Here is a 57671-nt window from a genome sequence, read left to right on the forward strand (position 1 = left end):
GCCAGGATCAAACTCTCATGTTAAAGTTTCATCTTGACCAGATTGCTCTGGCTTATATTTTATAGACTATCGTCTTTATCTATTTTATTTACTAAGGATTTTTTTGGGTAAAACTTATTACTAAGTTTTTGGTTGTTTCACTGTTCAGTTTTCAAGGTTCTGTGTTTTATCTTTTAATACGTTAGCGAAGAATATTTTATCATATTTTTTGATGTTTGTCAACAACTTTTTCAAATTAACTATCAAACGGAGAAGGAGGGATTTGAACCCTCGCGCCGCGCTAACGACCTACTCCCTTTCCAGGGGAGCCCCTTCAGCCGCTTGGGTACTTCTCCAAGCTGTTTTTAAACACTTCGCGATTATTTGCATTTTAGCAATAATTAAAACCACCAATATGTGGTTTAGATTACTGAAACGGAGAAGGTGGGATTTGAACCCACGGCCCCTTTCGGAGTCACTGGTTTTCAAGACCAGCTCCTTAAGCCACTCGGACACCTCTCCATGTTTTGCAACTCATTATCGAGTGCTTTAATAATTTATCATATCTTAGCCAATGTGTCAAGCCTTTTTTACAACTTTTTTCGAGTTGTTTTTTTCTGTGCTTTTTCGTCAGTATTTAACGACAAGCGGTATGATATCATATATTATTTTAAGTGTCAATAGATAAAATCATTATTTTTATTTTCAGACAAATCCATATATTGTAAATAGATGCCTTAATACTGATATATAGGCTTTTTCAGCATTATCGCTCTTTAATTTTTAAATATCAAAACATATATATCTCTAAAGAACTACATGATAGTATTAACCCAAAATACTATCTGTTATGATAATCTGCCTACACTAACTTATAAAATTTTTAGCAATAGTTAAATCTTCAATAGTAGTAATTTTTATATTAGAGTATAATCCTTCAACAATTTTCACTTTAATATCTAGATATTTTTCAACTAACATTGAATCATCTGTAGCAACATAATTATCATTTTGAGCTTTTTCATAAGCCAATGTAATTAATTCTTTTTTAAATGTTTGTGGTGTTTGAATTGCCCAAAGCTTATTTCGACTAGGAGTATCTACAATATTATTATTATCATCAACTACTTTAATTGTATCTTTAACCTTGACTCCTAATACACAAGCACCATATTTTATCCCATTATCAATTGTTCCTTTTATTTGATCTGTCCCTATAAGAGGTCTGGCTCCATCATGTATTAAAACCATATGGCTACTCTCAGGCACTTTTTTGATACCTTCATATACTGAGTCTTGTCTCTCTTTTCCTCCTTCCACTATAGATATTATTTTCCCATAATTATATTTCTCTACTATTTTTTTTCTACAATAGTCCACTTCTCCTTTTCCTACTACCAATATGATATTTTGAATTTCATCACATTTTTCAAAAACATCTATTGTATATGCTAATATTGGTTTGCCCTCTAATTCTATATATTGCTTACATCTATTATCATTCATTCTTTTACCTTTTCCTGCAGCAGGTATTATTACTGTACATTGTATATCCTTCATATGAATATCCTCCATCAATAATTATTAATCTTATAATCTGATTAAAATATAATTTATTCTATTATGTTTTTATGTAGTTCTAACTTAATTTAGAGTCATCACTGGCCTTATTCCAATGATTGATGTATGATTAAACTTATTTTCTAAGTTCATTATATATATTATCGTATATTTTATTTTAAACTATTGTATACTAAATTTAAAGTAATAATTAAGCTTAATTAATAAAGAAGTTTAATCTTTCAAAATTACTATTTTCTTGTTATAATAATTACGTGGATATCTATACCAAACACTAGGAGGTTAAATTATGCTAAGTAAAAAATTATTAAATGAAATAAATGAACAAATTACTTATGAGTTCTACTCTGCTCATCTTTATCTGGCTATGGCATCATATTGTTATTCAATAGATTTTGATGGTTTTGCTAATTTTTTTATGATACAAGCAGAAGAAGAAAAATTCCATGCAATGAAATTCTTTAATTTTGTAAACGAAATGGATGAAAAAGTTGAAATAAAAGGATTAGAAACACCACCAAACAATTATATTGATATTGAAGATGTTTATTCTAAAACTTTAGAGCATGAAAAATTTGTAACAAGTCGTATTTATAAATTAATGGATATAGCTATGGAAGAAAGAGAACATGCGACTATAAGTTTTCTAAAATGGTTTATTGATGAACAAGTTGAAGAAGAGGCAACTGTTAAAGGTATTTTACAAAAATTGAAGAGAGCTAACAAAGATGTATCAATCATATATTCTATTGATTCAGAAATGGCTCAGCGTGTTTTTACACCGCCAACTAACGCTTAACTTAAAAAAATGTTATGAATGAATAGTTATTTCTTAAAATAAAAGAGGGTTGCCCATATTAAAATGGCATCCCTCTTTTATTTCAAAATGTATCGCTTAATTTAAGGTTAGGTATAGCATTTAAGTCCATATTATGTCTTACACCATTAATGTACTCATAATAAGCTGCTACGCCTATCATAGCTGCATTATCAGTACAATATACAAGTGATGGGTAGTGTAATGTTATTTTTTCTTTTTCACATGCTTTTTCCATTTCTTGTCTAAGCTTACTATTAGCTGCTACTCCTCCAGCTAAAGCAATTTTATCTAATTTTAATTCTTTTGCGGCTTTTATTGTTTTGTTTACAATAACTTCTACAACAGATTTTTGAAAACTTGCTGCAATATCAGGAACATTTATTTCCTGCTCTTTCATCTTACATTGATTAATATAATTAAGAACTGCTGATTTTACTCCACTAAAACTAAAATCATAAGATCCCTTCTCTAGATATGATCTAGGAAATTCTATTGCATTTTCATCACCTTGGTTTGACACTTTATCAATCTTAGGTCCACCAGGATATCCTAACCCTATGGATCTAGCAACTTTATCAAATGCTTCACCAGCGGCATCATCCCTAGTTTTTCCCATTATTTCATACTTTCCATAATCTCTAACATGAACTAAGTGGGTATGACCTCCTGATACTACCATGCAAATAAAAGGCGGTTTAAAATCCCCTTCTATATAATTAGCGCTTATATGTCCTTCTATATGGTGAATACCTATTAATGGTTTTTTTGCTGCAAATGCTATTGCCTTCGCTTCTGCTAATCCTACTAACAGAGCTCCCACCAAACCTGGTCCATATGTAACTGCTACAGCACTTACATCTTGAATTGTCATATTTGCTTCTTCCAATGCTTCACTTATTACAGGATCAATATTCTCTATGTGTTTTCTAGATGCTATTTCCGGAACAACTCCTCCAAATTTTTTATGCAAATCTATTTGTGAGGATATGATATTAGATATTACATCTTTTCCATTCTTTACAATAGCTACTGATGTTTCATCACAAGATGATTCTATAGCCATTATTATTACATCTTTATTCATTTAATCACCTACTACAATAAATTCTTCTGTTTTTTGCCATCCTTTGATTTTCCATAGTTTCTCATCTTTTACTAATACATATTCTTCGAATATTTCACCTTCTGGACCAACATTATTTAAATAGTAAACTACTTTTATAAAAGTGATATCCTCATTACTTCCACCATTATTTTTCTGAATATCATAACCTATTATCTTAGTATCATTTTTCTTGAATTTCTCTATTTCTTCTTTTGCATTTTCTAAATGAACATCAATTGGATTTTTATCTAGCAATTCATCATCATATAGTTCTCTTTGTACTTTTAATAATATTTCAATTTCTTCATTTGTAACTTCATGACTATATAATTTCTGCATAATGATATTATTAAATTCTAATACTTGTTCTGGAGTCTTTTGTATATCACGTATTTTCTTTATTGTACTTTCAAAGTCATCTTTTAGATATTCTAAAATCCTATCCGAATTTGATAGTAGACTTTTATCAAATTGATCTTTGCTTGTTTTGTTTGAAAATGTAATAAACAACACCATTCCTAAACATGCTAGAATTAGAATCGCAATAATTTTTCTCATATTCACCACTCCATTAATGTTCTTTTCTTGTATATAGTATAAATCTTATATATTATATATCGAAATCTATTAACAATACTATTATACTATTCGTCAAACTTTAATGTTTTAGTTAATCTGTCCTTACCAACCTTGGAGTTCTTAAATATTTTGGTAGCCACATGTAATGAATCTTTCGGTCTAACTAATGATGGACTAAAATGTGTTAGCCATAACTCATCAACCTGAGCTTTTGCTGCCAATGTTGCTGCCTCTTCAAATGTCATATGTTTATATTCATTTGCTTTATTTTCTTTTTCTTCATCTCCATACATACCTTCACAAATGAAAAGGTCTGCATCTTTTGCATATGTTTCAATGTTTTTTACAGGTCTAGTATCAGTACAATAACTTAACTTAATACCTTTCCTCGGTGGACCAAGCACTAATTGAGGATCATACTGTTTGCCCTCATATATAACTGGCTCTCCTTTTTGAAGAAGATTCCAATATTTTATTGGCAACTCTAGTTCTTTAGCTTTTTCCACTAAAAATTTCCCTTGACGATTGATGTTAATATTATATCCATAACAAATAACATTATGATTAAGTTTATAAGCTTCTATTTCATATCCATTTATATTAAAACAAGAATAGTCATCTTTTAACTCAACAAGCTTTAATTCAAATGGTAATTCAGGAGCTATAACACGTAACCCCTTAACAACTCTCTCAAGACCTTTGGGTCCTATTAACGTAATAGGCTCTTTTCTATCAGAATTACCTATTGTTAATAATAATCCAGGTAATCCTCCAATATGGTCACCATGATAATGCGTAAAACAAATAATATCGATGGATTTAAAACTCCATCCTTGTTGTCTTATAGTTATCTGGGTCCCTTCTCCACAATCTATCAGCATATTACTTCCATTATACCTTGTCATCAGAGAAGTTAGCCATCTATTTGGTAAAGGCATCATTCCGCCTGTCCCTAACAAACATACATCTAACATTTTTCATCCTCTTCCTTATTTTTTCTTATTGTATCATAAAATACCGTTTATCACCATATTAAATATGTAAGCTATCTAATAGTATTACCAAGAAAAGTAACTATATAGCATTATTCTATATATATTGAATTCAAACATTTATATATCCATTTCAATAAGTTCAATATATTTTCCTTGATTTTATATAGTAGAGAAGTTTCCTGTAGCAAAAAAAAGAATGCATAATATGCATTCTTTTTAGCTTTTTTGTTCTTATATAATTTGTATTACCTTTTAGTTCTAGTTGGTTGAAATTTAAAATTATTTATTAATTTATCATAGCATTCTTCACATAAATCAAAGCTATGGGTTTCCATATCTTTATTTGAAAAATATCCCCATTCTTTGGTAATATTAATATAGTCAACTTTTTCTTTCGACTCTTCGTTATAAATTAATTTACCACATTTGTTACAGTAGACTTCTGATAGGACATTATTTTTAATTATCTTCTTTTCGAATTTTTCCATTTTTTATCCCCTCACTAGGTGTCTTTAATGTTAAACATGAAGAGAAATCCATAATTATGCTAGGACAAAAAAGCAACTTGCCTATAGGATAAAAAATTGATTATGAAATTCTCTATACTAGAAATTTACGAATATTACTTATCATTATTATAACGTCCTAATTCTAATCTGTATATAGGTAATTTCTTCAATGTAAAAGAATCTATATTAGGGTATGAACAAAAATACCTCTATTATTTATTGTAAACTTTTTTTGCAACTTCATAAACATTCTCAGTAGTGATTCCAAATTCCTCAAATACTCTAGTTGCAGGCGCTGAAGCTCCAAAATGATCAAGACCAATAACTTCACCATCAAGTCCTACATATTTGTGCCATCCAAATGTAGCCGCTGCTTCTATAGCAACTCTTTTTCTTACATTATTTGGAAGTACACTTTCTTTGTATTCTTCAGATTGTGAGTCAAAAACGTCCATTGATGGCATACTAACGACTCTTACATCAATTCCATCTTGTTTAAGTTTCTTAGCTGCTTCATATATAAATTCAACTTCTGAACCGCTAGCCATTAATATCATATCTGGTGTTTCTTTATTGGAATCTGCTAAAACATATCCACCTTTTAAAGCTTTTTTCTCGGATTCTTCATAGTATGGAACATTTTGTCTTGTTAACACAATTGCTGTAGGTGTTTCTTTTGATGTAATAGCATAATACCAAGCAGCAGCTGTCTCTCTTGGGTCAGCAGGTCTGAATGTAACAACATTAGGCATACTTCTAAGGGCAGCCAATTGTTCTATAGGTTGATGAGTTGGTCCATCTTCGCCAACACCAATACTATCATGTGTTAATACAAATGTTACAGGAAGCTTCATAAGTGCTGATAATCTTACACTAGGTTTAATATAATCACTGAATACGAAGAAAGTAGCTATAAATGGTTTATGTGCACCATGTAATGAAATACCATTAGCCATTGCTGACATAGCTAATTCACGTACACCAAAGTGTAAGTTCATTCCTGAATAATTCTCTGCTGAGAAATCTCCTTTATCATTCATATATGTTTTTGTTGATGGTGCAAGGTCTGCAGCTCCACCAAATAAATTCGGAATATATTTTGTGAGTTTATTTATTATTTGTCCTGAAATAGCTCTTGTAGCTGATGGTTTTTTATCAAATGTCCAAAATTCTTCATCATTCAATAAATCAACTGGAAGTTCTTCACTTGTCCATACTTCCCATTCTTTTGCTAAATCACCGTATTTAGCTGCATATTCGTTAAATAGTACATTCCATTTTTCTTGTTCATCCTTACCTTTTTCCTGTAAAGCTTTCATATGGTCATATACTTCTTCTGGTACATGGAATTCTTTATCTATTGGGAACTCTAAATTTTTCTTTGTTTCAATAAGGTTTTCATCACCTAATGGTTCTCCATGAGCAGATGATTTTCCTTGTTTTGCAGGACATCCATATCCTATTTGTGTTTTTACTATAATAAGGGATGGATGCTCTAAATCAGCTTTAGCTTCTACGATAGCTTTTCCTATAGCCGCTAAATCATTTCCATCTTCAACTCTTAGCACTTGCCATCCATATGCTTCATATCTTTTTCCAACGTCTTCTGTAAAAGCAATATCTGTACTACCTTCAATAGTTATTTTGTTAGAATCATAGAATGCTATAAATTTACCAAGCTTCAATGTTCCTGCAAGAGATGCCGCTTCTGATGAAATACCTTCCATCATACAACCATCACCAGTTATAGCATATGTGTAGTGGTCCACTATTTTATATTCATCTTTATTAAATTTTGCAGCTAAGTTAGCTTCAGCCATAGCCATACCAATACCAGTTGCAAATCCTGCTCCTAATGGTCCAGTAGTAGTATCTACTCCTACAGTATGTCCATATTCAGGGTGTCCAGGAGTTTTACTTCCCCATTGTCTAAATTCTTGCAAGTCATCAATTGTAAGACCATATCCAAATAAATGTAATAAAGAGTATAATAACATAGAACCATGTCCAGCAGATAAAACAAATCTATCTCTATTTATCCAATTAGGATCACTTGGGTTATGTTTCATATGGTTAGCCCATAATTCATAAGCCATAGGGGCTGCTCCCATAGGTAATCCTGGGTGTCCTGATTTTGCCTTTTGAATACCCTCAGCAGATAGAATTCTAATAGTGTTAATCGTTGTTGTCTCAATATTTCTCATCTTGTATTCTTCCTCCTTATAATAGTAATCCTTAGAATACTTATTTATATAAGTACCTAATGTTAATAGTTACCAATTATATTATTTTTTCAAGATTGCATAAATTCACTCTCTCAAAAAATATTATCTATAAGTTGCTAACAATATATATTTAATTTGTTCATAGAATTAATAATTATACCTTGTTTAAAGAACTTTAATCTTCACATATGCATTTTATCATATTTTGGAATAATAGCAAGTACAAATGTCCAAAAAAACAAATGCATTATAAAAGGATAGTCTTATCTATCCTTTATAATACTTTGCCAAATTATTCTTTTATTATAACAATAACTCTTCTATTTTATAACTTATCATGCTTTTATGATTCTTGTACTTTTAACTTTTCATAATAAGTTTTTAACTTGGAAGCTATTGCATTATCTATTTCATCCATACTTACATCAGTAAATATCTCTATACCCTGTTCAATGTTATCTATAGAATATATATGAAATTTACCATTCTTAATATCATTTAAAATATCATCATCTAATATTATTTCATCAACGTTTTGTTTTGGTACAATAATACCTTGATTTCCTGTTAAACCTTTGGTTTTATATAAGTCGTAGCATCCTCTTATCTTATGTGTAACACCCCCTATAGGCTGAACATTACCAAATTGGTCCACTGAACCAGTTATGACAATACTTTGGTCAAAAGGTATTTCTGACAAACTTGATAAAATAGCATATAATTCAGCACAAGAAGCACTATCACCATCAATGATATTATATACCTGCTCAAAACAAAGCTGGCAATTCAACATCAACGGATAATCTTGTGAATATTTATTGCCAATATATCCTGACAATATACCGATACTTTTGTCAAAAACATTTCCACTAAGTTTATTTTCTTTTTCTATATTAATTACACCTAATTTACCCATATATGTTACAGCAGTAATTCTAATTATTCTTGCTATGGTATTTTCACTATAATCACTTAATGCCACACCATTTATCTGTCCAACTTTCTTTTTACTATAATCAATTATTATTTTATCCTTTTCATACAAATCATTTATGTTTTCTTTTAACAATGAAGATCTGTTATTTTTTTTAATGACTGCTTCTTTTATAATATTTGAATTTATCACATTCATTTCTGAATGAGCAGCACATAAATCAGCTTCTTGTATTAAATCCATCAATACAGAAAATTTCGTAGTTAGTTTATTTCTGTCTTCTGCAACATATGATGCATATCTTAATAACTCATTCTTTCCATCTTTAGTAAGCATCCTAAGTTTTTTTCTATCACAAACATCATCAAAATAATGATAGTATTTACTGATTATCCTTTTATTTTTTTCTACTTCAGTATTAAGTTGCACATGTAGCTTAAATAATTCTTTGAATTCACTATCATAAGCATATAATAATCTATATATACGTTCATTTCCTATTAAAATAATCTTTAAATCCATAGGAATCGGTTCTGGTTTAATAGTTTTTATTGGAAGTGAACCTAATTGTTCTCGAATGTTCTCGAATATTAATTTTTTATTGATTAAAACTTTTTTAAGTGTTCCCCATGTTAAAGCACTGTTCAGTAAATTTTCTGCATTAATAATTAGATATCCACTATTAGCATTATGGAGTATACCTTTTTTAATCATGGTATAGTTAGTTGTATAAATCCCTAATTCATTTTCATACTCTATTTTACCAAACATTTCATAATAAGATGGGTTATCACAATATATAATTGGTGATGTTTTTGCATTAGAATTATCTATAAAAAGATTAACTTTATACTTTTCTAGATTATCCTCTTCATCATCAATTAATAAAGAATTTAAAGTCTCCTGACTATCTGTCTCCGATAAGATATTCTTTATGTTTTTGAATAAATGTTCTTTTAACTCCTTTATATAAGCTATAACTTTTTTGTTACTCTCAAATTCAGCTTCGGTTTTTTTGAATATATCATCAATAATGATCTTCAATATTTTATTCTGAAGCTTAGTAACTTTTGCTTCGGATATTTTTTTTAGTCTTTTCACTTGCTTCATTATGTCTTCTGATTTATTTTCCATAGTGTTTAGATTCTCTAATATTATTTCTTGTTCTTCTACTGTTAAATCATCGTATTTATCTTCACTAATTTTTTTACCATCTACAATAGGAATAAAAAATATGCCCTTATCTGTTATATTAGTTGAAAACCCAAGTTTTTTGGCATCATCTTTTAATTCTTCTAATTTATTTTCACCTTTTGATAAAAATTCATCTTTTAAACAAGTCTCAACTTTCTTGAATTCGGCACTGTTTAACTTTACATTAGATTGTAGAATTACATCTTTAACACAGTTTTCAATATTCTTTTTAAATTTTTTACCTTTTCCACAATTCAGTCGTAACGCTCTTGGTTTATCTTCATTTTTAAAATTATATACATAACACCAATCATCAGGAGGATTGTTCTTTTTACTCTTGTCTTTTAAAAATTTTCTTAGAAATTCTACTGTATTTAATCCTTCTTCAGCTGATAAGTATATATTATATCCAGATCCATTTAGTTTAAGACCAAAATCTAGTATTTCGCTTACTCTGCCATTCCCAACAAATATATCTTCTTCATCTTTGTCATTATCAGATTGCTCTAGAACAACTGACTTCAAATCTAAATCTTCATGGGAAAGTTCATAACATTCTTTCATTAAGCAGCTCCTCCCTATACCCTTTGCCCTTTAAAGTTTCATATACTTTATCTTATACATTTATAAGGTGTCTTGTTAATAATAAATATAACTTTCCAACCTTTTTTAAAAAGCAGAAACAAAATAAAAGTTTTCTTTCCAATGGTATAGGTAATTATTTATTGGTAAAAAACAAAAGAGACTTAAGATAAATTTCCTAAGTCTACTTTTATATGTCACAATAGCCCTACTTATAAGGATTATTCTATATTTTTCCACATTATATACGCATCTTCTCTTGGTTTATCATAAAAATTCTTTCTTACTCCAGCTATTTGGAACTCTAGCTTTTCGTATAATTTAATTGCATTTTTGTTACTTACTCTTACTTCTAAAGTAAAAGACATAATACCTTGTTTTGTCCCTTCATATATAAGAGCCTCAGTTACTTTTCTACCAAATCCAGCTCCTCTTCTTTCTTTTGTTACTGCTATATTGGTAATGTAACCTTCTCCTACGATATTCCATAACCCAGCATATGCTATTATCTTATTATTTTCTTCTATTACCATGTATACTGAATGTGTATTACTCGTTAACTCCTTTGTAAATGCATCTTTAGACCAAGGATTAGGAAAAGTATTTTCTTCTATGGAATGTACTTCTTCTATATCCTTCAGATTCATTCTACGTATTAGATACATGTATTATGTTTCCTTTCAAATTCCCTTTCTGCTTGGGACTTTCTTAAATAGATTGGTTTGAAGTTCATATAACTTTCTGTCTCTCCTTTTAACGCATGTAATATACCCAAAGCAGCTACTGAGGATGCTCTCTGTATATTATTATTTAAAGGGGCTAATACATATTCATTATTAGTAAAATTATTTTTTATTCTATCAATATTAGGTGATATACCATCTCCTAAGAATATAACTTCTTTATTAATTTTTTTGACCTCAATAAATATATCTTCTATCGGAACAACTGTACTAGGTAATATATTGTTAAAGATATTGTTATCATATGAATATAATCCGGTATATACTTGATTTCTTCTTGCATCCATTAATGGACATATTATTTTGTCTGTGTATCCCATATTGTAAGCCAAAGCATCCAAAGTGGCTACTCCTACTATAGGGATTTCCAGAGTATGAGCCAACCCCTTAGCTGTCGCAACACCAATTCTTAATCCGGTAAAGGATCCAGGTCCTTTAGATACAGCTATTATATCTAATTCACTCAGATCAAGATTAATCATATTCGTAACTTCTTCTATCATTGGCATTAAAGTCTGTGAATGTGTTTTCTTATAATTCGTTGTGTATTCGCATAGTAACCTATCGTCTTCCGCAACAGCAATAGATGCTGCAACAGCAGAACTTTCTATGGCTAAAACTTTCATTTGTTTATTCCTCCAGCAATGGTTATTTTTCTGTAATCCAACCCTATATCTAAATCTTTCTCTATGTTAATCCATATTGCTTCTTCTGGTATTATTTCTTCTATTAGATTTGCCCATTCTATTAGACATACCCCATCATTATAAAAATATTCTTCGTACCCTATTTCATACATTTCATCAGGATCATCAATTCTATATACATCAAAATGATTAAATCTCAATTTATCAGTATCATATTCATTTACTATTGTAAATGTTGGGCTAGTGATATGTTCATGAATTCCAAGCCCTTCTGCAAAACCTTTTGTAAATACGGTTTTACCTACACCCAAATCACCTATAAGACAATAGATTTGCCCTTTTTTCGCATCCTGTCCAAGTTCTTTACCAATTTTTTTAGTTTCTTCTGCTGAAAATGATTTATATATCAATCAAATCTTCCCTTCATTCTTTTCTTGCTTAAACTTATATCTTGATGTATCCATCTTAGTAGACACCATTTGTTTTATATTAACTATTTTTTTCCCATCTTCCATTAATCTAGCAGGAATAATAAATGCTTGGTCTTTACTTATGTAAAATAGAATATTATATTTTCTTTCAACAACTTTATATAGATTTTCCCATAGAAATTCTATCCATTCACCAGCTTGTGATACATAAAATCCTTCATCATTTATTTTATATAGAATAGGTTCTTTGAATACAGGATTGGTTGCAATCTGTTTTTTTGATTGTAAAAATAACATTAACGGAGATATAACAAGATAAGTCAATGCTCCGAATAATAATACAAGAGTCATAAAAGTATCATTCCACAAAAAAGATATAGGGAATAATACCAGACATATTATACTAAATAATAAAGTTATTTTACTGCTTAATTTTGAATAAACATGTCCCAGCATAAAATAGAACATATCTTTGTCATTAATTTTGATACTTAATTCTATATTATTGTCATTATTATTTTTTTTGTTGTTTTTACTAATCTTATTGTTATTTTTTTTAATGTTGTTATCTAGATTCTTGTCATTTTTACTGTTATTATTATTTTTATTCTTATTCTTCTTTTTCGTTGCCATAATAACCTCCAATTATTTAACAATATCTTTTGATAGGTATTATAGCACTTTTACAAGAATTTAGCTAGTACAAAACTAGTCTCGCTACTTTATTTTACTATTCTAAAAAATTAACCTTTACTAATATTTATTAACCAAAAAACCTAGATATAATCTAGGTCTTTAAATGTTCTTATTCTATTATTGCAACTTATTGATTACTTGTTTAAATGCTTTAACTGCTACATAACTAACTATGGTAACTATAACTCCTTTTATAAGATTAAAAGGAACATAGAAAGAGTATATCATATTCATTTTCTCTGCATGTGGTGTACTACCTAGATACACTGGAATATTGATAAAATAATTAACAAGTCCTGCTGTAACAGTCATAATAATAATTGCAACTATACTTCCAATAATAAATCTTTTTAAATTATTTCGTCTGAATATAAGACAGAATGGTAATACATAAGCTATTCCAACTAATAAATTAGCCAATTCACCTATTCCACCTGTACCAGAATTCATAAGTAATAATCTAAGTAGATTTTTAATGAATTGAATTATAACAGCTGCCATAGGACCTAATATTATTCCACCTAAAATTGCTACCGTATCACTGAAATCAATTTCTAAGAAAGGTGGAAAAAAAGGCAACGGGAATTCAATTAAAAATATGATGTATGCTATTGCAGATAATAAAGCAATTTTTACTAGATACATGGTATTGAATCTTTCTGACTTAGCGCTATTTGTTCCATGGATATGGAACTTACTTATTTTTTCCATATTAATTTTCTCCTTCCATAAAAATCTTCCGGACCCGTGATTAAATAAATAAAAAAACACCTTTGAAATTTCTCCAAGGTGTTATTATCATAAATAATAAATTTAATCTCTTCTCTCATCCAGACTATACTGTCGGTCTTGGAATTACACCAAGTCAGCCATTAGGCTCGCGGACTATAACCGCCGGTAGGGAATTACACCCTGCCCTGAAGAATTTTAATATTAAGTTTTTTTGTTATTATGTTTCTTATTACCATCTATATTATATTTTATTATTGTATAATTGTCAATACAGTTATTTTTTTTAGTTTCTCCATTACTACCTGTAAGAGCCAGTTATACTAGTATTTTTTCATATATCTTCTTTTGTTTTTTTTCTCATTAAGTAACACTTCATTTAATATAGTTATTACTAATGCAATTAAAGCCGATAACCAAAATCCAGATATATTAATTCCACCTACCAACTTATCCATTAACATTATCATCCAAGTATTAATAATTAAACTAAATAATCCAAAGCTTATTATATTAATAGGAAGTGTAATAAGTAATAACAACGGTTTTATTAAAGTATTCACCAAAACAAAAACTAATGCTGCTATAAATGCTGTAGATGTATGTTCAAGACTTACCCCTTGAAAAACATATGGACTTATAATAAATACTAGTACATATAGTATATATTTATAGCATATTCTATTCACGGTTATTCTCCTTTTTATAAATTAATGTTGGACTTGTTTCTATATTTTACGTTAGTATTTTTATTTAATCTAATGAATTGTTCTCTAAGTAGCATCTCTCTATAATCTTTAATGCTTCTATTTGGTTGTATATTACCAAACACACTATAATAATATAAATTTCTATCTAACATAATAATACATCCCTTCTTACTTCAAACTTATTTGAACAGTATCTTCTTTGGTTTTTATGTCAACAAAATCAAAGGGTTCACAATATTTAATTTCCTTCAGAGTTTCTAATATTTGATATATAGTCTTTAAAATACCTCTCAAATTATATTTTTTACTCTTTATAGTAATCTTAATACCTGGAGTAAAGAACGTAATAAGTGCTAATAGGTCCATAACACAATCTACTAACTGACTAAATATAAATAACGGTACAGGAATAACTATTTTAGTATTTTTGGAACGAATATTAATCTTGAGTAATTTGGCTCTATTCCACATAAATTTTTACCTGAGTTTTTCCATCTTCCTCATCATAAGTCTCCACATCCACTAGCACAGTATCTTCTAATTCACCTGATTCTAAAGCGCTTAGTATTTTATTTATATCTATAGCTCCAAGATTAATACCTTTATCGTTCATTTGTTTTTTAACATCCTCAGGTATTAAATTATTAGCTTGTGGCAAAATCCCCCCCAAAGCCTTAATCAATTTTAATGGTATATTAATATTAACTTTTGTTTCGCCTTTTTCAGTAGTTACTTTTATTCGTAAAAATTTAAATTCTCTTTTTTGAACAGCTGGTTTATATTCTTCAATAATTTTTTCTTCTTGTTCTATACCTACATTTCTTAGAGCTTGCAGTAATTCCATTCCTTCTTCAGCAGTAATTTGACCTTTTTCAATCATTTCTAGAATTTTCTTCTCTTCACTCATACTAAACAATCCTTTCATAAAAATAATATTTATATCACATATTTTTTAATTTTAGATTTTTAACTTTTTAATTTTTTCCATAGCTTCTTTTGTAGTCAATTCTCCCAGAGCCAATTTATCTAATATCTGTTGTTTTAATTCTTTCAACTCTTTCATTGAATCTCTCTTCTGAGTAATTGCTTCTCTTCTTTCGCTTCTTTTTTTACTCTCATCTTCTAGACCTAATGATTTTATTACAGAATCCAACTTACTTCTAACAGTAGGATATGATATCCCTAATTCTTTTTCTACATCTTTAATGTTCCCTCTACACATAATAAATGTATTAATAAATTCTAATTCGTCTTTTGGTAATCTACAAAATTGACAAGGTCTAAATTCTCCTTCTATTGATGTAGAACACTTGGGGCAATTCAATTTTGTTATTTCTAATTTTTCACCACAAACTGGGCATTTTCCTGGTGCTTTATATTTCATTTTTTTCACCTTCTTAATTATAATCGATTATCTTATATTAATAATATATACTACAATATTAATTTTGTCAATATATATTTTGATATTTTTAATATACTTATTAATTTTATTAATGTTTTAATTAAATATATTAATCGCATCTTTAAACATTATTATATTTATGCTTATATTATAAAATTCATGTATATTAATTGTTAAATATAATTATGTACGATATAATATATACATAATTTAAGGATAACTATAATTTTATTATATACTTGACAATATTACTTATTACTTTAGAGTTTACCGAAAGGACTGCATAGCTATGATTAATAATCCAAATCTGTATTTAAATTTTTTTCATCATAACAATAATGCATTTATTATTATAAAGGATAAGAAAATAATAGATTGTAATAATAGGATGGTTAATCTTTTTAACTACAAATCTAAAGAGGATATTATAAATCAATTTAATTTTATTTTATTTCCTAAACATCAACCAAATGGATTATCATCTGTTGTAGAATTTCATAAAATAATTAACTCAGTTGATAATAATTGTAATAAAGTATTAAGCTTCATATGTATCAAGAGTAACTCAACAGAGTTTGAAGCAGAAATTTCTATAAGCAAATATAGTGAAAATAATGATAACTTTGCTTTTGTAACTATACGATGCATTACAGATTTTACGTATGATAAAAAATTATTGGAATCAGAACAGTTCAAAAAATACATTGATGTCTCTGCTAATTATTTTGTTGCTCTTGATAACGCTGGAAATATTAATTTTATAAATAAATCATTAGGATCAATTTTAGCTAATGATAGCAAATATCTAATTGGCAAAAATTGGTTTGATATAGCATTACCTACTAATATCAGATCAAAGATAAAAAATATTTTTAATAAGTTGATGAAGGGATTCATAAGAGAAAACCAAGAAATATATAATCAACCTTTACTAACTAAATCTGGTGAAGAACGTATAGTTATGTGGTCCAATTCAATTTTAAAAGATGAATGTGGAAACATTATTGGTACATTAAGTTCTGGCCATGACATAACGGATAAATTACAGATACAAAAGCAACTAATGGAAGTTGAAACTAATTTCCAACAACTGCTGGAAAATATTAATGAAATTTTTTGGGTAAAAAATATTGATGGTGAAGATATGATTTATATCAGTTCAGCTTTTGAACATATTTTTGGTCAGAAATGGGATTATAAAAATGGAATCAAGAATTTTTATGCATCTGTTCATCCAGCTGATTTGGTAAATGTAAAATCTTCTTTCAACAACTTAATTGAAGTCGGCAGCATATCTCAACTAGAATATAGAATCATTAAATCTGATAACAGTATTAGATGGATATATTCTAGATCTTTTCCAGTTAAAAACAAGGATAATAAAATTGTGAGAATAGTAGGTGTAGCTGAAGATATTACCGAAAGAAAAGAACTACAAGACAGCTTGTATAAAATGGCTACCACCGATTATTTGACAGGTTCTTATAACCGTCAGCACTTCCTTAAAACCGCAGAAGGTTTTATAGCTTATGCCAGATTGACTAAAGATGTTGTATCGCTACTTATGCTAGATATTGATTATTTCAAAAAAGTTAATGATACCTATGGACATAGTATAGGTGATGAAGTATTACAAGAACTTGTAAAAACCTGTACTAGTTTACTTGGTGAAAAAGATCTATTCGGTAGAATTGGCGGTGAAGAATTTGCAATTATTTTAACTGGGTATAATAGAGAAGATGCATTTACTATTGCTGAGAATATAAGAAAAAATGTTGAAAACTTAACTTTAAAAATCGGAGGATACACAATTAAAATTACAATAAGTATTGGAATGTCAATATTTAGCAATACAACTTGTGATAGTGATTGTATCAGGAATTTATTAAATAATGCAGATAAAGCTCTATATCAAGCTAAAAATTCAGGTAGGAATAGAACTGTTATCTTCTAGCCATCTTTACTAGATAAATACCTTTAAATCAGATGTAATAGTTACTAAAATTAGTAGGAGCTGTCAGATAACATGATATACTCCTTCTAGGTAGACAAGTGAAATAATAAAACTTGTCACATAGAAGGGAGCATATCATATTCGACAGCCCCTTTAACGTGATTAAATTATATCTAATAATTTTATAGTTTCATTGATAATGCAATCCTCTTCTTCTTCAGATCTACATTCATTACTCTCACATTAATTATATCTCCAACAGCCACTACTTCTAGAGGGTGCTTAATATATTTATCTGCCATTTCAGATATATGCACTAATCCATCTTGGTGAACCCCAATATCAATAAACGCTCCAAAATCAATAACGTTCCTAACTGTTCCTTTTAATACCATTCCTTCTTGTAGATCTTCCATTTCTAATACATCAGTTCTTAGTATTGGTTTTGGCATCTCTTCTCTAGGATCTCGCCCAGGTTTCTCTAATTCCTTGATAATATCTCTTAGTGTTGGTACTCCTATTCCTAGTTTATCAGCCATATCTTGAACATTATTTATCTTATTATTAATTCCTTTAATCTTATTATGATCCAAGTCTTCAAGTTCATTGCCTATTTCCTTTACCAATTGTTTACTAGCAATATATGACTCAGGATGAACACCTGTATTGTCAAGTGGATTATCTCCACCTATTATCCTTAAAAAACCTGCGCATTGTTCATATGCTTTTGGTCCTAATTTTGAAACCTTTAGTAATTGTTTACGACTAGAAAATTTGCCTTCCGTTTCTCTATAAATCACAATATTTTTTGCTATTGTTTTACTTATACCCGAAATATATTGTAACAAAGATGGTGATGCCGTATTTAGGTCTACCCCTACTTTGTTAACACTGTCTTCAACTACACCTGTTAGTGTTTCTCCTAATTTTTTCTGGTTCATATCATGTTGGTATTGACCCACACCAATTGATTTTGGATCGATTTTAACTAACTCTGCAAGTGGATCCTGTAACCTTCTTCCTATTGATACTGCACTTCTTAATGCAACATCAAATTGCGGAAATTCTTCTGTCCCAAGCTTTGATGCTGAATACACAGAAGCTCCTGCTTCATTAACAATTATATAGTGAATGTTTTTATCTATTTCTTTCAACATATCTGCAACAAAAAGTTCAGATTCTCTAGAGGCAGTACCATTACCTATAGCTATAATATCAACATCATGCTTTTGAATAAGTGATTTCAATTTGGTTTTTGCCTCTTCAACTTTATTTAACGGTGGTGTTGGATATACTACTGTTGTAGCTAATACTTTACCTGTTCCATCAATTACTGCAATTTTACAGCCTGTTCTAAAAGCTGGGTCTAGTGCAAGTACAACTTTTCCCATAATAGGCGGTTGCATAAGTAATTGGTCTAAATTTTTCCCAAAAACTTTTATTGCTCCTTCTTCAGCAGTCTCTGTCAAATCAGATCTTATTTCTCTCTCAATAGCTGGTGAAATTAATCTTTTATAACTGTCGAAAATAACTTCTTCTAATACAGGTGTAGTATAAGTATTATCTTCTCTAATAACTTTATTTCTAAGATATTGTTCAATTTCTTGGATAGGTGCTTCTATTTTAGCAACTAATATTTTTTCTTTTTCTCCTCTGTTTATTGCCAATATCCTATGAGGAGCAATTTTTTTGATATCTTCATCGTATTCATAATACATTTCATATACTGATTCAACTTTTTTATCTTTTGCCTTTACTATTAATTTACCTTTTGTGAATATTCTTCTTCTTATTTCTTTCCTGAAATCCGCTTCATCTGATATCATTTCAGCAAGTATATCCTTTGCCCCATTTATTGCATCTTCGGGGGTCTTCACATCTTTTTCTTCATTTATATATTCCATAGCAATTTCTTGGACAGGTACTTTCAAATTTTGCATCCATATTTTGATAGCTAATGGTTCTAATCCTTTTTCTTTAGCTATAGTAGCCCTTGTCCTTCTTTTTGGTCTATATGGTCTATAAAGATCATCAACTTCTACTAGTGTTTTTGCTGATAATATAGTATTTTTCAGTTCCTCAGTTAGTTTTCCCTGTTCTTCAATACTAGCAATAACTTGTTCTTTCTTAGACTCTAAATTCCTTAGATAAGTAAGACGATCATTAAAATCACGTAATATCTCATCACTTAAAGATCCTGTCATCTCCTTACGATATCTTGCGATAAAAGGTATAGTATTACCTTCATCAATTAATTTGACTGTTGCTTCAACCTGCCAAGTCTTGATATCCAATTCCTTCTCTAGTACTTTTAAAATATCCATAACCTACTAGCTCCTTTACTGTAAACTCTATTAAATATTATATATTAATGATACTTACGGTACAAGGATTTTAACGCAATCTTTAACTAATTATTTGTTTTTTTAAATTGCTTTCAAGAGAATTTCCTCCTATAAGAAAAGTAATACTTTCTTATAACACAAAAAAGTTACCCTTTATAAGAGCAACTTCCTTAGTATAGATATAATATTCTTATATTTATTTTCGCCAATTAAAATCTATCTTTAAATCCTTCATGTATTGCATTTACAGCACTGTCAGTATCTTTTTCATTAATAAGTACTGAAATCTTAATCTCAGATGTTGATATCATTTTTATATTTATATCAGCATCGTAAAGGCTTTCAAACATTACTGCTGCTACTCCAGGATTAGAAGCCATACCAGCACCTACAATAGAAACTTTTGATACTGAATCATCATATTCTATTTTTTCAGAAGATATTCTTGAAAGATTTTCTTGTAGAATTTTTTTAGTGTCTTCTAATGAATCTCTAGGCACTGTAAATGATATATCTTTTGTATTGTTTCTACCTATTGATTGTAAAATAATATCAACATTAATATTATGTTTTGCAAGTATTGAAAATAGTGAAAACGCTTTTCCTGGTTCATCTTTAATTCCAATTGCAGCAACTCTAGCAACATTCTTATCAGCAGCAACGCCACTTACTAACATTTTTTCCATTTTACATTCCTCCCTAACAATAGTTCCTTCAGCTTTTGTCAAACTTGAGCGTACAACTAATTCCACACCATATTTCTTGGCAAGCTCTACTGAACGGTTATGAAGAACTTTTGCACCAAGTGAAGCTAATTCTAACATTTCATCATAAGTAATCTCATCTATCTTAATTGCATCTTTTACAATTCTAGGATCAGCAGTATATACTCCATCTACATCTGTAAATATTTCACATTTGTCAGCATTAAGTTCTGCTGCTATAGCTACTGCTGTTGTATCAGATCCACCTCTACCCAATGTAGTTATATCATCATATTTATTAATACCTTGGAACCCTGTCACAAGTACAATGTTCTTTCTTTCAAGTTCTGAGTTAATTCTCTCAGCATCTATTCGCTTGAGTCTTGCATTACTATAAACAGATGTAGTATTCATTTTAACTTGAAAAGCATTAAGTGATACTGCTGGATATCCTAAATTCTGTAATGCCATAGCCATTAGTGCCACAGATTGTTGTTCTCCTGTTGTAAGAATCATATCCATTTCTCTTCTTGAAGGATTTGGATTAATTTCTTTCGCTTTTGCTATTAATTCATCTGTAGTATCTCCTTGTGCCGATAAGACAACTACAACTTTATGACCTTTATTATAATCTTCTAGTATTCTTTCTGCAACGTTATATACTCTTTCTTTATTCGCTACAGAGCTACCTCCAAATTTCTTTACAATTAACAAGTTATTTCCTCCTCTTTAGGTATCTAATTAGTATATGTATTTATTTTAAGAAATAGTCCATAAGTTCATGACCTTTCGTAAATACATTCCCCGTAGTTTTACATGATTCTTCATCATATTTTACATTAGATTCATTTATTCTAGAACTATCATATATTAAATAAGGTACTGCCTTATTTGTATGTGTTCTAATGGCTAGAGGTGTTGGATGGTCGGGTAGTATCATTATCTTATAGTCTTCTTCAAACTTATCAAGTTCTTCTTTTATGTATTTAACAACTTCTCCATCTATAAGTTCTATTGATTTGACTTTATTATCAATTTCTCCTCTATGTCCACATTCATCTGGTGCTTCCATATGTACGTATACAAAGTCTTCACCCGATTTCAGAACTTCTATAGCAGCTTTTGCCTTACCTTTAAAATTAGTGTTGATATTACCTGTAACACCTTCAACTTGAACATTTTTCATTTCAGCAGCTATAGCTATTCCTTTTAATAAATCAACAGCTGATATCATAGCCCCTTTTTTATTATATTTATCACTAAAAGACTTTAAGGTTGGTTTTGTCCCTTCACCCCATATCCATATGGAGTTAGCAGGTCTCAGCCCTTTTTCTTTTCTTCTTATATTGATTGGATGATTTTTAAGTAATTCATTACTTAACACCATCATTTGTTTTATTTTATCCGAATTAGTTCCTTTTGGCAAATAGTTTTTTATATTTTTTTCTAGTATATCATGAGGTGGTGTTAGATTGACATCTGTACTACCTTTATGCCATATTATAGCATGTCTATAACTAGTCCCTGTATAAAATTTGATTGTATCATTACCTAAGTACTTTTCAAGATATTTAATTAATTCATCTGCTTCTTCAGTTGTAATTTCATCTGAACTATGATCAGTTATCGTTTTATCTTCATATGAACCTTCTTCACTTAATGTAACCAGATTACATCTAAAGCTAACATCATTACTTTCCATATCAACACCAATACTTAAAGCTTCCAGTGGTGACCTTCCAGTATAATATTTTTGAGGGTCATATCCCAAAACTGACAAATTAGCAGTATCACTTCCTGGAGCTAAACCATCTGGAATAGTGTTTACCAAACCGACTTCACCCATGTTTGCTAAAGAATCAATATTTTCTTTATCGGCTACCTGTAAAGGTGTTTTGTTACCTAACTGCTTTACAGGTTCATCAGCCATACCGTCTCCTAGTATTACAACATATTTCATATATTCTCATCCCTTCGCTGTCAAGCGGCAGTTATATGTTAATTAATAAGTATTCATTATTTATCTATTCTTATTACACTTAAAACTTCTGATGCTATATTTTTTGCATTAAGGTCATTTATTTTTTCTTTCAGTATTCCTTCTTTGAAAATATCTGTAATAAAAGCTATTTCATCAACTTTATCGTCAATCTTAACGTACTCCACATCACCAAACATGTCTTTTATTTGATTACGTACCATATCTATACTTTTAGGTACTAATCTAATAAAGCATCTTGATGAAACGTTATCAACACTCATCAATTCCATCTTCTTAGTACTCCAAAACGAAACAATATTTCTCTCAAGATGTTTTACTGCATCAACAATGTCTGCTACTACTGCACTTGCCGTTGGTAATTTACCTGCACCTTTACCATAAAACATAACGTCTCCTATTACATTTCCTTTAACAAATATAGCATTAAAAACGCCATTAACATTAGATAAAGGATGATCTTTTCCAATCATCATAGGTGAAACCATAGCATAAACTTTTTCATCTTTCTTCTTACTTGTTGCTAATAGCTTAATATCAAATCCTAATTTTTTAGCATATTTCATATCTATATCTGATATTTTTGTTATACCTTCTGTATATATATCTTCAAAATCAACTTGCATACCGAAAGCAAGTGATGAAAGTATAGCTATCTTTCTACATGCATCAAACCCTTCAACATCTGCTTCTGGGTTTCTTTCTGCATAACCTTTATCTTGTGCTTCTTTTAATACAGTCTCAAAATCTAGTCCTTCGTCTGCCATTTTACTTAGAATAAAGTTAGTAGTACCATTTAATATCCCAGTAATTTCATATATTTCGTCAGCAGTTAGTGATTGATTAAGTGGTCTAATAATAGGTATCCCACCACCTACACTAGCCTCAAATAAGAAATTAATATTCTTATCTCTTGCGATTTGAAGTAATTCTGCTCCATGACGTGCTACTAATTCTTTATTGGAAGTAACAACACTTTTTCCACATAGAAGTGCTTTTTTTACAAAAGTATATGCAGGTTCTACGCCTCCCATAACTTCAGCAATCACTTTCACACTAGAATCATTAAGAATATCTTCATAGTTTTTTGTTAGTATATCCTCTATAGCTGATCCTGGAAAATCTCTTAAATCTAATACGTATTTTAGATTGATTTTTTTCCCTGCTCTTTTATTAATGCTATCTTTGTTGGTTGTAAGTACTTCCACTACCCCTGAACCAACTGTACCGTATCCTAATATTGCAACATCTACCATTTATTTCACTCCCTAGCTAATATTTTTACTTGATGTATTCCTTCATGACTTTCTAATGATATAATCATTTCTTGTATATCACCAGATGTTGGAAGTATCTCCATACTTAATGTTATATTGGCAACACCGTTAATTGGTATTGTTTGATGTATTGTTAGTATATTTGCCTTGTACTGGGCAACAATATTTAATATGCATGATAGTAATCCTGGTTCGTCATCAAGACCTAGAGCAACTGTTATAGCTCTTCCTCTGGAATTATCATAAAATGGAAATATTGTATCTTTGTATTTATAAAATGAACTACGACTTATTCCAACAGAATCTACTGCTTCTTGTATCGTTATTGCTTTTTCCTTTTCCAAAAGTTTTTTTGCTTGAACAACCTTCAAGAAGACTTCTGGTAAAGCTTTTCTTTTGATTATATAATATCTTGCTGTATCAGGCATTTCATCACCTTCACTGTTTTTCTATTAAAAACATTTGTTTTTGTTACGGAGATTATACCACTTATTTAATAAAAATTCAAGTGATATGCATAAAATAAGTTAGAAAATTTAATATTGCTTTATTTTACATATCTGGTCTGTGTCTTTAATTATGTTTTAAGCAATAAAAAACCTTGTGTTTTGATAAACACAAGATTTTTGGCTGTTAGCACTTAATATTTGATGAACATATCTATATAATGGATTATTACAAGTCTGTATAATTATTCTTGTTCTTCTGATACCTTCCCTAGCTCTAGATGTTCTTCTTCTGATATTATTAAATCAATATCTATTAGAATAACCATTCGTTCTTCCATTTTAGCTATGCTTTTAATGTATTTTCTATTAATTCCCGTAACGATTTTTGGAGCTTCCTCAATATTTTTATCATCGATATTTAATATTTCCTGAACAGAATCAACTATAAATCCTATTTTCATATCGTTTGTTACTGTTACGATGATTTTGGTATTTTCATTTGACTCTTTTTCTTTTAGATTAAATTTCTTTCTTAAACTATAAACTGGTAATACGCTACCCCTAAGATTAATGATACCTGTTATATACTCTGGAGTATTTGGTGTTTTGACAACTTCTTGATATTTTTCGATTGTTATGACTTTCATTATATCCAAACCATATTCTTCTTTATCGAGCTTAAATATAACCTGTTGCATTGTAGACATATCCTTCACTCCTTTTGTAATTTTTATGACATCATAAATAATATTGTTTATTTAGAGGGCCAACCATTGTAAATAAGCATTAATGAATAAATCTATCTTTCCATCCATTACACTTTGTACATTGCCAATTTCTGCACTAGTTCTATGATCCTTTACCATACTATATGGATGCATTACATATGAACGTATTTGGTTACCCCAACCTATTTCTTTGACTTCCCCTCTTATTCCTTCCATTTTTTCCATTTGTTCTTGTCGTCTTATTTCGTATAATTTTGCTTTTAACATCTTCATAGCTCTGTCTTTGTTTTTGTGTTGTGAACGTTCATTTTGACATTGAACAACTACACCCGTCGGCATATGGGTTATTCTAACAGCTGAGTCTGTTTTGTTAATATGTTGTCCACCAGCTCCACTTGCACGATAAGTATCTATTTTGATTTCATCGTCGTTTATCTCAAGATCAATATCATCATCTAATTCTGGCAAAACATCTAATGATGCAAAAGATGTATGCCTTCTTCCTGATGAATCAAATGGAGATATTCTTACTAGACGATGTACACCTTTTTCTGATTTTAGATATCCATAGGCATTCTCACCATTTATCTGAATTGTCACAGATTTAACTCCTGCTTCTTCGCCATCCAAATAGTCTAGAGTCTCTATTTTATACCCTTTATCATCTGCCCATCTAGTATACATTCTAAGTAACATACTTACCCAATCACAAGATTCTGTTCCACCTGCACCAGCATGTAAAGATATTATAGCATTATTAGCATCATATTCTCCTGATAGAAGAGTCTTAGTTCTAAGCTCTTCATAATTATTGATAAACTCTTTTTTTGCAGATGAGACTTCTTTGATGATTTCGTCGTCATTTTCTTCTATTCCCATTTCAATGAGAGTTTCTAAGTCTTCATAATCTTGCACAAGATTGTTATAATTATCTACTTTATCTTTTAGTTGTTTAATTTCCTTTAATACTTTACCTGAATTCTCTGCATCATTCCAGAATTCTTCTGATGCAACCTTAGCTTCTAATTCTTGTATTTTATTTTTTACATTGACCAAGTCAAAGTGAAACACTCATTTCATTTAGCTTCTCTTTGTATGCTTGTAATTCTAACTTGCTTTGTTCTAGTTCTAGCATTTTATCACCTCTATATTTTTATCATATACTTTTTTCAGTATATCTTATTGATTTCTGCCACAACAATATTTATATTTTTTACCGCTTCCACATGGGCATAATTCATTTCTTCCTACTTTTCTTTCTTTTCTTCTTACTGGTTGCTTAGCGGCCTGTTGCTCTCCTCTATTGGTTGAAGTAACTTTTGCTACTCTTTCTCTTTCTATTTTTCTTGCAGGTCTAATATGATATAGAGTCCTAAGAGTAGTTTCTTGTATATTATTCGACATTTCTTCAAACATATCAAATCCAAGGAATTTATATTCTACTAAAGGATCTCTTTGACCATATGCACGTAGTCCTATACCTTGACGCATTTGGTCCATGTTGTCAATATGATCCATCCATTTTTGATCTATTGCTTTTAGTAAGATAACACGTTCAGCTTCACGCATAAATTCTTCTTCGTCAAATTCATGTTCTTTATCTACGTAAAGTTTATCAGCGATTTCGTATAATTTTTCTTTGAATTTCTCCTTAGTCAATGCTTCTCTTTCTTCTTCTGTTGTATGAATGGATTTTATTGGTACAATTTCGCCTAGAGATTCCATGAGTCCTGGTATATCCCATTCATCAAATTCTTGTTCATCTCCTGTATGAGCATCCACGAATCTTCCAATAACTTCATTTATCATACTCATGACGAAGTCTCTCATGTTGTCGCCTTCAAGAACTTTCTTTCTTTCACCATATATAATTTCTCTTTGCTCATTCATGACTTGGTCATAATCAAGTAAGTGCTTTCTTATAGAGAAGTTATTTCCTTCGACTTTTTTCTGAGCATTCTCTATTGCATTAGATAAAATACCTGCTGCAATTGGTTCACCTTCAGGTAGTCCTAATCTTGTAACAGTATTTTTCATTCTTTCAGAACCAAATAAACGCATTAAATCATCATCTAATGAAATATAGAACTTAGATTCACCTGGGTCACCTTGACGTCCTGAACGACCTCTCAGCTGATTATCTATACGCCTTGATTCATGACGTTCTGTACCTATTATCTTAAGTCCTCCTGTTTCAATAACACCTTCACCTAATTTTATATCTGTACCACGACCAGCCATATTAGTTGCAATGGTAATAGCGCCTTTTTGCCCTGCCATAGCTACTATTTCAGCTTCTTTTTCATGATATTTGGCATTAAGTACTTTATGCACAACTCCTTTTTTTCTTAGCATCTTACTTAGTTCTTCTGATGATTCTATTGTTATGGTACCAACCAAAACGGGCTGTCCTCTATCGTAACATTCTGCGATGTCATTAATAACAGCATTTACCTTTTCATGATGTGATTTATATACTTGGTCTGGATTGTCTTTTCTAATTACAGGTTCATTAGTTGGTATAGCTATTACGTCCATACCATATATTTCTCTGAATTCTTCTTCTTCAGTTAATGCTGTACCTGTCATACCAGATTTTTTATTATATTTATTGAAATAATTTTGGAAAGTAATAGTTGCAAGGGTTTTACTTTCTCTTCTTACTCTCACACTTTCTTTTGCTTCTATTGCTTGATGTAAACCGTTAGAATATCTCCTACCCGGCATTAAACGTCCAGTAAATTCATCAACAATTAGTATTTCTTCTTCCTTTATTACATAATCTTTATCTTTAAACATAGTGTTATGTGCTTTTAAAGCTAATATAACATGGTGTTGTATTTCCATATTTTCTGGATCAGCTAAGTTATCTACTTGGAAAAATTGTTCAACTTTTTTCAGACCATCAGCAGTTAGAGATACTGATTTTGCCTTTTCATCAACTACATAATCTCCTTCTTCTTGAATCTCTTCATTAAGTAAGGCACTCATCTTAGATATTTCTCCGATTACTTTTCCTTTTTGTAATCGTCTAGCTATAATATCTGCCTGTTGATATAAATGTGTTGATTTACTACTATTACCTGAAATGATTAATGGTGTTCTAGCTTCGTCAATTAATACAGAGTCAACCTCATCAATTACAACATAGTTCAGATCTCTTTGTACCCTTTCTTTTTTATAAATAACCATGTTATCTCTAAGGTAGTCAAATCCAAATTCATTATTGGTACCGTATGTAACATCACAGTTATAAGCTGCTCTTCTTTCTTCATTATCTATTCCATTAACAATAACACCTACTGTTAATCCAAGAAATTCATGTATTCTACCAATGTTTTCAGCATCACGTGTGGCTAAGTAATCGTTGACTGTAACTACATGAACCCCTTTTCCTTCTAGAGCATTCAAGTATGCTGTAAAAGGAGCTACAAAAGTTTTACCTTCTCCTGTCTTCATCTCAGCTATTCTACCCTGATGAAGGATTATAGCACCAATCAATTGGACTCTATAAGGTCTTATGTTCACTGCACGCTTAGAAGTCTCTCTTACTACTGCATAAGCTTCAATTAATATATCGTCTAATGTTTCTCCATTTTTAAGTCTTTCTCTAAATTCAGTGGTCTTATTTTTTAATTGATCATCAGTTAATTTTTCCATTTCTGGCTCTAAAGCTTCTATTTTATCTACTAATGGTAGTATTCTCTTTATTTCTTTGTTACTATGTGTCCCAAACACTTTTTCGTATAATCTTTTCATATATATTCACCTTTCACTTTTAGTTTTTTATTATTGTATTATTTTAGTGGAAGTATGTTTAATATTCATTTTATTCAATATAACCTTATATTCAATATATTTTCCATTTTTATTTGATTTATTTTTTTCTCTAAAATATTCTTCTAGAATATTATTAGTATCAGTGTAAAAAGTTACTGGTAATGGGTTCGTCTCATCATCGGTTCCTTCTATAATAACATTACCTTTAATGTGATTATCTATCAAAACAGGTTTATATGTATGTGTATATTCTTTGCTACACATTAACCTAGAATTCTCTATTTTATTATTAAGATAATTTTGTATCAAGCTATATAATCTTTTGAATTTATCCTTTTTGTTCAACCTATTATCAAGAGTATTTTCTAGTTCTTTAAAAACAGTTCCATTAAGAACCTGTTCTAGATTCCATTGACCATTAGCACGTATGGGCATAGTGGAATTGTTTTGTACACTACTTATCTGAGCATGAGAAATAAATGCTGATGGTAAACATATCGCATATATTAATAATATTCCAGATATCGTTATATATTTTCTACATATTTTACCCATATTGAACCTCCTAATAGTATTATTGGAATTAAACTTATATTTTATGATTTAATATAATTTATAAGTCCTCAATATTTTACCACTAATCTTTATATTATTCAACTTTTTAGCAATATCTCTTTATTGGCATTATCTTTTTCATGTGAATAGTGTAAAAAATTATAAATACAGATAATAATAGTTTAATTCATATAAAAATAACAACTCCGATTTTGTGAGTTGTTATCTATTTAAAATGTTTTTTATACTTATTACTATTAATTATAATCTTAATTATTATATAAAGCTCTAACACCTCTTATTCTTTAATCTATACCTAACAAATTCAATATTTGTTGTTGACCAAATATCATCTCTTAATAGTTTTTTTAATAATTTCTCTAATTGTTCCCATGATTCTTCAGAAACAAATTCATAACTATGCCCCCATACATAGAGTAATTGGGCATTTTCATCCTCAAGAAATTTGTCTATTACTTGATCTAATCTACTATGATGACAAGTAGGATGTAATTTCAAAAAATCTTTTGGGATTGTAAAGTCCAAGGTTGACCTTGTTGTTCTACCATATTGAATATCCAATTCATTAAGTACCTCAAATGTTTTATCATCATAGGCACCATAGGGATATGACATCCCTTTAACTTCATGACCCATTAACGCTTCTAAATTTGTTTTATCGGTATTCATTTCTTCAAATATCTGTTCTTTAGTCAGCTTTGTCAACCATGGATGAGTTAAAGAATGAGCTGAAACTTCATGTCCTTGAAATAATTCTTTAATCTCTGCGCTATTCAAATGTCCTTCTGTATCTAATTTACCAGAATTCAAATGAAATGTTCCTTTCAGATTATATTTGTTAAAAAGTTCTACCAGTCTTCTATCATTTGTTACTCCATCATCATAACTTAAAATAACAGCTTTTTTCTTATTTGATTCCATTGTCTCATCTCCATAAATTTCTCTTGTAATTCTATATTACCATATTAAATCATATTTACCCTTTAATTTTAATAATCCTTCTAAATAATAATAATCTCCATATATGATTGGAACATTGATGTTCTTATCTGCTGGTAAATGGACTGTACCAAACTTTATCAACCCTTCTTCTTCATCTTCCCATGCACCATAGTTATCCCCTAAGGATTTTAGCATTATTGATGCTATATCTATGTAGTACTCACGATCTTTTTCACAAAATCTTGCTATTTCTAATATTCCACTAGCTGCACAAGCTACTGCTGAACTGTCCATGGCATAGCTAGTCTCCTTGGAAGCTCTAAAATCCCACACAGCCATATAATCATCTCTTAAATTATTGATGAAGAACTTAGATACTTTTTTTGCTGCATCTAGATATTTCTTATCACCTACATATTTATAGGCTAAAGCCATTCCATAGATACACCATGCTGCACCTCTAGCCCAAGCTGAATCTGGAGAATAACCCTGTCCCCCTAATACTTTGACAACGTTTCCCTTTTCTGGATCAAAGCAGACTATATGTCTAACAGAACCATCTTCTCTAATGAATTCTTTAAGAACAGTGTCTGTATGAGCGATAGCAATAGCTTTAAAACGAGGGTCTTTCTCATATTCTGATGCCCAATACAATAATGGCAGATTCATCAAACAATCTATGATTGCCCATCCTGTACAATCTTGTTGTATATTATTATTCCATGCTCTTATGAAATTGCCATTTAAGTTAAATCTTCCAGCAAGATGTGAAGCTGCTATAAGTCCCCTTCTTAATGACTCCATATTTTCATCATACTTATAATGAGCTACTGCAGAAAGTAGCCACATAAAACCTACATCATGATGAAGTGTAAAATAATTATTTAATGGTTTATCCAATTTTTCTTCGCAACTAATAGCAAAGATCTTGAATTTTTCATTTTTTGTCTCGTTATAAGCCAACCATAGTATTCCAGACCAAAATCCTGACGTCCACCAACTAGGCTCTGTTGCATCATACTTACCTTGATGTGACACGTGAGGAAACGTGTCTCTAATGCGATCACTCGTATTACTAATTTTATTTAAAGCTCTTTCAATTGCTTGTGCTAACCATTTTTCCATTATTAATTCCTCCATAAATAATCAGTACCTTTTATGACAAAGTATACCTATTTAGTAATAGAGGCCACGTAATGTAGCCTCTATATAAAATTATAAACCTAATTCAGTTTTATTGAGCCATGTAACGGTCATAAGCGTTTTGATAAATCTCTAATACTTCTTCAAGTCCTAGATTATTCATTGATTTTATATACTTGTCCCAACCATTGTTTACGTCTTCAGCATTTAGAATCCATTTTTGTGTTACTTCTTTTTGTAATGTATCAATTGCTGTTAACTTTTCATTTAATAAGTCTTGTTCTTCATTTGTAAATACTAGTGATGGGAATGCCTTTTCACAGTATTTACCATCAATATACATTCTTGCTCCTTTTTTAGCTACTGGATTCATCCATTGTTCTTCATAAGTAAAGTCTTGATGGTAACCAATTTGAACTTGAGCTCCTATCTGTTCTAATAATGAAATAACAGGTTCATCATTATTCAATAAGCTTTCTTTAAATATAGGTTTTCCATCTACTAAATCATATTGTTCCCCTTCAATACCAAAGTTCATGAGACGTCTACCTTCTTCTGACCACCAGAAATCAAAGTATTTGATTGTCTCAACTGGATGTTGATTACTCATAGAAATTCCCCATGCACCTTTTGTTTTATTTGGAACATTGTTTCTAATTGTAGATTCCCAAGCTTTACCATTGATATCTGTAGGAGGTGCAATTGGTTCAAATTTGAATCCCTGGATTTTATCTGCTAATGTGTCATTAAATGTTGATGTACTACCGAACCAATCATGTGTAGCACCACCAACATTATCACCTAATAATATGTTACGAGCTTTTGCTCCTCTAGTAAATGCTTCTGGATCAATAAGCCCTTCTGCATACCATTTGCTGATATTTTCCATTCCAATTTTATAAGTTTCTTCAGAAGGACCATATTTTACATTATCACCATCTAAGTAAAAGGAAGTATGTCCACCAAATAAAGTTACCAAGCGAATTGTTATTTCACCTTTACCTCTATCAATAAATGGGATTTCATCTGCTTTATTATTTCCATTTGGATCTTTTTCTTTAAATGCTTTTAATACATTGTAATAATCATCAACTGTTTTTGGTACTTCTAGATTCAATTTTTCTAACCAATCTGTACGCATAAAATAACCTGCTGCTGCTTCTCCATCTGGAACAAATGCTATAGCATAAATATTTCCATCAGCTGCAGTAATAGTCTTTCTCACATCAGGATTTTCTTTTAAATACTTATTAAAATTTGGTGCATGTTCTTCTATTAAGTCATTTAAAGGTATTAAAGCACCTTCCATACCATATTTAGATAAATCTTCTAATGAGTAAGTTAATATATCTGATAAATCACCACTTGCAAGCATTGTGTTAAATGCTTGTGCACTATCTGAAATAGAATCTGAAGCTGTACCTTTTAATTTCACATTTGTCAATTCCTCAGCTTTTTTAAATATTTCCCAAGAATCCTTAAAAGATATTCTGTTACCCAAATGTAGATGGATACTTAATTCTACTGGATCTTTTGATACAAGATGTCCTTCTAGTTTTTCTGTTTCTTTGCTTGTTTTATCCCCTTTTTCATTTTTATTCTCTTTTAGTGTAGTATTTTCTGTTTTCGAGTCTTTTTGGCAACCAGCTAAGGTTCCAACCATAAGTATACTTGCTAATAATAATATCATCATTTTTTTCATCATATTAAAATTTCCTCCTATTAAATAGTACGGATAAAGCTCCGCTAATTTCATATATTATCCTTTTACCGAACCAACCATTGAACCCTTTTCGAAATATTTCTGGATGAAGGGATAAATAATCAACATTGGTATTACCCCAATAATTATTGTTGCAAAAATTAATGTTTCTTTGGATAATGAGAGCATCATATCAGCACCTTGCATTGCTTCTTCACTTATATCCATTTCAACAATCATCTTCTTCAATATTACTTGTAATGGTATTTTTTTAGGATCCTTTAATATAAGCATAGCCCAAAAATAACCATTCCATCTACTTACCGCATAATATAACCCTACTGTTGCTATTGCAGGCTTAGCAAGAGGTAAGAAGATCTTAAATAAAATCGTTAAATCATTTGCTCCATCAATCTTAGCAGATTCTTCAATCTCATCTGGTATTGATTGAAAGTTAGTTCTTAAAAGTATTACATAAAAGGCAGAACAACCAAATGCTATAATTAATGTAATTCTCTTATCTAATAAGTTAAGGTCTCTCAAATTAAGATAAAAAGGAATCATACCAGCATTGAACCACATTGTGAAGGTAATCAATATTGTCATTAATTTCCTTCCTCTTAATCTTCTTTTAGATAGAGGATAAGCACCTGATATGGTTAAAATAATATTAACTAGTGTTCCTAAAATCGTATAATAAAAAGCATTGGCGTAACCAATCAATATTTGCTGGTCTTCAAAAATCTTTTTGTATGCATCAAAGTTAAAATCTACAGGAAAGAACCAAACCTTAGCTGATGTTACTGCATCTGGCGAGGAGAGTGAAGATGACAATACATAAATAAATGGATATAGACATAAAATACATATTAAAATTATAATAGCATAAATGATATAATCAAAAATATTTCTTTTAAAATTTCCCATCATACTTCCCTCCCTTTACCATAATGATGTCTCTGAGAACTTCTTAGAAATTTTATTAGCAGTAAAAACTAATATAAATGCAATAACTGCATTAAACAAATCTACTGCTGCTGCTACATCGTATGTTCCTTTTTCTATTGCAAGTCTATAAACATAAGTACTAATTACATCTGATGTTTCAAATGTAGCAGGTTGTTGTAATAATAACACTGATTCAAAACCAACAGATAGCATTTTACCTATACGTAATATCAACATAATTGTAATTGTTGGTAAAATACCTGGAATAGTAACATGAAGTGTCTGTTTCCATCTATTGGCTCCATCAACAACTGCTGCTTCGTATAACTGGGGATCAATGGACGCTAATGCAGCAATATAGATTACAGCTCCAAATCCCGATTCCTTCCACACATTCATACCAGTAAAAATACCTCTAAAAAATTCTGGTTGCGTTAAAAAATAGGTCCTCTTTCCACCAAATGCAGCAATAATATTATTTATCAAACCACTAGGTGCTAAAAAGTTAACAACCAAGCCTGCAACAATTACTGTTGAAACAAAGTGTGGCAAATAACTTATAGTTTGAGCTGTACGTTTAAATTTCTTACTTCTGACTTCATTAAATAAAAGAGCCAAAATAATAGGTATAGGAAATCCAATAATCAAACCATATAAATTAATCAATAATGTATTTTTGATAAGTCTAAAAACATATGGTGAATTAAAAAATGTAATAAAGTTATCAAAACCAACCCAAGGGCTACCTTCTATCCCTTTAAATAATGAATAATCTTTAAAAGCTATCTGTAATCCATATAGTGGTTTGTAGGCAAAAAAGAAATAAAATAATAAACATGGGATAATTAAAATATATAAGTATTTATCTCTAAGAATATCTTTTTTTAATTCACTAAAGTATTTCTTGTGTTTATCTTTCTTTTGAATTTTAGTAGTTTTATTAACTGAACCTATTTTAATGTCACTCACTTTTTTCAGCCTCCCTTCTCTCTCGGTGTTATCCTCATCCTATCAAAGGTAAGCATTAAAATAAATCCTCAAAATATTATATTCACACTCAAAATCAACACTACTACTTTGTCTTCGCTATTATATTAGATTTTGTTAATATATATAAGAAAAGACTCCTTGATTGGAGTCTACTTCAATGTGTCTTTATATGTTCCTGGGGATACTCCTTCGTACTTTTTGAAGATTCTAATGAATGTATTGGTTGAATTGAACCCTAAGTCATTTGACAGATCTTTAATCTTTATTTCTTTATTATTTTTCATTATTTCCTTAGCTTTTCTGACTTTTAGAGTATTAATATAGTCCTTAAAATTGATACCTTGACTTTTCTTGAAGATTATACCCACATACCCTGCAGAGAGGTTGAATTTTTCTGCTAGATCTGTTAAAGATAAATCTTTATGAAAGTTCAAATTGATATAATCTATTATATTATCAATATGCCTAAAATCTTCTATAACATTATTCTTCTTTATATATTCAAGAGTTTCTACTAATACTTCTTTAATTTTGTCTCCTAATTTTTGTTTTGAATTACACATCTTAAGTTCTAGATAAGCATATTTTATATCCTCTTTAAAGTCATCATCAACACCTGACACTTTTGATATAACCCTGTTCAATGTACCAGCTATAGCAAAAATAAATTGGGATAGTACATCTGCACTTAAGGTTCTTAATTGTAAGTTCTCTTCTATAATGTAATCCATGACCTGCAATACTTCTTCTTGTTTTCCTGCAAGCGATAGATTAATCAAATTTTGTTCTACTTCCAACGGATAGTAGAAAGAATCATCAAAACCACTGATATCATTTTCTGTAATAATAATCTTATTAAAAGCAAATTGATATTCAAGTATTTTTATTGCTATTTTATATGACTGTTCTATTTCAAATACATCTGTTACTATACTCCCAAAGGATGCAATGATATTCATACCACAACGTTCTTCAATACCAATTATAAAATTTTTTAATAGAATTGAAATTTTATCTATTTTATCTTTATTAATAATAAGTCCTATTCTATTTGCATTGATTTCGATTGATTCAAATTTTTCCTTCATGTCATTTGCATCAAGTGTATAATTCAATTCACTGTATATGTTGTGAATATTAATCATTCTACTATCATCACTCAGTAGTTCCTTTAATTGTAGTACAATTGCTAAACAAGGTTCTTGTGTATTAATATTCAATCTTATATCTAGTCGTTTACTATCTGCTTCTGTAAATAACCCATGAATAATCCTATTGATATTCCTCTTCCTTACAATCTCCTTATTCTCCTTAACCTTCTGCTCAAGTGATTTTTTTTCAAATTTCATTTGATTGACTTCTGAAGTAATTAAATCGAACTCATTACCTTCTATTTCAAAATGGGGATTGTCTTTTATTGAGTATATTGTCCTTTTAATTGGTCTATAAACAATTTTACTCCATATAACAGCTAAAATAATTCCCAAAATAGTAATAATAATATATCCTAATATAAAAATTGGGCTGATATATTTGTGGTTCTTATTAACATAATATACGTAATTCCATCTCAATTCTGTATTGGACTTTTTTTGATATTTAAAGAATTCTTTTTTATTATTATCTATGAGAGAAAAATTTTTTTCATCAGTTACAATATTGCTATTGTAATTCAACATTTCCGATCCTTCATATATGGTAAATATCTCTTTTACATCTTCACTCAAAGTTGGCAATATATCTTTTTTGTCGAATACCAAGAAGCACAACAAATCGTTCTTCATATTGATTTTGAGATTAAAAATATAGATTAACTGATTCCTATTTCTAATATATATGGGATCTTTTTTCTGCCATATTTTTTGATTCACAAAATAATCATGTAGATTAGTTAAATCTTCACTACTCAGATTACTTTTTGGAAAAATTCGTTTCAATGTAGCTGTCTGATTTGGCATAATAAATAAATCTTCACCTATTTTATTTAAGTATATTTTACTGTTAATATTAGTAAAGACATCCAGTTCTTCACCTAATTTTTGGCAAACCTTTGTTATAGCATAATAATTTTGCCCTTCTTCGCTATATTGTCTTACAAATTCATTTGAAGGTAGGCTCCGAGCAACATTGAATAACGTATTAATCTTATAGTCGATATCATCTGTAATTTTATTGAAGTAAAAATTATTTCTCATATCTGTCTGTACCCTAGATTGATTTAGTTCTTGTACACTATGTAAAACAATAACAATAATCGTATAAATCATAATTAAAATTAAGTAAGCGTATAGAATCTTTCTTTTATACTGAGCTTTATTACCTTTTTTAAAAGTAATTTTTCTAGTCATCAGATATTTCTCTCCCTTGATGATAATAATAGTTACATGTCAATAGAGCATTTATTATCTTTCCATATTAAAGTATAAACGGAATCGTCAACTTCTATTATACACATAATTCGGTTATTGTCTTGTTGTATATTTACATGAACATTTGATAACTCTGGTGATACCTTAGGTATCATGACAGTATGGAAAATAGTTTTTCCAACTAAGGGATTAATGCTATTGAGTTGTAATAAAGTTGATTCCCTAAGACAATCAATTTCATCTGAAATAACTCCTTTAATTAATTTGCTATTAAAATTATCTTCATCATAATATATACTAATATTAGAATCACTTTGATTGGTATAGACAACACCTATTTTTTCTTCGACCTTTGTAGAATCCAAGTGATAATGTAATTGTACTGTATCTTCTGGATTAAGATGTTCTACCTTATCTAAGATAACAATGATTTTTTTATTAATAAGACTCATCAAACGAGTATGTATAATAGGCTCATAATTATGATGACGAGCAATGACATACCATAGTTTTTCATTGGCATCAGTATTTATTACATACCCTTCTTTTTGCTTTTCATAGCTAAATGAAGTTAAATATTGAAAGTGATCCTTATGATTGATTGTTAATGTATTATGCCACTGTGAACTTTTAAATGTATATCTTTCTTTGCAATCTCTATAGGTAAAAACACCTGGATCAACAACTAATGGTCTTTTATTGCACGTTAAATCGAATCCCATCAAATCCATATGTGCATGATTACTAACTATTGGCGAATTACAAGCAAAGAAAATACTTAAATCTGACTTGTCCCAGCCTGTTCGATACATAACTTGATTAATATCTCTTTGCCAGTTAAGAATATTCATTTGTATTGTATAATCATGACTCGCCTCTTCAATCTCACTCAACAATTGTTCGATATCATTAATATATCTTAGATGATTTACCAATAAGTCAGCTATTTGATTAATTGAAATAAATTTTCTAATACTTAATAAGTATCCCACATCGTTAAATACAATATACCCATATAAAGCGCCTAGCACTGCAGCAGTGTTAGATCTTGAATCACCCCAAGGTACAGTTGTACCAGTTGGTCTAAAGGAATAAACGTTATAACATAGGCTCTTTCTAAGTCGTTCAACATAATCTGTTGTAAAATGATTGGTACCCCCAGCAAAAATAACACCTGTAGAAAACCATTTAACTGCTCCATTATGATACATAGGGCACCCTTCTACATGAGCTCCATCAATTGTTAATTGAGCTTTGCTACATCTTTCCAATTCAGAAATAGCATAAGTTTCCCATTTATCAGCTTCTTCAAATTGTTTAAATGTATTACCCACCCATAGTAATCCTAACATTTCCATTATATAATGGTTAGTTGCTGCCCCAGGATGTTTCTTGGGACTTACCCTATATAGTATTTCACCATGTCTATGTATAGATTCAATTAGTTTTTTTAGAAGTTTATCCGTAATAACCTCTGTACTAATAAGCATTTCGACAAAGTAACCCCATGCCTCTTGCATACGAATTCCTACCTCAAGTATTCTCCATGGGTCTACCTTATTATATAAGTGAGTTTCATATGATTCAGGTGGAGTACACACCTCCAACCAATTTTCCATATCGTTTATAACTTTTGTTATGTACGTTTCATCTTCAAGGATAATGTAAGCATCAATTAACGTGAACCAATATTTCATACGATTAAGCTGCCAAATATATTCGTTGTCCCTGACAATGTTATCAAACCAGTTAGGTGGATTTCCAATATGAATATAATCTCCCCCAGTTCCAGGAAGTAGTATATATCCATCCCGATATTTATTAGCTCTATCTATAAGTCCTGCATAAATATCGGGATACTCTTTTTGTAAATATTTTAAATTCCTTTTTCTACATGCTATATTTTTTTTGTTTATTTCTTTGAAGCTTTCTCTTATTTGATTTAGATCATAATGTCTCATTTACTGTGCCACCTTTTCATTATGTATAATATTAATTATTAATTGAAATTATATATAATGAACATACCATTAAGAGTGACTGTATTTAAATACCTATTATCTTATATCTATGATTCATTTCTTATATCAGTATATTTATACTCCTGTATAACTGTTCCAATCATTCTATACTATAGAGAGCGAGGTTATTAATATTTACTTTCTTATATCAATATCTAATATATAATATTATCATATATGTATCCTATTTATCGATCCATATACCTAGCTAATACGATAAAATTGTACAATCACCAATTTAATAAATAGCACAAAAAAAGGAACCCTTTCAGGGTTCCAGTTTTATTTAAAATGTTGGCTCAATTAATCCATAAGTACCATTTTTTCTTTTATAAACAACATTAACTTCTTCTGTATCACTGTTCATGAATACAAAAAAGTCATGGCCTAATAAATCCATTTGTAAACATGCTTCTTCAATATCCATAGGTTTCATTGCAAAGCGTTTAGTTCTAACTATCTCAATTTTTTTATCATCTAGGTCTTCTTCCTTAGTTTCGTTAACAAAGTCGTTTTTAAAAGTTCCAACACTATGTTGCCTTGATATTAACTTGTTTTTATGTTTTAGAAGCTGTCTTTCTAATACATCAACCACTTTATCTATAGCAGTATACATGTTTTCAGCTGATTCTTCTGCTCTAATGATACTGCCTTTAATCGGAATCGTCACCTCAATTATATGCCTTAATTTTTGAACACTCATTGTTATCTGAGCTTCGTTATCTGGATTAAAATATTTATCCATTTTACCCAACTTATCGATAGTTGCTTCCCTTAATGCTTTGGTTATTTCTATATTTTTTCCACTTATGATGTAGCGCATACTACCAACTCCTTCCGAAATATCATAGACTTTTAAATATAATAGTCTATATTATTATATTCGATATTCAATCAATAAATCCTTTTAATTGATATAAATTTATATTTATTCCTATTCGTAATTTTCTGCTAAATAAAAGAGATTTATGTTTTTTCATGTGGATAATTATCTCTTTTTATCTCATAAATACCATAATATCTGTGGATAATGTGTATAACTCTGTGAATAACCTAATATCGTATCAATTTTTATCTAAAAAATGTGGATACTTATCAACAGTAATATTTTATGTCAACAAGTAATTATCTGACAATTTTTCTAATATAATTGATATTAAGGAGAAAATATATCTCCTTGATTCAACTCTATTATCCCTAGATTCTAATTATTATATTCATCCTTTAAATACGTATTCTTCTATAGGTAAAAAAAAGGCTTCTGTAATAAGAATACAGAAACCATTATATCTTTTATATCAATTCGCTTAATATCAAACTTTATCTTTTACAGAGTAATGAGTATGAAGTAATTTATGGGATAATTCACTCATTGGCTCTCCAAGATATTGTTCATATAATGCAGTTATTGATGGATTTTCATGAGATTTTCTTATAGGCTTGTTTTTGTCTACTTCATAAATAGCAGCCATACGCTTCTTAAGAATATCTGAGTTACCGTGATGATAAGGTTGACCTCCACCACCGATACATCCACCTGGACATGCCATAATTTCAATAGCGTGTAAGTTTCTTGGATTACCACTTTCAATTTCTTCTAATAATTTTCTAGCATTTCCAAGTCCATGAGCAATACCAATATTAAGTGTAAAATCATCCATTTGAACAGACGCTACTCTTACGCCATCAAATCCTCTTAATGCTTCAAAATCAACTTTCTCTAATGTTTTACCAGTATGAATTTCATAAGCTGTTCTTGTTGCAGCTTCAATAACACCACCAGTTGAACCAAAGATAACAGCTGCACCAGTTGATTCTCCTAAAGGATTATCAAATTCAGATTCTTCTAAATCTAATAAGTTAAGATTAGCTCTCTTAATCAAATGAGCTAGCTCTCTTGTTGAAATAGATATATCTACATCTGGATTACCATCAACTTTAAATTCATCTCTAGCAGCTTCATATTTCTTAGCTAAACAAGGCATAACTGATACTACAACCATTTTTTCTCTAGGTACATTCATCTTTTCTGCAAGGAATGATTTGGCAATCGCACCAAACATTTGTTGTGGTGATTTTGCAGATGATGGAATATCAATTAATTCTGGGAATTGACTTTCAATAAAGTTAACCCATGCTGGACAACAAGATGTTAAAATTGGTAATGGAACATCTTTATCTCCTGCTAGGAATCTATTAAGTCTTCCTAATAATTCAGTTCCTTCTTCCATAATTGTTAAGTCTGCTGCAAAATCTGTATCGAATACACGATTAAAACCTAAAGATCTTAATGCAGTTACCATCTGACCTGTAACAATTGAACCAGGCTCTTTACCGAATTCTTCACCAATTGCAACTCTTACAGCTGGAGCTGTTTGAACTACAACAAATTTATCTGGATCAGCTAATGCTTCTACAACTTTCCATGTATGATCATTTTCAGTTAAAGCACCAACTGGACATACAGCAACACATTGACCACAGTGTGTACATACTGTTTCTGATAATGGTGATTCAAAAGCTGGAGATACAACTGCGTCAAATCCTCTATTTATTCCAGATAATGCACCAACAGTTTGAACCTCATTACACATTGTTTCACATCTTCTACACATAATACATTTATCCATATCCCTAATAATTGCAGGTGAATAGTCTTGTTTATATGTTGATTGAGATTTTCCAGTTACTCTTACTTCTCTTACTCCAAATTTTTCTGCTAAGTCTTGTAAATCACAACTACCAGATTTAGCACAAGTTAAACAATCTTTTGGATGATCAGATAATAATAGTTCTAATACTGTTTTTCTAGCGTCTAATACTCTTATTGTATTTGTTCTAACAACCATTCCATCAACCGCTGGTGTAGCACATGATGGTGCTAGATTTCTTCTACCTTCAACTTCTACTACACATATACGACATGAAGCAGTTTTATTAACCATTTTTGTATCATGCAAGTCTAAATGACATAATGTTGGAATATCAATGCCTAATTTTTTAGCAGCATCTAATATAGTACTACCTTTTGGTACCTGTACTTCTTTACCATCAATAGTAATTTTTATTACCTCTGACATTAGGTTACACTCCTTTTCTAGATTATAAAGTATTCACTTTTATTTATTTCTTAATAATTGCTCCGAATTTACATTTATCCATACAAGCACCACATTTGATACATTTATCTTGGTCAATACTATGTGGTTTTTTAACTGAACCTGAAATAGCACCAACTGGACAGACTCTTGAACACGCTGTACAACCAATACATTTATCTTCTTGAATGTAATATTTCAATAGGTTCTTACAATTTCCTGCAGGACATGTTTTATCTTTAACATGAGCTACATATTCATCCCAGAATATATCTAATGTAGATAATACTGGGTTAGGTGCTGTCTGACCCAATCCACAAAGAGCTGTGTCTTTAATTACACGACTTAATCTCTTAAGCTCATCTAGATGGTCCATTGTACCTTTTCCTGAAGTTACTAACTCTAATAATTCAGATAAACGCTTAGTACCTATACGACAAGGCGTACATTTACCACAAGATTCTTCTTCTGTAAATTCAAGATAGAATTTGGCTACTGCTGGCATACAGTTATCTTCGTCCATAACAATCATACCACCTGATCCCATCATTGAACCTTTGGCAATTAAGTTATCAAAATCAATTGGTGTATCTAAGTCTTTTTCAGTTAAACATCCACCTGATGGTCCACCTGTTTGAACAGCTTTGAATTTCTTACCGTTCTTGATTCCTCCACCAATATCATAAATAACTTCTCTTAGAGTTGTTCCCATAGGAACTTCAATAAGTCCAACGTTATTAATTTTACCTGCTAAAGCAAAAACTTTTGTTCCTTTTGATTTTTCTGTACCAATCTTATTAAACCATCCAGCACCTTTTAATATGATAACTGGTATGTTAGCAAATGTTTCTACATTATTAACATTTGTTGGTTTTCCCCAGTATCCTGATTCAGCTGGGAATGGTGGTTTAGTAGTAGGTTCTCCACGTAAACCTTCCATAGAATGTATAAGTGCTGTCTCTTCACCACATACGAATGCTCCCGCCCCATATGTAAGTTCGATATCAAATTCAAATCCAGTACCCATTATATCAGTACCTAATAATCCTGCTTCTCTAGCATCATCAATAGCTTTTTGTAAACGCTTGATTGCTAATGGATATTCTGCACGAATATATACTTTACCTTTAGTTGCTCCAATTGAATAACCACAAATTGACATAGCTTCTACAATACTATGTGGATCTCCCTCTAATATTGAACGGTCCATAAATGCACCTGGGTCTCCCTCATCAGCATTACATACTACATATTTTTGATCTGCTTCATATTTACTAGCAAATTGCCATTTTAATCCTGTTGGGAATCCTCCGCCTCCACGGCCTCTAAGTCCTGACTCTTTAACAACTTCTATAACCTCGTTAGGAGTCATTTCTGTTAATACCCTACCTAAAGCATGATATCCATCACGTGCAATATATTCCTCAATGTTACTTGGATCTATGAATCCACAGTTTCTAAGTGCAATACGCATTTGTTTTTTGTAGAAATCCATATTCTTAGAATCGCTAACTTTTTCTTGTGTTTCAGGATCTTCAAATAATAATCTTCCTACTTTTCTACCTTTTACAATATGCTCTTTTACGATCTCTTCAGCATCTTCTGGTTGTACTTGAACATAAAATGTATTATCTGGTAATATCTTTACAACTGGACCTTTTTCACAGAAACCAAAACAACCAGTTTTTAATATTTTAACCTCGTTGTCCATATTGTTGATTTTAAGTTGTTCCTTTAGATTATCAACTATTCTATCAGAATCTGCAGATTTACATCCAGTACCTCCGCAAACTAATATATGCATTTTATAGTTAGACATCTTTTGAGCCTCCTAACTTTTTTTATTCGATAGTTTTATGAGTTACAGGAATTATTCCATCAATTAACTCGCCTTTTTTAATATGTTTTTCAATAACTTCTTTTGCTTTTTCTATTGTTACATCACCGTATACAACTGGTTCACTATTTGGCATAGTTAGTTCAATTGTTGGCTCAGCATAACAATATCCCATACAACCTGTTTGTGTCACAACTACATTATTAATACCTTCTTTTGCTAATTCATCAATGAAATAATTCATTACTTCTCTAGCACCAGATGCAATACCACATGTAGCCATAGCAACTTTTATTTGTATTAAATTATCAATATTTTCGCCTTTTTCTCTTAACTCTACGTTTGATTGAACTTTTTCTTTGATCTTTTTAAGTTCATCAAAAGATTTAATCTTTGCCATTTTTTTTCCTCCTTTTTAAAATACAATTATTTGTATTCTGCAAGAATATCCTTGATCATATCTGGTGTTACACGACCATAGACTTTATCTTCAACCATAACAACTGGAGCAAGTCCACAAGCCCCTACACAACGGAGTGATGTTAGTGAAAATTTACCATTAGGTGTTGTTTCACCAACTTCAATTTTCAATTCTTTTTTTAGTTCATTTAATACATCTTCAGAACCTCTAACATAACAAGCTGTACCCATACATATTGAAATGTTAAATTCACCCTTTGGTGTCATTGTGAAGTAAGAGTAAAAAGTAACTACTCCAAATACTTTTGCTGTTGAGATTTTTAATTTTTTTCCTACAAATTTTTGAACTTCTTCTGGTAAATATCCGAAAATATCTTGTGCTTTATGTAAAACACGTATTAGTTCTCCTTTTGTAGTTGGCATTGCATCAATATACTGCTCCAATTCTTGGAACTTTTCATCTGTTAATGCTGAATTAGCTGCCATTTGCTTACCTCCTTATTATATAATGTAAATGATTAACAAATTATAGTAATTTATTAATTATAAACCAAAGTTATATATTTAACACGAAAAGCTACATTGTTACCATTATTTGGGGTTAAATCATATTTATCTTGTTTTTTCTACAAGTTTTACAAATATTGAAGTTATTTTTTATTAATATAACGAAGCATTGTATGTATTTAACCTTCTTAAATAAAGTAATATGCACAATAAACTTAAAATGAAAAGTCTATTAAAATTCTCATGTTTAAATATGCAATAATGTGTTTAATTAATAACATTAGAAAACATATCAATCCAACACACATGTTAATATATATATATAAATTGAACCGGAATCATTAACTTAACAAAATCAATAATGGATATTTATAAGTCTTATAGTCGTATTAATAATGTTAATTATTATTAACAATTCACTTAAACTAGTTCAAATGTTTTCTGATTCATTCATTTTCTTTTAGTGCCTTGAATATTGATTCTATATTTTTGTCTTTTACCTCTAATGAATTTTTTTTAATTCCAATATACCCAAGTTCATGAGCATCTGATGATTGTATAATTTGAAAGTCTTTGTATTTTTGTTTATAAACATCTAAGTCAGAAAATCTAGAAATCTCTAGTATAGAAGTATTCAAATCGTCTGGTATGAATCCTAGGTTAGATAATATACTATAACTAGGTCTATCAATGTGAGCAGGTATCGCTATCCCATTATTATCATGTATCATGTCTATTACTTCATTCAAAGACATTGCTACAGATGTCAACAGAAGTTTGTCAAGCTCCTTAATAACATCATCATTTTCATCCAAAACATATTCATGTCCAAAAACAGTAGATTTGTTCTTAATACAAGGTAATTTACTATATATTATGCTTTGAACATTGTATACACTCTGAATGTCCAAAAACAATCCAACTACATGTATTTCTTCTTTTGTTTCGATTTCAATGCCTGGAACAATGATAATATCTTTCTCCTTAGCCACTTTCATTACTGCTTCGACATTTTCTGCAGTATTATGGTCAGTAATAGCTATGGCATCTAATTCATTGATCAACGACATATTCACAATATTATTAGGTGTCATACTATCTTCGCCGCAAGGTGAAAGAGCTGTATGAATATGAAAATCATAGTATAATTTCATAAAACCGCTCCAAATATAGTCTTTATTTTTTGTTAATATTTTATCAAATTCGACAAAAACACATCGAAGTTATTATAACAAAAATAGATTTAAAAGTAAAGAAACTATATTCTACTATTGTTTTTTATAGCACTTTCATTATACCATGAAAATAGAGTTTTTCAATAAAAAAACGTAATATCTTAAGTAAATTCCTTCCATATATAAGTAGTTCTATTTATTTTTTTTACTTTGTCTTTTTTACTTAAGAATATAATATTTTAACTTTTTTTTATTAAATATTGTGAAATAATTATTTTTATAATTAACAGCTTATATGATTTAGCATAATTAAACTTTTTATTTTAACTTGATTAGCTTAATTTTTTAAGTTTAATAACTAGATATAATCATAAACCTAATATAAATAGCTTAATTTTATTTAGATAAAATTAAAAAGCCGCTAATAATATATTAATCATAAAAATTTATATATTATTAGCGGTATAAATAAAACTACTTATTCAAAACTTTTTTAAGAAACTTACCAGTATAAGATTTTTTACATTTCACAACTTTTTCAGGTGTTCCTTTTGCTATAACCAGACCACCTTTGTCGCCACCTTCTGGTCCCAAATCTATGATATAGTCTGCAGTTTTAATAACATCTAGATTATGCTCAATTACAAGAACTGAATTTCCAGCATCGACTAAACGTTGTAAAATTGCTATTAATTTATTGACATCTTCAAAATGTAGCCCTGTTGTGGGTTCATCAAGTATATACATTGTCTTACCTGTACTTCTCTTACTTAATTCTGTAGCTAATTTAACTCTTTGTGCTTCTCCTCCTGATAATGTTGTAGATGGTTGTCCTAACCTAACATATGATAATCCAACATCATAAAGTGTTTGAAGTTTTTTCTTGATTCTAGGTATGTTTTCAAAGAAAGTGAGAGCTTCTTCAACGGTCATATCTAATACATCTGATATATTTTTACCTTTGTATTTAACTTCTAATGTTTCCCTATTATATCTTTTACCATGACATACTTCACATGGCACATAAACATCTGGTAAAAAATGCATCTCTATCTTAATTATACCATCGCCTTTACAGGCTTCACAACGACCACCTTTTACATTAAAACTGAATCTTCCTTTTTGATACCCTCTCATCTTAGCTTCCGCTGTACTTGCAAATATATCTCTAATATGGTCAAACACTCCTGTATAAGTAGCAGGGTTAGACCTAGGTGTTCTCCCTATAGGTGATTGATCTATGGCTATTACCTTATCAAGATATTCTAGACCTAGCATGTTTTTATGTTTGCCGGGTTTGATCTTTGATCTGTTTAAATCTCTAGCTAACCTCTTATATAATATTTCATTGACAAAAGAACTTTTACCAGATCCTGAAACTCCTGTTACACATGTAAAAATTCCAAGAGGAATATCTATGTTAATATTTTTCAAGTTATTCTGTGAGGCGCCTTTTATATTAATCCATTTTCCATTTGTTTCTCGTCTTACCATAGGTACTTCTACTTTTTTTCTTCCACTTAGATAAGCTCCAGTTATTGAATCCTCAACATTCATGATTTCTTCTGCTGTTCCTTCTGCAACAATTTCTCCACCATGTTCTCCTGCTCTCGGACCAATATCTACTATATAATCTGCTTCAAACATAGTTTCTTCATCGTGCTCAACTACAATCAAAGTATTTCCTAGATTTTTAAGCCTTTTTAATGTATGCAATAACTTTTCATTATCTCTTTGATGTAATCCTATACTTGGTTCATCTAGAATATATACAACCCCTACTAGTCCAGAACCAATCTGAGTAGCTAACCTAATTCTCTGTGCTTCTCCACCAGATAGCGTACCAGCTGAACGAGATAGCGATAAGTAATCAAGACCTACATTTACTAAAAATCCTATTCTAGCATTAACTTCTTTTAGTATCTGTTCACCTATCATGAATTGTCTGTCAGTTAATTCTATATTATCAAAAAAATCTTTAATATCTCTTATATACATTTCCGTAACCTGAGATATATTCTTTCCTCCAAGAGTAACCGCCAATGCTATAGGATTCAACCTAGCTCCATTACATACATTACATGGAGTATTAGTCATAAATGATTCATATTCTTGCTTCATATAATCTGATGTAGTTTCTTTGTATCTACGTTGTAAACTCTGAACTAGTCCTTCGAATATAGTTTCATATTGTCCCATACCTTTATCTGATTTGTACTTAACAATAAATTTTTCACCTTTAGTACCATACATAATAATATCTTTTACTTCCTCAGGATATTTTTCATATGGTGTAGTAATCTTAAATTTATATTTTTTCCCTAATGCCTCAAACATTCTTCTTACATAACTTTCTTCATTAGAAGCAGAAGCCCAACCAGGAGCAACAATAGCTCCCTTGACTATACTTAGTTTTGGATTAGGAATAATTAATTCTGGGTCAAATTTCATCTTAAAACCTAGACCATGACAGTCTGGACAAGCACCAAATGGATTATTAAATGAAAATAGTCTTGGTTCGATTTCATCAATACTAATATTACAATCAGGACATGAAAAATTCTGGCTGAATAACAATGGTTGTCCATCTATAACATCAACAACTAATAATCCACCAGTCAATTTTAAGACTGTTTCAATAGAGTCAGTCAGTCTTTTTTCGATTCCCTCTCTTACTATTAATCGATCAATTACTATTTCTATTGTATGCTTTTTATTTTTATCTAGTAATATTTCTTCTGATAATTCATACATGTTATCATCTATTTTGGCTCTTACATAACCACTTTTCTTAGCTTGTTCAAGAAGTTTGATATGTTGACCTTTTCTTCCTCTAACTACAGGAGCCATTATCATTATCTTAGTTCTATCTGGTAATCTCATTATTACATCTACCATTTGGTCTACTGTTTGCCTATTAATTTCTTTCCCACATTTTGGACAATGAGGTATCCCAACTCTTGCATATAGTAACCTTAAGTAATCATATATCTCTGTAACTGTACCTACTGTAGACCTTGGATTTCTACTTGTAGTTTTCTGATCTATGGATATAGCTGGTGATAAGCCTTCTATGTTATCAACATCTGGTTTTTCCATTTGACCTAAAAACTGTCTTGCATAAGCAGATAAAGATTCTACATATCTTCTTTGCCCCTCAGCATATATTGTATCAAATGCTAAAGAAGATTTTCCTGAACCACTAAGTCCAGTAAACACAACAAATTTATCTCTTGGAATAGTTAAATCAACATTTTTCAAATTATGTTCTCTTGCACCTTTTATGGTGATTACATCTTTTCCCATACGCCACCTCTTATAAATTTATGATAAATCTATTCTTGATTGTAATCTATAGTAATTGAATTAAATATTATATGAATCTAATTCAGTGTATTCAATTGTTTCTTTAATTCATATAGCTCATCTCTAAGCCTGGCAGCTGTTTCAAATTGTAAGTCCATAGCCGCCTGCTTCATATCTTTTGAACATTTTAGAATTTTAACTTCTAATTCTTCTTTGCTCATAGATTCTGGATCTTTGTTTAATTCGTAAGTTGCATCTGATTCTGCAACCTGAGTTATACGAATAATATCTCTTACAGGTTTATTTATTGTCTTAGGAGTTATATTATGTTCTTGATTATATTTTTCCTGAATGTCCCTTCTTCTATTAGTCTCAGAAATAGCCCTATTCATACTCTTTGTTATAATATCTGCATACATAATAACCTTACCTTCAACATTTCTAGCCGCACGACCTACTGTTTGTACAAGTGCAGTTTCAGAACGAAGAAAACCTTCTTTATCTGCATCAAGTATAGCTACTAGAGTAATTTCAGGTATGTCTAAGCCCTCTCTAAGTAAATTAATTCCAATAATAACATCAAAAACATCCATTCTAAGATCACGTACTATTTCTATTCTCTCAAGAGTATCTATGTCAGAGTGTAAATATCTAACTCTAATCCCTGATTCTTTCATATAATCCGTTAAGTCCTCTGCCATCCTTTTTGTTAAAGTCGTTATTAGTATTTTATTTTTCTTCTCTATTTCTCTTTGAACATTAGATATTAAGTCATCAATTTGTCCTTTTACTGGTTTAACTTCTATTTTCGGATCCAATAAGCCTGTTGGTCTAATGATTTGTTCTGCCATCAATTGCTTATGATCATATTCATATGGTCCAGGTGTTGCTGAAACAAATAATACTTGATTTAACTTATTTTCAAATTCTTGAAAGTTAAGAGGTCTATTATCTTTTGCTGAAGGCAGTCTAAATCCATACTCAACCAAAGTTGATTTTCTTGACTGGTCTCCTGCATACATACCTCTTACTTGAGGAACTGTCATATGTGATTCATCTATAATAAGTAAAAAATCATCTGGAAAATAATCAAAAAGCGTATGTGGTGGAGCCCCTGGTGGTAACCCTGTTAAATGTCTTGAGTAATTCTCTATCCCTGAACAGAATCCTGTTTCTCTAATCATTTCCACATCATAATTAGTTCTCTGTGCAATTCTTTGAGCTTCTAATAGTTTGTCCTTTTCTCTATAAGACTTTACTACTTCCGTCTTTTCTATCTCTATAGAATTAATTGCCGTTTCTATTTTATCAGTTTCTATTACATAGTGAGATGCAGGAAATATAGCAGTATGTTCTATATAACCTAATACTTCACCAGTAATTACATTAATCTCTGTTATCCTATCTATCTCATCTCCAAATAATTCAACTCTTATTGCTCTGTCAGAAGAAGCAGCAGGAAATATTTCAATAACATCTCCTCTAACTCTAAACGTACCCCTAACAAAGTTCATATCATTTCTCATATATTGAATATCTACTAATTTTTTTAATATTTCATCTCTATCCTTTACCATTCCAGGTCTTAAGGATAGCACCATATTTTTATAATCTATAGGACTACCAAGTCCATATATACATGACACACTTGCTACAATAATAACATCGTCTCTCTCTGCTAGTGATGCTGTAGCTGAGTGTCTTAATTTATCTATTTCTTCATTTATTGATGAGTCTTTTTCTATAAAAGTATCTGTGTGAGGGACATATGCTTCTGGTTGATAATAATCATAATAACTTACAAAGTATTCAACAGCATTATTTGGGAAAAACTCTTTAAATTCACTATATAGTTGAGCTGCTAATGTTTTATTATGAGCCATAATCAATGTAGGCTTTTTTAATTCTTTTATAATATGTGCCATAGTGAATGTTTTTCCTGAACCTGTGACTCCCATTAAAGTTTCAAATTTATTACCTTTTTGAAATCCATGAGCTAGTTTTTCGATAGCCTGTGGTTGATCTCCTGTAGGATCAAATTTAGAATGTATTTCGAAATTTGCCATATTATCACCTCTGTTTCATTTTTGCACATTAAATTAATCTCCAATCATTAATAGGCAATTAATTCAATCTTATCAAATTAATATTATGAACTAAATAAAAATGATATCCATTTTATACCAATTGTCAAAATCATAATATGTATGTATATAAACAATGCATTATTTTAGTCTTAACCATTATATCATATTAATAAAAAAAAGCAAACATATGTTTGTGCAAATTTTATCCATTATTACAACGTGTTAGTATACTAAAAAAATACCTCCTAAAGTAAATTATACTCTAAGAGGTTAATAAAAAAATAATGTTCATTCATAATATCAATGCATATTAATACGCATAAAATTCATTTATCTTATTAATTATTGTTCTATTTGTTAAGTTAGGCTTCCATGAATCACCAAAATGGCTCATTGGATACAATGTTTTTACGGATTCAAATGTACTAAAATATTTATTATATGCATTTTTACAATATTCAGCAGTTGTTCCATAAGATGTAACTCTATCATCACGCCATGTATATGCTATATCTATCTCAAGCTGTACACCTAAAACTGTATTTCTTGAACTAACACCATTAACTTTTTGGGTTTCAATCCAACCTTTAATCTTACCTAAAACATCCTTTCCTCCAAAATAGTAATTTGGTTGAATTAATATTATATCAAAAAGATTAGGATAAGCTCTTAAGACATGACTTATTTCTCCATATACACCATAATATGGACACCATAATAGTTTCTTATTTCTATAATCACTATTACTATGCATAATGTCTCCTACATTTTTATGATATTTCCCATTATCAGTGTATTCTTCATCGTATACATATATACCCTCTATATTATTATTCCATACCTCATCACTGAAATTAGCTTTTAAATCTGCGAAAAAAGCTTTAATATTAGGTGAATTAGGTGATTGCTGCTTACCATTAACAAATGAGCTTGGTGTAGCAATAAAAATTTTATTATTCTTTGTTTGGCTATGTGACACAATGTAGTCTACATATTTTTTCACATAGCCAATGTAATCAATATAATCATAATAATGCTTACTCATATTCCAATCATATGTAACATGATATCCTCCATCAGGAGAAATAACATATGTATTGACATTATCATAGTCCATTAATTCAGAACTTAAACTCGTTCCACTGTTTAGATACAAAAACAACATCTTATAGTTACTTCCTGATCTAGCTGAACTACTTGCTATGCTATCAGTTCTGTCATTAATATTATAAGCATTACTAGAAAAACTTAATGTTGTCATTGATGTGATGATTAGCAAACTTGCTAATAGTAATTTCACTTTTTTCATTTGATTTTCTCCTTCGTTTATTTATTTATGCAAGTATATAGCTTATATAATAAAATGTAAATATATTTGGGGGTTTTTTGATTATTATTAAGTTTTTTAAGATTATCATAATATTTCTTTAAATACATACGTACTCTTCACTTAATATAGCTTCAGAGACATATAAATATATAACAGCTTTATCTAACTATATCTACAGATAGATATATAGTTATCAACACCAAACTGACCACTTGAAAAAACTTAAAACTGTTCCTTTCAAAACATACAGTATTATACTATATTGTTATTATACATAATTCATTGCAATGTTTATGAATAACTCAATATAATCGGGAACAAAGATGAATTACTCAAATACTGCTTTGAATATGCTAGTAGAAAAAGCTAGTTTTATTCAGTGATGTCAAATAGAAATTAATTGGAGGATATAACATGAATGAAAGATATGAATTAAATAAAAATCTTGCTCAAATGCTAAAAGGTGGAGTTATCATGGATGTAACGAATCCTGCACAAGCTATTATTGCTGAAAAAGCAGGAGCATGTGCCGTTATGGCTTTAGAGAGAGTACCAGCAGATATACGCCGTGATGGTGGTATAGCAAGAATGTCAGACCCTCAAATGATAAAAGGTATACAAAAAGCTGTATCCATACCTGTTATGGCTAAAGTAAGAATAGGTCATTTTGTAGAGGCACAAATCCTTGAGGCATTAGAAATAGATTATATTGATGAAAGTGAAGTGCTAACACCAGCAGATAATCTCTATCATATAGATAAACAAAATTTCAAATCACCTTTTGTTTGTGGTGCAAGAAACCTTGGTGAAGCTTTAAGAAGAATTGGAGAAGGTGCTTCAATGATAAGAACTAAAGGAGAGGCAGGTACCGGAGATGTCATTGAAGCAGTAAAACATATGCGTACAATGATGTCAGAAATCAGAAAAATAGCTTCAATGAATACTGAAGAGCTAATGAATACTGCAAAAGAGATGGGAGCTCCTTACGACTTGGTAAAATACATCCATGAACACGGTCATCTTCCAGTAGTAAACTTTGCAGCAGGAGGTATTGCAACACCTGCCGATGCAGCATTAATGATGCAATTAGGATGTGATGGTGTATTTGTAGGTTCTGGAATATTCAAATCAGGTAACCCTGAGAAAAGAGCAGATGCCATTGTCAAAGCAGTAACCTACTATAATGACCCAACTATGCTCGCAAAATTGTCAGAAGACTTGGGTAAACCAATGAGCGGAATTGCTGTTGAATCCTTAGAAGAAAAAGAAAAGCTTGCAAGTAGAGGCTGGTAATATGAAAATTGGTGTATTAGCATTACAAGGTGCTTATATTGAACATATAACTAAATTAGAAAAATTGAAGATTGAAACAAAAGAAATTAGATATAACAAGGATTTTGATGACATTGATGGTCTAATAATCCCAGGTGGTGAAAGTACCTCAATAGGGAAATTATTAGATGAATTTCATATTAAAAGCAAAGTATATGATGTAATCAAAAATGGACTCCCAACATGGGGAACCTGTGCCGGCATGATTTTACTAGCCAAAAAAATACATGGTACCAATAAAACATATATACCTTTAATGGATATAGAAGTTGTCAAAAATGCTTATGGAAGACAACTATCCAGTTTTATTGCGAACCAAAAAATTAAAGGAATCCCAAACGATTCCTTCCCCATGGTATTTATTAGAGCCCCATATATAAATAATATAGAAAAAAATGTTGAAATACTTTCTAAAGTCAACGAAAAAATAGTAGCCGCCAAACAAGATAACATACTAGTAACATCATTTCACCCTGAACTTACAGACGACCTAAGAATGCATCAATACTTTATTAACATGATTAATCAATAAAAATATATTATATAAACCCTTTTATGCCACCATCCATTAGTTATTGTTTTTAACTTACCTAAGAGTGGTAACATATATAATGAACCATATATATTGATATGAACGACTTTTACAGGTTGTTGCTACATCTCAAACAAATAATTAGCAACAACTGTAACGAAAGTGATTATCAATATATATGGTTCTAACATACTACCGTAGTCAATCCTATCTTCTAAATCATGTATTATCTAAAAATACATAGAACACTTTATTTCCTAAACCGATTCCTAATTATATGGAATAACCCTATCTTTTGCACACTTTGATGCTTATAAATAATCCTTGGATTCTCCGGAATCAGTCTTACCTGCAAATCAGTAATACCATCCGGATAAGCCTTAAATTCATAAGTATCTATACTTCCATCAAGATGTATGACTTCTACCCATATAAAAGTAAAACTATTTTTTAATATTGCCCTATACTGCCGTGTATTCAACACATTTATCCCATTGATTTTAGCTATTACATCTCCAACCCCAATACCCATTTGATCTGCAGCACCATCTCTAGTAACTCCCATAACCCTTACCCCTTTATCAGGTACTGTATATATAGGCTCTCTTTTGCTTTCAATATATTGTTCATACAGAATCATACCCTCATGGATACCTGCCATAAGGATAGTCCCTAATATCTGTAGAAAAATATTACCTGCTGAAAAGATAGATAATATAATCAATAACACACTGTATACCATCAATCTTAACGCTGTTTTTCTACTTCTTTTCTTAGGTTCCTCACAATATGTTATACTACTATACCCTAAAGCTCCAACAAAAGGCATTAATCCATAGAAATATGTACTAATATCAGTAGGAATGTCTTTCAGCAATGGCCACCACTGGGGCATCTGAACAATCTCAGAACTTGATGCTCCTCCACTTGATAATACAAGCATTGCTATAGGCAATGGCCAATATTTCTGCATAAGATGTCCTACAACAATTTTTCCATCCTTTTTTGTAACAATGGGTATAGGATCATCAGCACCAACAAAATAAATCAATATAGCTTCCATTAGATGTAATATACCGACTAATGCTAATAATCCACTTATATTAATATTTATATCAGGTAAGGTTAATCCAAATATTGTTTGGCCTCTAAATAACAATGATAGAACGCCCATAACAGAAGCAGCATATGAAAAGCATAAATATCTAATATTCATAAGGGATAATAAAAGAGCAAGTGGAAGAAGGAATATTAAATAATATGTCAAATTAATTGGAAGCCCAATAATAGCAATTATCAGACTACCAATTATCCCAATGATTATCCCTTGTAGGATGGACTCTACAAGGGAACTTATAACTGTTTTAGAATTATCAAAGTTATATATATTAACACTTTTATATTTTTTAATTAAAAGATATAGAATCCATATTACAAATATAAATGAAAAATTAAACAATGCTCTTGAAATAGATAGTAGTGTAATATGGATTATTTCTAACAATGGATTCATATATGCTCCCCTATTTAACATCATTAACCATTTAACTAGTTTCTTTTTTATTATTAATTACTATTAGCCATCTGTTCTTCAGCAATTTTATCTTTCATAACTTCTACAGCTTTTGCAAATTGTGTATCTTCCTCTCGTTTAATTACTAATTCTTTTTTGAGTTCTTCTGGTAATTCAATTTGCACATCTGGTTCAATTCCCTTACCATGAATATAGTTACCACTAGGAGTAAAATATTTTGAAATAGTAACTTTTACCGCTGAACCATCTTCTAATGGAAATACCCTTTGAACTAACCCTTTACCAAAAGTAGTCGTCCCTACAACTGTACCAATACCACTATCCTTTATGGCACCTGTTAAAATTTCAGATGCACTAGCACTATTTTCATTAGCCAATACAACTATAGGTTTTGTGAATTTATGTTCTTCATCAGAAGAAGCTTGCTCTCTATAACCATTTTTATCTTCTGTATAAACAATCAATCCTTGTGGTAGAAGTTCGTCAGCCATATCGATTACAATATTCAAAAGTCCTCCAGGATTATTTCTAAGATCAATAATTAGTCCTTTTTCTTCCTTTGCTTCCAAATCATAAAGTGCTTCTTTGAATTGATCGTAGGTTACTTCTTCAAATCCAGTGATACGCATATAACCTATTTCATCTTCTAACATCTCATGTGAGACAGTCGACATAGTGATAACATCTCTTTTTATTACCAAGTCCTTATTAGATTCATCAGA

The 57671-nt window shown here is 30.2% G+C and carries 48 protein-coding genes, 2 tRNA genes and 1 riboswitch (1 of these 51 running past the window's edge); of the genes, 4 read left to right on the top strand and 46 right to left on the bottom strand.

Translation table 11 applies throughout. The annotated features are described in order from the left end of the window. Positions 1-247: 247 nt before the first annotated feature. The 3 genes from ACX6CF_RS22815 to ispD all read right to left on the bottom strand — a co-directional run bounded on the left by ACX6CF_RS22815 (position 248) and on the right by ispD (position 1539). Positions 248-335 (bottom strand) — tRNA-Ser (locus ACX6CF_RS22815). A gap of 80 nt (positions 336-415) precedes the next feature. Next, positions 416-501 (bottom strand) — tRNA-Ser (locus ACX6CF_RS22820). A gap of 345 nt (positions 502-846) precedes the next feature. Then, the gene (gene ispD / locus ACX6CF_RS22825; protein ID WP_458787686.1) at positions 847-1539 is read right to left on the bottom strand and encodes a 2-C-methyl-D-erythritol 4-phosphate cytidylyltransferase; all 693 of its coding nucleotides are present in this window, start codon (positions 1537-1539) and stop codon (positions 847-849) included. 310 nt (positions 1540-1849) lie between these two features. Between ispD and ACX6CF_RS22830 the strand changes: the two genes are divergently transcribed. Further along, positions 1850-2359 carry a ferritin gene (locus ACX6CF_RS22830; protein WP_458787687.1) on the top strand — a complete coding sequence of 170 codons (510 nt, stop codon included), beginning with the start codon at positions 1850-1852 and terminating at the stop codon, positions 2357-2359. An 82-nt stretch (positions 2360-2441) separates the two neighbouring features. On the opposite strand, the gene tsaD is transcribed toward ACX6CF_RS22830, so the two are convergent. The 16 genes from tsaD to ACX6CF_RS22910 all read right to left on the bottom strand — a co-directional run bounded on the left by tsaD (position 2442) and on the right by ACX6CF_RS22910 (position 15843). Then, positions 2442-3464, bottom strand: coding sequence for a tRNA (adenosine(37)-N6)-threonylcarbamoyltransferase complex transferase subunit TsaD (gene tsaD, locus ACX6CF_RS22835; protein ID WP_458787688.1), 1023 nt, complete (start codon positions 3462-3464; stop codon positions 2442-2444). Then, positions 3465-4043, bottom strand: a complete 579-nt coding sequence (locus tag ACX6CF_RS22840; protein ID WP_458787689.1) for a DUF6715 family protein — start codon at positions 4041-4043, stop codon at positions 3465-3467. It lies immediately after the preceding gene. Positions 4044-4129: 86 nt separating this feature from the next. Further along, on the bottom strand, positions 4130-5038 hold the full coding sequence (locus ACX6CF_RS22845; RefSeq protein ID WP_458787690.1) for a ribonuclease Z: 909 nt from the start codon (positions 5036-5038) through the stop codon (positions 4130-4132). Between the two features lie 266 nt (positions 5039-5304). Next, entirely contained in the window at positions 5305-5547 is a 243-nt protein-coding gene (locus ACX6CF_RS22850; RefSeq protein ID WP_458787691.1) for a hypothetical protein, read from the bottom strand. Positions 5548-5780: 233 nt separating this feature from the next. Further along, positions 5781-7772 carry a transketolase gene (gene tkt / locus ACX6CF_RS22855; protein ID WP_458787692.1) on the bottom strand — a complete coding sequence of 664 codons (1992 nt, stop codon included), beginning with the start codon at positions 7770-7772 and terminating at the stop codon, positions 5781-5783. 364 nt (positions 7773-8136) lie between these two features. Continuing rightward, positions 8137-10485 (bottom strand): Lon protease family protein, encoded by a 2349-nt coding sequence (locus ACX6CF_RS22860; RefSeq protein WP_458787693.1) that lies wholly within the window; start codon positions 10483-10485, stop codon positions 8137-8139. Positions 10486-10724: 239 nt separating this feature from the next. Then, a complete protein-coding gene (gene rimI / locus ACX6CF_RS22865) occupies positions 10725-11168 on the bottom strand; it encodes a ribosomal protein S18-alanine N-acetyltransferase (protein ID WP_458787694.1) in 444 nt (147 codons plus the stop codon). Then, a complete protein-coding gene (tsaB, locus tag ACX6CF_RS22870) occupies positions 11159-11872 on the bottom strand; it encodes a tRNA (adenosine(37)-N6)-threonylcarbamoyltransferase complex dimerization subunit type 1 TsaB (protein ID WP_458787695.1) in 714 nt (237 codons plus the stop codon). The genes rimI and tsaB overlap by 10 nt, the downstream gene beginning before the upstream one ends. Beyond that, positions 11869-12303 carry a tRNA (adenosine(37)-N6)-threonylcarbamoyltransferase complex ATPase subunit type 1 TsaE gene (gene tsaE / locus ACX6CF_RS22875; protein WP_458787696.1) on the bottom strand — a complete coding sequence of 145 codons (435 nt, stop codon included), beginning with the start codon at positions 12301-12303 and terminating at the stop codon, positions 11869-11871. Before tsaE ends, tsaB begins: the two co-directional genes overlap by 4 nt. Beyond that, a complete protein-coding gene (locus tag ACX6CF_RS22880; RefSeq protein ID WP_458787697.1) occupies positions 12304-12957 on the bottom strand; it encodes a YcxB family protein in 654 nt (217 codons plus the stop codon). A gap of 180 nt (positions 12958-13137) precedes the next feature. Next, positions 13138-13731 carry an ECF transporter S component gene (locus ACX6CF_RS22885; RefSeq protein WP_458787698.1) on the bottom strand — a complete coding sequence of 198 codons (594 nt, stop codon included), beginning with the start codon at positions 13729-13731 and terminating at the stop codon, positions 13138-13140. A 103-nt stretch (positions 13732-13834) separates the two neighbouring features. Then, positions 13835-13949: riboswitch (FMN riboswitch) on the bottom strand. A gap of 123 nt (positions 13950-14072) precedes the next feature. Further along, the gene (locus tag ACX6CF_RS22890) at positions 14073-14438 is read right to left on the bottom strand and encodes a phage holin family protein (RefSeq protein WP_458787699.1); all 366 of its coding nucleotides are present in this window, start codon (positions 14436-14438) and stop codon (positions 14073-14075) included. A gap of 14 nt (positions 14439-14452) precedes the next feature. Next, positions 14453-14611, bottom strand: coding sequence for a hypothetical protein (locus ACX6CF_RS22895; RefSeq protein ID WP_458787700.1), 159 nt, complete (start codon positions 14609-14611; stop codon positions 14453-14455). Positions 14612-14627: 16 nt separating this feature from the next. Beyond that, entirely contained in the window at positions 14628-14930 is a 303-nt protein-coding gene (locus ACX6CF_RS22900) for a hypothetical protein (RefSeq protein ID WP_458787701.1), read from the bottom strand. Continuing rightward, entirely contained in the window at positions 14920-15366 is a 447-nt protein-coding gene (locus ACX6CF_RS22905) for an SHOCT-like domain-containing protein (RefSeq protein WP_458787702.1), read from the bottom strand. Before ACX6CF_RS22905 ends, ACX6CF_RS22900 begins: the two co-directional genes overlap by 11 nt. Before the next feature lie 51 nt (positions 15367-15417). Beyond that, a complete protein-coding gene (locus tag ACX6CF_RS22910) occupies positions 15418-15843 on the bottom strand; it encodes a DUF2089 family protein (protein WP_458787703.1) in 426 nt (141 codons plus the stop codon). 310 nt (positions 15844-16153) lie between these two features. Here ACX6CF_RS22910 and ACX6CF_RS22915 point away from each other — a divergent pair, with 310 nt between their 5' ends. Beyond that, the gene (locus ACX6CF_RS22915) at positions 16154-17818 is read left to right on the top strand and encodes a sensor domain-containing diguanylate cyclase (protein ID WP_458787704.1); all 1665 of its coding nucleotides are present in this window, start codon (positions 16154-16156) and stop codon (positions 17816-17818) included. Positions 17819-18000: 182 nt separating this feature from the next. Here ACX6CF_RS22915 and ACX6CF_RS22920 read toward each other — a convergent pair whose 3' ends face one another. From ACX6CF_RS22920 to ACX6CF_RS23040, 25 genes are all read right to left on the bottom strand, one after another. Further along, on the bottom strand, positions 18001-20142 hold the full coding sequence (locus tag ACX6CF_RS22920) for a Tex family protein (RefSeq protein ID WP_458787705.1): 2142 nt from the start codon (positions 20140-20142) through the stop codon (positions 18001-18003). Between the two features lie 230 nt (positions 20143-20372). Then, positions 20373-21581 (bottom strand): aspartate kinase, encoded by a 1209-nt coding sequence (locus tag ACX6CF_RS22925; RefSeq protein ID WP_458787706.1) that lies wholly within the window; start codon positions 21579-21581, stop codon positions 20373-20375. 40 nt (positions 21582-21621) lie between these two features. After that, positions 21622-22827, bottom strand: coding sequence for a cofactor-independent phosphoglycerate mutase (locus ACX6CF_RS22930; RefSeq protein WP_458787707.1), 1206 nt, complete (start codon positions 22825-22827; stop codon positions 21622-21624). 56 nt (positions 22828-22883) lie between these two features. Continuing rightward, positions 22884-24122 carry a homoserine dehydrogenase gene (locus ACX6CF_RS22935; protein WP_458787708.1) on the bottom strand — a complete coding sequence of 413 codons (1239 nt, stop codon included), beginning with the start codon at positions 24120-24122 and terminating at the stop codon, positions 22884-22886. A 5-nt stretch (positions 24123-24127) separates the two neighbouring features. Beyond that, entirely contained in the window at positions 24128-24571 is a 444-nt protein-coding gene (locus ACX6CF_RS22940; RefSeq protein ID WP_458787709.1) for an ACT domain-containing protein, read from the bottom strand. 263 nt (positions 24572-24834) lie between these two features. Then, complete coding sequence (locus ACX6CF_RS22945) at positions 24835-25299, bottom strand: chemotaxis protein CheW (RefSeq protein ID WP_458787710.1); 465 nt, start codon at positions 25297-25299, stop codon at positions 24835-24837. A 51-nt stretch (positions 25300-25350) separates the two neighbouring features. Continuing rightward, positions 25351-26455, bottom strand: a protein-coding gene (prfB, locus tag ACX6CF_RS22950; RefSeq protein WP_458787711.1) for a peptide chain release factor 2 whose coding sequence is annotated in 2 segments (ribosomal slippage) — positions 25351-26379 and positions 26381-26455 — 1104 coding nt in all. Because the reading frame shifts where the segments join, the coding sequence is not laid out codon by codon here. A 44-nt stretch (positions 26456-26499) separates the two neighbouring features. Then, positions 26500-29079: a preprotein translocase subunit SecA gene (secA, locus tag ACX6CF_RS22955; RefSeq protein ID WP_458787712.1), complete on the bottom strand. Its 2580-nt coding sequence runs from the start codon at positions 29077-29079 to the stop codon at positions 26500-26502. Between the two features lie 30 nt (positions 29080-29109). Then, positions 29110-29655 carry a hypothetical protein gene (locus tag ACX6CF_RS22960; protein WP_458787713.1) on the bottom strand — a complete coding sequence of 182 codons (546 nt, stop codon included), beginning with the start codon at positions 29653-29655 and terminating at the stop codon, positions 29110-29112. Positions 29656-29943: 288 nt separating this feature from the next. Then, entirely contained in the window at positions 29944-30597 is a 654-nt protein-coding gene (locus ACX6CF_RS22965) for a polysaccharide deacetylase family protein (protein WP_458787714.1), read from the bottom strand. Positions 30598-30633: 36 nt separating this feature from the next. Continuing rightward, positions 30634-31743: a glycoside hydrolase family 88 protein gene (locus tag ACX6CF_RS22970; protein ID WP_458787715.1), complete on the bottom strand. Its 1110-nt coding sequence runs from the start codon at positions 31741-31743 to the stop codon at positions 30634-30636. A gap of 109 nt (positions 31744-31852) precedes the next feature. Further along, on the bottom strand, positions 31853-33466 hold the full coding sequence (locus ACX6CF_RS22975; protein WP_458787716.1) for an extracellular solute-binding protein: 1614 nt from the start codon (positions 33464-33466) through the stop codon (positions 31853-31855). Between the two features lie 54 nt (positions 33467-33520). After that, on the bottom strand, positions 33521-34390 hold the full coding sequence (locus ACX6CF_RS22980; protein ID WP_458787717.1) for a carbohydrate ABC transporter permease: 870 nt from the start codon (positions 34388-34390) through the stop codon (positions 33521-33523). A 15-nt stretch (positions 34391-34405) separates the two neighbouring features. After that, positions 34406-35380 (bottom strand): ABC transporter permease, encoded by a 975-nt coding sequence (locus ACX6CF_RS22985; RefSeq protein WP_458787718.1) that lies wholly within the window; start codon positions 35378-35380, stop codon positions 34406-34408. A 170-nt stretch (positions 35381-35550) separates the two neighbouring features. Continuing rightward, on the bottom strand, positions 35551-37749 hold the full coding sequence (locus ACX6CF_RS22990) for a helix-turn-helix transcriptional regulator (RefSeq protein ID WP_458787719.1): 2199 nt from the start codon (positions 37747-37749) through the stop codon (positions 35551-35553). A 32-nt stretch (positions 37750-37781) separates the two neighbouring features. Next, entirely contained in the window at positions 37782-39731 is a 1950-nt protein-coding gene (locus ACX6CF_RS22995) for an alginate lyase family protein (protein ID WP_458787720.1), read from the bottom strand. 346 nt (positions 39732-40077) lie between these two features. Next, positions 40078-40614 (bottom strand): ribosome hibernation-promoting factor, HPF/YfiA family, encoded by a 537-nt coding sequence (gene hpf / locus ACX6CF_RS23000; protein WP_458787721.1) that lies wholly within the window; start codon positions 40612-40614, stop codon positions 40078-40080. Between the two features lie 490 nt (positions 40615-41104). Beyond that, positions 41105-42871: an NADH-dependent [FeFe] hydrogenase, group A6 gene (locus ACX6CF_RS23005; protein ID WP_458787722.1), complete on the bottom strand. Its 1767-nt coding sequence runs from the start codon at positions 42869-42871 to the stop codon at positions 41105-41107. A 43-nt stretch (positions 42872-42914) separates the two neighbouring features. Then, complete coding sequence (locus tag ACX6CF_RS23010) at positions 42915-44708, bottom strand: NADH-ubiquinone oxidoreductase-F iron-sulfur binding region domain-containing protein (RefSeq protein ID WP_458787723.1); 1794 nt, start codon at positions 44706-44708, stop codon at positions 42915-42917. A gap of 22 nt (positions 44709-44730) precedes the next feature. Then, a complete protein-coding gene (locus ACX6CF_RS23015) occupies positions 44731-45126 on the bottom strand; it encodes a (2Fe-2S) ferredoxin domain-containing protein (RefSeq protein WP_458787724.1) in 396 nt (131 codons plus the stop codon). 26 nt (positions 45127-45152) lie between these two features. Beyond that, positions 45153-45632 carry an NADH-quinone oxidoreductase subunit NuoE family protein gene (locus ACX6CF_RS23020; RefSeq protein ID WP_458787725.1) on the bottom strand — a complete coding sequence of 160 codons (480 nt, stop codon included), beginning with the start codon at positions 45630-45632 and terminating at the stop codon, positions 45153-45155. A gap of 467 nt (positions 45633-46099) precedes the next feature. Then, a complete protein-coding gene (locus tag ACX6CF_RS23025; protein ID WP_458787726.1) occupies positions 46100-46807 on the bottom strand; it encodes a PHP domain-containing protein in 708 nt (235 codons plus the stop codon). 495 nt (positions 46808-47302) lie between these two features. Next, positions 47303-50134, bottom strand: coding sequence for an excinuclease ABC subunit UvrA (gene uvrA / locus ACX6CF_RS23030; RefSeq protein ID WP_458787727.1), 2832 nt, complete (start codon positions 50132-50134; stop codon positions 47303-47305). Between the two features lie 77 nt (positions 50135-50211). Next, positions 50212-52200 carry an excinuclease ABC subunit UvrB gene (gene uvrB / locus ACX6CF_RS23035; RefSeq protein WP_458787728.1) on the bottom strand — a complete coding sequence of 663 codons (1989 nt, stop codon included), beginning with the start codon at positions 52198-52200 and terminating at the stop codon, positions 50212-50214. A 331-nt stretch (positions 52201-52531) separates the two neighbouring features. Beyond that, positions 52532-53530 carry a hypothetical protein gene (locus tag ACX6CF_RS23040; protein ID WP_458787729.1) on the bottom strand — a complete coding sequence of 333 codons (999 nt, stop codon included), beginning with the start codon at positions 53528-53530 and terminating at the stop codon, positions 52532-52534. 435 nt (positions 53531-53965) lie between these two features. On the opposite strand from ACX6CF_RS23040, the gene pdxS reads away from it, so the two are divergent. Both pdxS and pdxT read left to right on the top strand, forming a co-directional pair. Continuing rightward, a complete protein-coding gene (gene pdxS / locus ACX6CF_RS23045; RefSeq protein ID WP_458787730.1) occupies positions 53966-54844 on the top strand; it encodes a pyridoxal 5'-phosphate synthase lyase subunit PdxS in 879 nt (292 codons plus the stop codon). 1 nt (position 54845) lies between these two features. Continuing rightward, entirely contained in the window at positions 54846-55415 is a 570-nt protein-coding gene (pdxT, locus tag ACX6CF_RS23050; RefSeq protein ID WP_458787731.1) for a pyridoxal 5'-phosphate synthase glutaminase subunit PdxT, read from the top strand. Positions 55416-55665: 250 nt separating this feature from the next. On the opposite strand, the gene ACX6CF_RS23055 is transcribed toward pdxT, so the two are convergent. After that, complete coding sequence (locus ACX6CF_RS23055; protein ID WP_458787732.1) at positions 55666-56928, bottom strand: PDZ domain-containing protein; 1263 nt, start codon at positions 56926-56928, stop codon at positions 55666-55668. A 53-nt stretch (positions 56929-56981) separates the two neighbouring features. Continuing rightward, positions 56982-57671 carry the 3' portion of a S41 family peptidase gene (locus ACX6CF_RS23060; RefSeq protein WP_458787733.1) on the bottom strand. 570 nt of this gene lie beyond the right edge of the window, so the window shows 690 of its 1260 coding nt (coding positions 571-1260); its start codon lies beyond the right edge, outside the window; it ends in the stop codon at positions 56982-56984.

This window comes from Vallitalea sediminicola, from assembly GCF_054408565.1.

Coding starts and splice junctions, on each gene's coding strand:
- ispD (WP_458787686.1), bottom strand. CDS start 1,539: ATGAAGGATATACAATGTACAGTAATAATACCTGCTGCAGGAAAAGGT.
- ACX6CF_RS22830 (WP_458787687.1), top strand. CDS start 1,850: ATGCTAAGTAAAAAATTATTAAATGAAATAAATGAACAAATTACTTAT.
- tsaD (WP_458787688.1), bottom strand. CDS start 3,464: ATGAATAAAGATGTAATAATAATGGCTATAGAATCATCTTGTGATGAA.
- ACX6CF_RS22840 (WP_458787689.1), bottom strand. CDS start 4,043: ATGAGAAAAATTATTGCGATTCTAATTCTAGCATGTTTAGGAATGGTG.
- ACX6CF_RS22845 (WP_458787690.1), bottom strand. CDS start 5,038: ATGTTAGATGTATGTTTGTTAGGGACAGGCGGAATGATGCCTTTACCA.
- ACX6CF_RS22850 (WP_458787691.1), bottom strand. CDS start 5,547: ATGGAAAAATTCGAAAAGAAGATAATTAAAAATAATGTCCTATCAGAA.
- tkt (WP_458787692.1), bottom strand. CDS start 7,772: ATGAGAAATATTGAGACAACAACGATTAACACTATTAGAATTCTATCT.
- ACX6CF_RS22860 (WP_458787693.1), bottom strand. CDS start 10,485: ATGAAAGAATGTTATGAACTTTCCCATGAAGATTTAGATTTGAAGTCA.
- rimI (WP_458787694.1), bottom strand. CDS start 11,168: ATGTATCTAATACGTAGAATGAATCTGAAGGATATAGAAGAAGTACAT.
- tsaB (WP_458787695.1), bottom strand. CDS start 11,872: ATGAAAGTTTTAGCCATAGAAAGTTCTGCTGTTGCAGCATCTATTGCT.
- ACX6CF_RS22880 (WP_458787697.1), bottom strand. CDS start 12,957: ATGGCAACGAAAAAGAAGAATAAGAATAAAAATAATAATAACAGTAAA.
- ACX6CF_RS22885 (WP_458787698.1), bottom strand. CDS start 13,731: ATGGAAAAAATAAGTAAGTTCCATATCCATGGAACAAATAGCGCTAAG.
- ACX6CF_RS22895 (WP_458787700.1), bottom strand. CDS start 14,611: ATGTTAGATAGAAATTTATATTATTATAGTGTGTTTGGTAATATACAA.
- ACX6CF_RS22900 (WP_458787701.1), bottom strand. CDS start 14,930: ATGTGGAATAGAGCCAAATTACTCAAGATTAATATTCGTTCCAAAAAT.
- ACX6CF_RS22905 (WP_458787702.1), bottom strand. CDS start 15,366: ATGAGTGAAGAGAAGAAAATTCTAGAAATGATTGAAAAAGGTCAAATT.
- ACX6CF_RS22910 (WP_458787703.1), bottom strand. CDS start 15,843: ATGAAATATAAAGCACCAGGAAAATGCCCAGTTTGTGGTGAAAAATTA.
- ACX6CF_RS22915 (WP_458787704.1), top strand. CDS start 16,154: ATGATTAATAATCCAAATCTGTATTTAAATTTTTTTCATCATAACAAT.
- ACX6CF_RS22920 (WP_458787705.1), bottom strand. CDS start 20,142: ATGGATATTTTAAAAGTACTAGAGAAGGAATTGGATATCAAGACTTGG.
- ACX6CF_RS22930 (WP_458787707.1), bottom strand. CDS start 22,827: ATGAAATATGTTGTAATACTAGGAGACGGTATGGCTGATGAACCTGTA.
- ACX6CF_RS22935 (WP_458787708.1), bottom strand. CDS start 24,122: ATGGTAGATGTTGCAATATTAGGATACGGTACAGTTGGTTCAGGGGTA.
- ACX6CF_RS22940 (WP_458787709.1), bottom strand. CDS start 24,571: ATGCCTGATACAGCAAGATATTATATAATCAAAAGAAAAGCTTTACCA.
- ACX6CF_RS22945 (WP_458787710.1), bottom strand. CDS start 25,299: ATGTCTACAATGCAACAGGTTATATTTAAGCTCGATAAAGAAGAATAT.
- secA (WP_458787712.1), bottom strand. CDS start 29,079: ATGAAAAGATTATACGAAAAAGTGTTTGGGACACATAGTAACAAAGAA.
- ACX6CF_RS22960 (WP_458787713.1), bottom strand. CDS start 29,655: ATGGGTAAAATATGTAGAAAATATATAACGATATCTGGAATATTATTA.
- ACX6CF_RS22965 (WP_458787714.1), bottom strand. CDS start 30,597: ATGGAATCAAATAAGAAAAAAGCTGTTATTTTAAGTTATGATGATGGA.
- ACX6CF_RS22970 (WP_458787715.1), bottom strand. CDS start 31,743: ATGGAAAAATGGTTAGCACAAGCAATTGAAAGAGCTTTAAATAAAATT.
- ACX6CF_RS22975 (WP_458787716.1), bottom strand. CDS start 33,466: ATGATGAAAAAAATGATGATATTATTATTAGCAAGTATACTTATGGTT.
- ACX6CF_RS22980 (WP_458787717.1), bottom strand. CDS start 34,390: ATGGGAAATTTTAAAAGAAATATTTTTGATTATATCATTTATGCTATT.
- ACX6CF_RS22990 (WP_458787719.1), bottom strand. CDS start 37,749: ATGACTAGAAAAATTACTTTTAAAAAAGGTAATAAAGCTCAGTATAAA.
- ACX6CF_RS22995 (WP_458787720.1), bottom strand. CDS start 39,731: ATGAGACATTATGATCTAAATCAAATAAGAGAAAGCTTCAAAGAAATA.
- hpf (WP_458787721.1), bottom strand. CDS start 40,614: ATGCGCTACATCATAAGTGGAAAAAATATAGAAATAACCAAAGCATTA.
- ACX6CF_RS23005 (WP_458787722.1), bottom strand. CDS start 42,871: ATGTCAGAGGTAATAAAAATTACTATTGATGGTAAAGAAGTACAGGTA.
- ACX6CF_RS23010 (WP_458787723.1), bottom strand. CDS start 44,708: ATGTCTAACTATAAAATGCATATATTAGTTTGCGGAGGTACTGGATGT.
- ACX6CF_RS23015 (WP_458787724.1), bottom strand. CDS start 45,126: ATGGCAAAGATTAAATCTTTTGATGAACTTAAAAAGATCAAAGAAAAA.
- ACX6CF_RS23020 (WP_458787725.1), bottom strand. CDS start 45,632: ATGGCAGCTAATTCAGCATTAACAGATGAAAAGTTCCAAGAATTGGAG.
- ACX6CF_RS23025 (WP_458787726.1), bottom strand. CDS start 46,807: ATGAAATTATACTATGATTTTCATATTCATACAGCTCTTTCACCTTGC.
- uvrA (WP_458787727.1), bottom strand. CDS start 50,134: ATGGGAAAAGATGTAATCACCATAAAAGGTGCAAGAGAACATAATTTG.
- uvrB (WP_458787728.1), bottom strand. CDS start 52,200: ATGGCAAATTTCGAAATACATTCTAAATTTGATCCTACAGGAGATCAA.
- ACX6CF_RS23040 (WP_458787729.1), bottom strand. CDS start 53,530: ATGAAAAAAGTGAAATTACTATTAGCAAGTTTGCTAATCATCACATCA.
- pdxS (WP_458787730.1), top strand. CDS start 53,966: ATGAATGAAAGATATGAATTAAATAAAAATCTTGCTCAAATGCTAAAA.
- pdxT (WP_458787731.1), top strand. CDS start 54,846: ATGAAAATTGGTGTATTAGCATTACAAGGTGCTTATATTGAACATATA.
- ACX6CF_RS23055 (WP_458787732.1), bottom strand. CDS start 56,928: ATGAATCCATTGTTAGAAATAATCCATATTACACTACTATCTATTTCA.